The organism is Rhodococcus sp. NPDC058639 (genome assembly GCF_042717545.1).
In the GTDB taxonomy this organism is placed as follows: Bacteria; Actinomycetota; Actinomycetes; order Mycobacteriales; family Mycobacteriaceae; genus Rhodococcus.
Map to the genome: position 1 here is coordinate 115,344 of NZ_JBHXRF010000010.1, position 45,908 is coordinate 161,251.

The 45,908-nt window shown below is 65.1% G+C and carries 44 protein-coding genes, 2 tRNA genes, 1 other RNA gene and 2 pseudogenes (1 of these 49 only partly in view); 28 read left to right on the forward strand and 21 right to left on the reverse strand.

All coding sequences use genetic code 11. The annotated features are described in order from the left end of the window. Positions 1–28: the 5' end (the start) of a GntR family transcriptional regulator gene (locus tag ACFWU2_RS19655; RefSeq protein ID WP_378609880.1), read on the reverse strand. 662 nt of this gene lie to the left of the window's left edge; only the first 28 of its 690 coding nucleotides appear in the window; the start codon lies at positions 26–28; its stop codon lies off the left edge, out of view. Between the two features lie 122 nt (positions 29–150). Here ACFWU2_RS19655 and ACFWU2_RS19660 point away from each other — a divergent pair, with 122 nt between their 5' ends. Genes ACFWU2_RS19660 through ACFWU2_RS19670 form a run of 3 tightly spaced genes read left to right on the forward strand, consistent with a single transcriptional unit; the run spans position 151 to position 3,089 of the window. Next, positions 151–1,071, forward strand: a complete 921-nt coding sequence (locus ACFWU2_RS19660) for a sulfurtransferase (protein WP_378609882.1) — start codon at positions 151–153, stop codon at positions 1,069–1,071. Positions 1,072–1,125: 54 nt separating this feature from the next. Then, complete coding sequence (gene thiM / locus ACFWU2_RS19665; protein WP_378609885.1) at positions 1,126–1,980, forward strand: hydroxyethylthiazole kinase; 855 nt, start codon at positions 1,126–1,128, stop codon at positions 1,978–1,980. Then, positions 1,980–3,089 (forward strand): LLM class flavin-dependent oxidoreductase, encoded by a 1,110-nt coding sequence (locus tag ACFWU2_RS19670; RefSeq protein WP_378609888.1) that lies wholly within the window; start codon positions 1,980–1,982, stop codon positions 3,087–3,089. The genes thiM and ACFWU2_RS19670 overlap by 1 nt, the downstream gene beginning before the upstream one ends. 34 nt (positions 3,090–3,123) lie before the next feature. On the opposite strand, the gene ACFWU2_RS19675 is transcribed toward ACFWU2_RS19670, so the two are convergent. Further along, complete coding sequence (locus ACFWU2_RS19675) at positions 3,124–3,699, reverse strand: HhH-GPD-type base excision DNA repair protein (protein WP_378609891.1); 576 nt, start codon at positions 3,697–3,699, stop codon at positions 3,124–3,126. A 316-nt stretch (positions 3,700–4,015) separates the two neighbouring features. Here ACFWU2_RS19675 and ACFWU2_RS19680 point away from each other — a divergent pair, with 316 nt between their 5' ends. Further along, positions 4,016–4,825: a hypothetical protein gene (locus ACFWU2_RS19680; protein WP_378609894.1), complete on the forward strand. Its 810-nt coding sequence runs from the start codon at positions 4,016–4,018 to the stop codon at positions 4,823–4,825. Then, positions 4,822–5,451 carry a metallophosphoesterase gene (locus tag ACFWU2_RS19685; RefSeq protein WP_378609897.1) on the forward strand — a complete coding sequence of 210 codons (630 nt, stop codon included), beginning with the start codon at positions 4,822–4,824 and terminating at the stop codon, positions 5,449–5,451. The genes ACFWU2_RS19680 and ACFWU2_RS19685 overlap by 4 nt, the downstream gene beginning before the upstream one ends. Here ACFWU2_RS19685 and ACFWU2_RS19690 read toward each other — a convergent pair. The 4 genes and pseudogenes from ACFWU2_RS19690 to ffs form a co-directional block, all read right to left on the reverse strand. Continuing rightward, complete coding sequence (locus ACFWU2_RS19690; RefSeq protein WP_378609899.1) at positions 5,438–7,321, reverse strand: alpha/beta fold hydrolase; 1,884 nt, start codon at positions 7,319–7,321, stop codon at positions 5,438–5,440. The genes ACFWU2_RS19685 and ACFWU2_RS19690 overlap by 14 nt on opposite strands. Positions 7,322–7,751: 430 nt before the next feature. After that, a pseudogene (locus ACFWU2_RS19695) lies at positions 7,752–7,853 on the reverse strand (Fe-S cluster assembly protein HesB); the annotation flags it as partial. Positions 7,854–8,173: 320 nt separating this feature from the next. Continuing rightward, on the reverse strand, positions 8,174–9,463 hold the full coding sequence (locus ACFWU2_RS19700; protein ID WP_378609906.1) for an aminotransferase class I/II-fold pyridoxal phosphate-dependent enzyme: 1,290 nt from the start codon (positions 9,461–9,463) through the stop codon (positions 8,174–8,176). 47 nt (positions 9,464–9,510) lie between these two features. Then, positions 9,511–9,605, reverse strand: an RNA gene (gene ffs / locus ACFWU2_RS19705) — signal recognition particle sRNA small type. A gap of 116 nt (positions 9,606–9,721) precedes the next feature. Between ffs and ACFWU2_RS19710 the strand changes: the two genes are divergently transcribed. From ACFWU2_RS19710 to ACFWU2_RS19720, 3 genes and pseudogenes are all read left to right on the forward strand, one after another. Beyond that, positions 9,722–9,809 (forward strand) — tRNA-Ser (locus ACFWU2_RS19710). Positions 9,810–10,193: 384 nt separating this feature from the next. Then, a pseudogene (locus ACFWU2_RS19715) lies at positions 10,194–10,478 on the forward strand (TetR/AcrR family transcriptional regulator C-terminal domain-containing protein); the annotation flags it as partial. 10 nt (positions 10,479–10,488) lie between these two features. Next, the gene (locus tag ACFWU2_RS19720) at positions 10,489–10,737 is read left to right on the forward strand and encodes a hypothetical protein (RefSeq protein WP_378609909.1); all 249 of its coding nucleotides are present in this window, start codon (positions 10,489–10,491) and stop codon (positions 10,735–10,737) included. A gap of 30 nt (positions 10,738–10,767) precedes the next feature. Here ACFWU2_RS19720 and ACFWU2_RS19725 read toward each other — a convergent pair whose 3' ends face one another. Then, positions 10,768–11,895 (reverse strand): DUF1524 domain-containing protein, encoded by a 1,128-nt coding sequence (locus ACFWU2_RS19725; protein ID WP_378609912.1) that lies wholly within the window; start codon positions 11,893–11,895, stop codon positions 10,768–10,770. Between the two features lie 109 nt (positions 11,896–12,004). Between ACFWU2_RS19725 and ACFWU2_RS19730 the strand changes: the two genes are divergently transcribed. From ACFWU2_RS19730 to ACFWU2_RS19755, 6 genes are all read left to right on the forward strand, one after another. Next, positions 12,005–12,670 carry a YoaK family protein gene (locus ACFWU2_RS19730; protein ID WP_378609915.1) on the forward strand — a complete coding sequence of 222 codons (666 nt, stop codon included), beginning with the start codon at positions 12,005–12,007 and terminating at the stop codon, positions 12,668–12,670. Between the two features lie 74 nt (positions 12,671–12,744). After that, the gene (locus tag ACFWU2_RS19735; protein ID WP_378609917.1) at positions 12,745–13,329 is read left to right on the forward strand and encodes a TetR/AcrR family transcriptional regulator; all 585 of its coding nucleotides are present in this window, start codon (positions 12,745–12,747) and stop codon (positions 13,327–13,329) included. A gap of 23 nt (positions 13,330–13,352) precedes the next feature. After that, positions 13,353–14,291: a tRNA glutamyl-Q(34) synthetase GluQRS gene (gluQRS, locus tag ACFWU2_RS19740; protein ID WP_378609920.1), complete on the forward strand. Its 939-nt coding sequence runs from the start codon at positions 13,353–13,355 to the stop codon at positions 14,289–14,291. Positions 14,292–14,389: 98 nt separating this feature from the next. After that, positions 14,390–15,349, forward strand: a complete 960-nt coding sequence (locus tag ACFWU2_RS19745; protein ID WP_378609944.1) for a hypothetical protein — start codon at positions 14,390–14,392, stop codon at positions 15,347–15,349. Between the two features lie 105 nt (positions 15,350–15,454). Beyond that, positions 15,455–16,333, forward strand: a complete 879-nt coding sequence (locus ACFWU2_RS19750) for an RDD family protein (protein WP_378609947.1) — start codon at positions 15,455–15,457, stop codon at positions 16,331–16,333. Between the two features lie 96 nt (positions 16,334–16,429). Next, the gene (locus ACFWU2_RS19755) at positions 16,430–17,179 is read left to right on the forward strand and encodes a queuosine precursor transporter (protein ID WP_378609950.1); all 750 of its coding nucleotides are present in this window, start codon (positions 16,430–16,432) and stop codon (positions 17,177–17,179) included. On the opposite strand, the gene tgt is transcribed toward ACFWU2_RS19755, so the two are convergent. Both tgt and ACFWU2_RS19765 read right to left on the reverse strand, forming a co-directional pair. Then, positions 17,152–18,444 carry a tRNA guanosine(34) transglycosylase Tgt gene (gene tgt / locus ACFWU2_RS19760; protein WP_378609953.1) on the reverse strand — a complete coding sequence of 431 codons (1,293 nt, stop codon included), beginning with the start codon at positions 18,442–18,444 and terminating at the stop codon, positions 17,152–17,154. The two genes, ACFWU2_RS19755 and tgt, sit on opposite strands and share 28 nt — an antisense overlap. Before the next feature lie 69 nt (positions 18,445–18,513). Further along, positions 18,514–21,213 carry a cation-translocating P-type ATPase gene (locus ACFWU2_RS19765; protein WP_378609956.1) on the reverse strand — a complete coding sequence of 900 codons (2,700 nt, stop codon included), beginning with the start codon at positions 21,211–21,213 and terminating at the stop codon, positions 18,514–18,516. 131 nt (positions 21,214–21,344) lie between these two features. Between ACFWU2_RS19765 and ACFWU2_RS19770 the strand changes: the two genes are divergently transcribed. The 3 genes from ACFWU2_RS19770 to ACFWU2_RS19780 are packed head-to-tail and all read left to right on the forward strand — an operon-like array spanning position 21,345 to position 23,628. Next, a complete protein-coding gene (locus tag ACFWU2_RS19770; RefSeq protein ID WP_378609958.1) occupies positions 21,345–21,764 on the forward strand; it encodes a pyridoxamine 5'-phosphate oxidase family protein in 420 nt (139 codons plus the stop codon). A 41-nt stretch (positions 21,765–21,805) separates the two neighbouring features. Beyond that, complete coding sequence (locus tag ACFWU2_RS19775; protein WP_378609961.1) at positions 21,806–22,723, forward strand: cation diffusion facilitator family transporter; 918 nt, start codon at positions 21,806–21,808, stop codon at positions 22,721–22,723. A gap of 20 nt (positions 22,724–22,743) precedes the next feature. Next, positions 22,744–23,628: an aldo/keto reductase gene (locus tag ACFWU2_RS19780; RefSeq protein ID WP_378609964.1), complete on the forward strand. Its 885-nt coding sequence runs from the start codon at positions 22,744–22,746 to the stop codon at positions 23,626–23,628. A gap of 16 nt (positions 23,629–23,644) precedes the next feature. On the opposite strand, the gene ACFWU2_RS19785 is transcribed toward ACFWU2_RS19780, so the two are convergent. Beyond that, positions 23,645–24,250 (reverse strand): LysE/ArgO family amino acid transporter, encoded by a 606-nt coding sequence (locus tag ACFWU2_RS19785; RefSeq protein WP_378609967.1) that lies wholly within the window; start codon positions 24,248–24,250, stop codon positions 23,645–23,647. A 72-nt stretch (positions 24,251–24,322) separates the two neighbouring features. On the opposite strand from ACFWU2_RS19785, the gene ACFWU2_RS19790 reads away from it, so the two are divergent. Continuing rightward, positions 24,323–25,204, forward strand: a complete 882-nt coding sequence (locus ACFWU2_RS19790; protein ID WP_378609970.1) for a LysR family transcriptional regulator ArgP — start codon at positions 24,323–24,325, stop codon at positions 25,202–25,204. An 18-nt stretch (positions 25,205–25,222) separates the two neighbouring features. Here ACFWU2_RS19790 and ACFWU2_RS19795 read toward each other — a convergent pair whose 3' ends face one another. From ACFWU2_RS19795 to ACFWU2_RS19815, 5 genes are all read right to left on the reverse strand, one after another. Beyond that, a complete protein-coding gene (locus ACFWU2_RS19795; protein WP_378609972.1) occupies positions 25,223–27,109 on the reverse strand; it encodes an ABC transporter ATP-binding protein in 1,887 nt (628 codons plus the stop codon). After that, positions 27,106–28,833 (reverse strand): ABC transporter ATP-binding protein, encoded by a 1,728-nt coding sequence (locus ACFWU2_RS19800; protein ID WP_378609973.1) that lies wholly within the window; start codon positions 28,831–28,833, stop codon positions 27,106–27,108. Before ACFWU2_RS19800 ends, ACFWU2_RS19795 begins: the two co-directional genes overlap by 4 nt. Before the next feature lie 121 nt (positions 28,834–28,954). Next, entirely contained in the window at positions 28,955–31,297 is a 2,343-nt protein-coding gene (locus tag ACFWU2_RS19805) for an MMPL family transporter (protein ID WP_378609974.1), read from the reverse strand. Between the two features lie 72 nt (positions 31,298–31,369). Beyond that, positions 31,370–31,963, reverse strand: coding sequence for a TetR family transcriptional regulator (locus ACFWU2_RS19810; protein ID WP_378609975.1), 594 nt, complete (start codon positions 31,961–31,963; stop codon positions 31,370–31,372). 95 nt (positions 31,964–32,058) lie between these two features. Beyond that, positions 32,059–32,523: an RrF2 family transcriptional regulator gene (locus ACFWU2_RS19815; protein ID WP_378609976.1), complete on the reverse strand. Its 465-nt coding sequence runs from the start codon at positions 32,521–32,523 to the stop codon at positions 32,059–32,061. A 150-nt stretch (positions 32,524–32,673) separates the two neighbouring features. On the opposite strand from ACFWU2_RS19815, the gene ACFWU2_RS19820 reads away from it, so the two are divergent. Then, positions 32,674–33,618: a sterol desaturase family protein gene (locus tag ACFWU2_RS19820; protein WP_378609977.1), complete on the forward strand. Its 945-nt coding sequence runs from the start codon at positions 32,674–32,676 to the stop codon at positions 33,616–33,618. Here ACFWU2_RS19820 and ACFWU2_RS19825 read toward each other — a convergent pair. Beyond that, the gene (locus ACFWU2_RS19825) at positions 33,599–34,285 is read right to left on the reverse strand and encodes a YceI family protein (protein ID WP_378609978.1); all 687 of its coding nucleotides are present in this window, start codon (positions 34,283–34,285) and stop codon (positions 33,599–33,601) included. The two genes, ACFWU2_RS19820 and ACFWU2_RS19825, sit on opposite strands and share 20 nt — an antisense overlap. An 80-nt stretch (positions 34,286–34,365) precedes the next feature. Further along, positions 34,366–35,856 (reverse strand): amino acid permease, encoded by a 1,491-nt coding sequence (locus ACFWU2_RS19830; RefSeq protein ID WP_378609979.1) that lies wholly within the window; start codon positions 35,854–35,856, stop codon positions 34,366–34,368. 1,367 nt (positions 35,857–37,223) lie between these two features. Here ACFWU2_RS19830 and ACFWU2_RS19835 point away from each other — a divergent pair. From ACFWU2_RS19835 to ACFWU2_RS19860, 6 genes are all read left to right on the forward strand, one after another. After that, a complete protein-coding gene (locus ACFWU2_RS19835; RefSeq protein WP_072705105.1) occupies positions 37,224–37,418 on the forward strand; it encodes a CbtB domain-containing protein in 195 nt (64 codons plus the stop codon). Then, positions 37,409–38,197, forward strand: a complete 789-nt coding sequence (locus tag ACFWU2_RS19840; protein WP_378609980.1) for a CbtA family protein — start codon at positions 37,409–37,411, stop codon at positions 38,195–38,197. Before ACFWU2_RS19835 ends, ACFWU2_RS19840 begins: the two co-directional genes overlap by 10 nt. A 71-nt stretch (positions 38,198–38,268) precedes the next feature. Continuing rightward, positions 38,269–38,739, forward strand: a complete 471-nt coding sequence (locus ACFWU2_RS19845; RefSeq protein ID WP_378609981.1) for a hypothetical protein — start codon at positions 38,269–38,271, stop codon at positions 38,737–38,739. Then, positions 38,736–39,032 carry an SH3-like domain-containing protein gene (locus ACFWU2_RS19850; protein ID WP_072705115.1) on the forward strand — a complete coding sequence of 99 codons (297 nt, stop codon included), beginning with the start codon at positions 38,736–38,738 and terminating at the stop codon, positions 39,030–39,032. Before ACFWU2_RS19845 ends, ACFWU2_RS19850 begins: the two co-directional genes overlap by 4 nt. Beyond that, positions 39,032–39,724 carry a thiocyanate hydrolase subunit gamma gene (scnC, locus tag ACFWU2_RS19855; RefSeq protein WP_378609982.1) on the forward strand — a complete coding sequence of 231 codons (693 nt, stop codon included), beginning with the start codon at positions 39,032–39,034 and terminating at the stop codon, positions 39,722–39,724. The genes ACFWU2_RS19850 and scnC overlap by 1 nt, the downstream gene beginning before the upstream one ends. Positions 39,725–39,774: 50 nt before the next feature. Next, complete coding sequence (locus tag ACFWU2_RS19860) at positions 39,775–40,083, forward strand: ScnB (RefSeq protein WP_378609998.1); 309 nt, start codon at positions 39,775–39,777, stop codon at positions 40,081–40,083. 62 nt (positions 40,084–40,145) lie between these two features. Here ACFWU2_RS19860 and ACFWU2_RS19865 read toward each other — a convergent pair. The 3 genes from ACFWU2_RS19865 to ACFWU2_RS19875 form a co-directional block, all read right to left on the reverse strand. Continuing rightward, positions 40,146–40,236: transfer RNA gene (locus tag ACFWU2_RS19865), tRNA-Ser, on the reverse strand. Positions 40,237–40,282: 46 nt separating this feature from the next. Beyond that, the gene (locus tag ACFWU2_RS19870; RefSeq protein WP_378609983.1) at positions 40,283–40,759 is read right to left on the reverse strand and encodes a nucleoside deaminase; all 477 of its coding nucleotides are present in this window, start codon (positions 40,757–40,759) and stop codon (positions 40,283–40,285) included. Continuing rightward, complete coding sequence (locus ACFWU2_RS19875; protein ID WP_378609984.1) at positions 40,760–41,296, reverse strand: tRNA adenosine deaminase-associated protein; 537 nt, start codon at positions 41,294–41,296, stop codon at positions 40,760–40,762. A 48-nt stretch (positions 41,297–41,344) separates the two neighbouring features. On the opposite strand from ACFWU2_RS19875, the gene ACFWU2_RS19880 reads away from it, so the two are divergent. Together ACFWU2_RS19880 and ACFWU2_RS19885 are read left to right on the forward strand one after the other, a co-directional pair. Continuing rightward, positions 41,345–42,307, forward strand: a complete 963-nt coding sequence (locus ACFWU2_RS19880) for a prephenate dehydrogenase (RefSeq protein ID WP_378609999.1) — start codon at positions 41,345–41,347, stop codon at positions 42,305–42,307. Continuing rightward, the gene (locus ACFWU2_RS19885; RefSeq protein ID WP_378609985.1) at positions 42,295–43,641 is read left to right on the forward strand and encodes an amidase; all 1,347 of its coding nucleotides are present in this window, start codon (positions 42,295–42,297) and stop codon (positions 43,639–43,641) included. The genes ACFWU2_RS19880 and ACFWU2_RS19885 overlap by 13 nt, the downstream gene beginning before the upstream one ends. On the opposite strand, the gene ACFWU2_RS19890 is transcribed toward ACFWU2_RS19885, so the two are convergent. Beyond that, positions 43,638–44,249: a putative glycolipid-binding domain-containing protein gene (locus ACFWU2_RS19890; RefSeq protein WP_378609986.1), complete on the reverse strand. Its 612-nt coding sequence runs from the start codon at positions 44,247–44,249 to the stop codon at positions 43,638–43,640. The genes ACFWU2_RS19885 and ACFWU2_RS19890 overlap by 4 nt on opposite strands. A gap of 291 nt (positions 44,250–44,540) precedes the next feature. Between ACFWU2_RS19890 and ACFWU2_RS19895 the strand changes: the two genes are divergently transcribed. Further along, on the forward strand, positions 44,541–45,707 hold the full coding sequence (locus ACFWU2_RS19895) for a GIY-YIG nuclease family protein (protein WP_378609987.1): 1,167 nt from the start codon (positions 44,541–44,543) through the stop codon (positions 45,705–45,707). Positions 45,708–45,908 lie beyond the last annotated feature (201 nt).

The window sequence follows — 45,908 nt, forward strand, 5'->3', positions numbered from 1 at the left end:
ACTCTGCCGCAGTGTCCTGCTCGGTCATGTGTGCCCCCGTGTGCTGATCCCGGTGTGTCCGCCGATTATGCCACCGATGACACGCGAATACTTGCGTATACGCTTGTGGTCGTTTAGCGTCGCAAACGAGTTCCACGAAAGGACGACCGCGTGCCCGACCAGGCTTCACCATCCGAGCAGGTGCTGATCAGCGCCGAAACACTGGCACGTGACGTCGGCACCTACACGATCCTCGACGCCACAGTGTCCTTCCCCAAGCCGCGATTCGACGGCGACTACCGCCCCGAATCCGGATACGCAGCCTGGCGCGGCGCCCATCTGCCGGGTTCGCTGCACGCCGATCTGCTCGGAGATCTCAGCGCCGACCATCCCACCTTGCACTTCTCCCGCCCGACTCCGGACAGACTCGCCCGAGCCCTGGCCGATCTCGGAGTCGCTCCCGGCGCCGACATCGTCGTCTACGACGACGGCGGCATGACGTGGGCTTCTCGCCTGTGGTTGATGCTGCGCAACGTCGGCATCCCGGCACGTGTACTCGACGGCGGTCTTGCACGCTGGACTGCACTGGGGCTTCCCGTCGAGACCGGCGACGCCGCAGATCACCACGCCACCGCCATCCGTACCGACCTGACCGACCGCGGACTGTGGCGTGACCGGGAGGACGTCGTGGGCGTCGTCCGCGGAGACACCCCCGGCACATTGGTCTGCGCCCTCGACCACGAACAGTTCACAGGCACCGCGACAACCCGCTACGCGCGTCGCGGGCACATCCCGGGAAGCCTCAACCTCTCGGCCAAGAGCCTGCTCGACGACGGCACCCTGCGGTCCGCGTCGCACGTTGCCGAACTGGCCGATGCGGCACTCGCCGGCGCTGCACGTCCGGTGATCCTCTACTGCGGTGGTGGTGTGTCCGCGTGCCTGGTTGCGCTCGCGCTGGTCCGGGCGGGACGCGACGACATCGCGGTCTACGACGGGTCGCTCGAGGAGTGGACCGCAGATCCCGCCCTGCCCATGGTCACCGGCACGACCGCGACCGCATCGACCGTCACGGAAGGGAAGGGCGACGCATGACGCGATGTCCCGGGTCCTGACCCGACCCCGAATCCCTTCTGCGACAGGATTTCTGTGACTACCACGACGAATGCTCCCACCGTCGACGATCTCGTCTCGGCCCTCGACGCGCTCCGCGCACGAGTGCCGCTGGTGCAGTCGCTCACCAATATCGTCTCCGCGAACTTCCTCACCAACGTGCTGCTCGCCGCCGGAGCCAGTAACGCGCACATCGACAACGCACACGAAGCCGGAGAGTTCGCGCGCATCGCCGGCGGTGTGCTGGTCAACCTCGGGACGCCCGACGACGGGACTGCCGTCGCCTTCACCCGCGCCGCCGAAGCCGCACACGAGGCCGGCACCCCGTGGGTTCTGGATCCGGTCGGGGTCGGCGGCCTGTCCTGGCGCACCGGCCTCGCCGCGGATCTGCTGGAATTCCGGCCGACCGCGATCCGCGGCAACGCATCCGAAATCATCGCGCTGGCCGGACTCGGCGGCGACACCCGCGGTGTCGACAGCGCCGACGAGGCCGCAGCCGCCCTGCCTGCCGCGCTGGCACTGCTCGAGCATGCGGACGCCGTGTCCGCGTCGGGGCCGATCGACTACCTGGTGGGCCGAGACCGCAACGGCGAGATCACCGGACTGCGTGTCGGAGGTGGCAGCGCGATGCTCCCCCGCGTGACCTCCACCGGATGCTCGCTCGGCGGTCTGGTCGCGGCGTATCTCGCGGTCGCTCCGACGCCCCTGATCGGCCTCGCAGCCGCCCACACCCACGTCGCGGTCGCGTCGGAGATCGCCGAGGAGAACTCCACCGGTCCCGGTTCGTTCGCGGTGGCCTACCTCGACGCACTGTTCACCGTCGATGCGGCGGCGCTTCGCGCCCGCGCACGCATCGACACTCTCGATCTCCCGACGAAGGACGCACACTGATGGGCATCAAGACCTTCTGGTACCTCACCCAGGCGGACGGCGACTATCCCTGGAGCCCGGACGGGCTGTACCCGGTCGACGGGCAACGACAGATCGAGCTGGCCAAGACCATCGACGACGGCGGATTCGACGGTGCGCTCGTGGCAACCTGGCCGAACGACCCGTTCATCTCCGCCACGTGGGCCGCGGCGCACACCAGCCGGATGAAGTTCCTCGTCGCGGTCTACGCCAACATGACACCTGCGCGGCTCCTCGCGGAAAAGGCGCTGACCTTCGATGCGTTCAGCGGTGGCCGGTTGATGATCAATTCCGTCAACGGCCGGGAGAACATCCTCACCAAGTACGACATGAACGTCGAGCACGATCGGCGTTACGAACTCGGTGAGCAGTACTGGGCCGACTTCCGCCGCATCTACGCCGAAGGCACGGAGTCGAACTTCCCCAACACCCCGCTGCGGATCGATCCGCCCGAAGCCGGGCACACGGTGCCCCTGTGGGGCACAGGTGATTCCCCCGCCGGGCTGCAGAACTCCGGCAAGGTGCTCGACGCCTACCTGGTGATGCTGCGCGAAAACGGTTTCGTCCGAGACAAGTTCACCGCAGCCCGCGAATCCGCTGCCGCCGAGGGGCGCGAGTTCAGTGACTTCGGTGCACTGTCCGGCGTGATCGTGCGCCCGAATCGCGCCGAGGCACTCGACCGGTTCCGCTCGCTGTTCGAGAAGACCGGGATCGAGCGGATCCGCGAGGTTCTCGACAACGCGGTGCGCCGCCGGACCGGTGGTCAGCAGACCTTGGAGACGTTCACCGCTCGAGACGCGCAGCGACAGGGCTGGGTCGACACGATCAACGCCGGCAAACTGCCCGAGCCCGAGGACCTGTACCTCGGCGACGGTCTGTACGCGGGCATCACCGCCTGGTCGCCGCTGGATATCTTCGCCACCGGATCGTCGGCGGTGTACTACGTCGGCGAACCGGACGAGATCACCGGGCATGTGCGCACGCTGCGCGACGCGACCGGATTGACCACGCTCATCCTCGCGGGATGGCCGCTGATCGACGAAGCGAAACACGTCGCGGAGCATCTCATCCCGCGGTTCCGCGAACTCTGACCTCGCAACGAAGTAGCCCGGTAACCCAGCCGGGCTACTTCTTCGCGGCCTTCGCCTCGGCCTTGGCCGCCTTCTTGAACTCACGCACCTCGAGAAGCGACTGCTGGTCTACGACGTCGGCGATCGACCGGCGCGAATTCTCGTCCCCGTAGGCGCCTGCGGCCTCTCGCCAGCCCGTCGGCTCCACCCCGACCTGCTTGCCGAGCAGCGCGAGAAAGATGCGTGCCTTCTGGTCGCCGTATCCCGGCAACGCTTTCAGTCGCTTCAGCACTTCCTTGCCGTCCGGTTCACCGGAGGTCCAGAGCGCAGTGGCGTCGCCGTCGTAGTGCTCCACGAGGTACGTGCACAGCGACTGGATTCGTTCCCCCATCGACTTCGGGAACCGGTGCACCGCGGGGGGTTGCGCACACACCGCAATGAACTCGTCGGGTTTCATCTCGGCGATCTCGTGGACGTCGAGCCGGCCGAGGCGATCCGCGATCTTCTTCGGGCCAGCGAACGCCACTTCCATAGGAATCTGCTGATCAAGCAACATGCCCATGAGCAGGGCAAGCGGGCTAGACTCCAGCAGCGCGTCAGCCTCGGGATCTTGGACCAGGCAGAGCTTCACCCCCGACATGTTACGCGCGACGGGTCCAAGAGCACGCCGACAGAACCCGCAGTCTGTCGCGGCAGATCCCCTCCACAGCCGTGCACACGCACGCGGACCCATATTCATGAACGTCCGCACGTACGCGGTCCCCGATTGATGAAGGTGCCATCGCGCCGATCTGACGAACATCCCTCGCACAAACTCAAGCAACCGCTGGCGATCATGATGCCTTGGGCGGGGCTTCTCGCACCCAAGGAGCCGAGAAGGCGAGATTTGCCCCGGCGACATCGGTAAGCGCAACCAGTCCTCCCTCTATTTCTGTAGAGTGTCGGCGATGAGCCCCAGCGAATTACCAGTTTCTGAGATAAATGACGCCCTCCTGGCCGCTGGTTTAACAGAGGACGAGGTTAATGGAGTAATTTCACGGTCCGCTGCGAATACTCTTGGACTTCTCCTCTATGGCAGCCGCGCCCGCGACGACTACCAGGCAACCTCAGATTTTGACATACTTCGCTATACCACATCATGGAAAAGCCCCACCTTTAAAGTTGGGCGTGTTTCAGTCAGCTCTTACACGCGCGAACAGCTCAAAAGCGCAAGCGGAACTTTATTCGGTACGCACCTCAACCGAGATGGAATTGTGCTGCTTGATGTGGGCAGTGAGCTGACTACGATCATCAAGGAGATCGAGCCAGCCAACCCTGCAATACTACTATCTCGGGTAACTAAATACGCAACCATCCTGCACCTACCTATGACCGAAAAGAAAGCCCATTTTTCGGGCCTCGTACGACTAGCCAGATATCTGCTACGGACGGCAATATATGCAACTGCGATGACGACTGGTCAGCCATGCTTTTCAGTTCGGCAACTCGCCGAACGATTCAATGAACCGCGACTCGCAACAATATTGGCATCAGACCCGGAGATAACTGGGCTGCCTTCGATGAGTCTCCTTAACGAGCTAATTTCCACGTTAACAGATTTCATAGGACCACTTCCACAGAACGAATTTGCTTCACTTGAGGCCTTGGCAACAGCCTACTGGGACACGGACCGCAATCTCGCGACTCTGGCCATTCGCGCCGGCTCCGAGGATGCAGAATCTATCGACTATTCAGAACTTCCGAAGGTGCTGTTATGAACGAAAAAGTCGCGATCATCGGAGATATACACGGCAACCGCGCAGCTTTGACGGGCATCCTCGGCCTGCTCGATGACTGGAAGTGGGCCATAGTATTCGTCGGCGACTACGTTGACCGTGGCAATGACAGCGCTGGCGTAATCGACGACCTTATTGACCTATCCAAATCTCGGGATGACACTCACTTCATAGCGGGAAATCATGACCTGGCCATGAAGGAGGCGATTTCATCTGGAAATCTTTTTCCATTCCTTTCCATTGGCGGAGCGACGACTATTAAGTCTTATGTTTCGACACCAAGGGAAAAGGTAATCGAGCAGCTCCGGCAAGCCGTTCCAGACAGCCACCTTGAATTCCTTCGCAATCTAATTCCATGTTTCGTAACCAGGGAAATATCCGTGGCACATACGTCCGACGACCCAATTTTCGAGCAGTCAGGAAGTCGTTACCGCGTATACGGACACACCCCGACCGATGATCGCCGACCACGGATCACTGAAAACTTCGCTGCCATCGACACCGGCTGTGGATCGCTACCGGATGGGCGGCTGACGTGCTTTCTCTGGCCAGAGCGCGGCACCCTACAAGTGGATGCAACAGGACATCCGGTACCTAATCGGCCTTGAACGTATCGATCGCATGTCGCAACGACGCATTATCAATCGATGCAGCAAGTACGGTCGCGCGCTCGAATCTCGTGCCAGCCGCGGCGGGCCGATTAAGAAGATATAGCACTTTGGCTAGGTAGAATGTGGACCAAGCCTCTCCTGTGAGATTTCCAAGGTCGCTATATTTAGCAGCGCACTCTTCTAACATTGATGCGGCTAATTCATTCTCGCCATTCATGGTCGCAATGCGTGCAAGTGTCTGGTTAACGCCGGTTTCGCCATCATAATTCGAGGCGGAATGATAATTCTCTCTCGCCCTCCGAGCATACATCTCCGCCTTTACGATATCGCCGAGCTCGAAAAACGTTCTAGCTAGTTGATGCTGGGACAGCGCTATGTTCACAGCCCTCCCCGTCGCCTCATTATATTTCAACGATTCTTCAAAATGACGCTCGGCGACGTCAAAATTCGACGACGAGAATGCAGCTTCCCCGCGTAATGAAAATACGGAGGCGATTTCGGCGGCATTCCTGCTTTCGTCCAGCATTTCCATCGCGCGTTCGCAGCCCTCAAGTGACCGGTCTAAGCTGCCTTCTCGCATATCGAGGCGGGCTAGGTTCATCACAGTATTTGCCAGGCCAAGCATTCCTCCAACTCGCTCACGGATCTCTAGCGCCTCGTCGTAACATCTCCTGGCCGCTTTAGTGTCGTTGGTTCGAACGAGAGTGATGCCCAGATTATCTAGGGCGTACGCACGAGCCTCTAACTCTGCATTTGTACTGCCCCGAGCAGCGCGGATCGCTTCACGAAGAGATTGTTCAGACTGCTGAAGCTTCCCGAGATTTCGTTGAGATACTCCAATTGAAGACATAACGCGCGATCTATGAACTCGACTTTCTTCCGTATCGTCACCATCTATCAGAACTTCAATTAGCCGGTCACTCGTTCTGATCGATCCGACTAAGTCGCCCTGGCGTCGTTGAAATCTCGAGTAATCTTGCAGGGCATGCAAGTTCCCAGTGGATACAGCTTTTCGGTATGTAGCATCTGCCTGATGGTTGAGATTCTGACCCTCGTACTCGCGGGCCTTCTTGAGCAGTTCGTCTACTTCCACTGAACCATTAGGTTCAGCGCTTCCTTCTTCGTCTACGTCCATACAGTTACTCAGCGCCGCGGAGTCTTCAATAACCTGCACTATCCTCTTGCGGAGGTTCTTATAAGACTCATCACTTTCGTTCGTTGGTTGAATAATAGATGAGTGATCCCCTTCGATGACTCGGGTATTTTCCAATGGGAAAACATCAAAAGCCGATACTGAAGTTACAACATTATCCGTATCGCCGGCGTAGAGAAAAATCGGTATGTGACATGCTTTGGGGTCGTTGGGTTTTGCTCGAATAATCTTCCATAAGATGGTTCGACGGCTTTTGGTAACAAGTTCATTAATTGGTCGAAGTTCTTTCTCCTGGGCGTGACTCCAGATTATAAACATTCGCCGAATCGAAAGCAGTATGTCGGAGCCCGAGTTGGGACACGAAAACATTACAACCATCTTGACTTGGCGAATAGAGTCGAGAAAGCCCGCGTCCAAGCTGGCCGCGAGGAAACGTTGCACTATGAGCCCGCCTTGACTATGGCTAACAATTATCAGTGGGCGTTGGTCGTCGCAGTGGCTTTCGATGAACCCGCGAAGCCTGTCAGCTAGGTCGTCAAATGACGGGATCTTCCTAGTTGGCCGTATGCGGAACTTCGGAGTTGAATATCCAAACCGGAAGTATTCGACGCCGCGGAGATCACGGTCGCGGGTGAGGAGGTTTTCGAAGTTGTCCCATACTGCGACCGAAGAGAAGAGTCCATGTACGAAGATGACCTGCGGCATAGCAACCATCGCTACATCGAATCACAGTCCACCCGGATTTAAACTTTTTAACCGGTACACCATTGTTGACCCGCATTACCGGCCGGTCGGGAAGGGGCGGGAGCGGGTAACCCCCTAGTGGTTCGCCTCCCCAACTTCCAGCCCTACGCTGCCGGACTGCGCGTGCCACGGGGTGGCAGAGCCAGAACCGTAGGCGCTCGCCCCGGCCCCGCTACGTACGACTGGCCCACCCACCACGCCGACTCACCAACTTCGGTGCCACACGCTCCTGCGATATGCACGTCCCGTACGGCCCGCCAGCGTCCAAGCTGACGGACGAATATCAATCTGGGGTACACCTTTCCCCAGATGCGAGACCTTTTGCGGCCCCTGGACTACCGACACGCGAGCACCCACGAAGCGCGGAGAACTTGCTTGGACAGAGTCGCAATTGTATCTACACCTGCTGGTCGAGCAGCATCCCGATGAGCAACGCCGCCGGATTCTGCGAGAGCAGAGCGTCGGCGTCGGGGTCTCCCACCAGATTCAGCGTTGCGTTCATGGGTCGATCATGCCCCCGTCGGCCCAGCCGACGCCACAGCCCGGTGTGACGCCCTGAGACCACCACCGAGCGCCGTACCGGACCACGCCGCGCAGAACCGGACATTCATCACAGGGTGTGGAATTCGCAGGTTCCCATGAAACCGGCTGGTCGAAGCACTGGGCTCACAAGTTGTCCACGTTCGGTCCACCGGAATTCCACAGGGTTGTCCACAGCTTGGGAACAAGCGCGGACCTTGCCTTTTCGATCGGACCCCGGCACCGGGGCGAAGATCGACACGTGGTCTGCGGCAGAGGCCGGCCGTCGTCGAACCGGTGGAACTACGCCTGGAGTGCTTTCTCCGTGGCGGCGAGCAGTACGCACGTCGCGACGCCATCCATGGCCTTTTCGAGTTCGCCGAGTGACGGGAAACTCGGCGCGAGGCGGATGTTCCTGTCGTCGGGATCGTTCTTGTACGGAAACGCGGAGCCCGCACCGGTCAGTGCGATGCCGGCGTCCTTCGCGAGCGAGATAACCCGCTTGGCGGTGCCGTCCACGACGTCGAGGCTGATGAAGTAGCCGCCCTTGGGATCGGTCCAGGACGCCACCTTCGACTCACCCAGCCGATCCTCGAGGATGCGGCGGACGAGCGCGAACTTCGGCGCGAGGATCTCGCGATGCTTGGCCATGTGGGCGCGCACGCCCGCGGCATCGCCGAAGAAGCGCAGGTGCCGGAGTTGGTTGACCTTGTCGGGGCCGATCGTCTTGATGCCGAGGTGCTTCTGGTACCACGCCAGATTCTCGGTGGAGCTACCGAAGAAGCTCACACCGGACCCGGCGAACGTGATCTTCGACGTCGACGCCAGGGCGAAGACCCGATTGGGGTGGCCGGCCTGCGCGGCCAGTCCCAGGATGTCGATCGCCGGGGCCAGGTTCTCGGTCAGCGGATGCACCGCGTACGCGTTGTCCCAGAAGATCCGGAAGTCGGGTGCCGCGGTCGGCATCGACACGAGTTCGCGTGCGACGTCCTCGCTGTACACCGCGCCGGTCGGGTTCGAATAGGTGGGCACCGTCCACATGCCCTTGATCTGCGGATCGTTCGCGACGAGATCGGCGATCAGCCGCACGTCGGGTCCGTCGTCGTGCACCGGAACGGGGATCATCTCGATGCCGAGCGACTCGCTGATCGCGAAGTGCCTGTCGTACCCCGGTGCGGGGCACAGGAACTTGACCACCGGCTCCTGCGACCAGGGGCGGGGAGAATCGACCGTACCGTGCAGCATCGACCAGACGATGAGGTCGTGCATGATCTCGAGGCTCGCATTGTTGCCCGCGAGCAGGTTCTCGGTGGGAATGTTGAGCAGTTCACCGAAGATCGCGCGCAGCTCGGGCAGGCCGGTGAGACCGCCGTAGTTACGGGTGTCCGTGCCGTTCGCATCGCGGTAGTCGTCCTGCCCGGGCAGCGACAGCAACTCCGCAGAGAGGTCCAGCTGTTCGGGCGACGGCTTGCCTCGCGTCAGGTCCAGCGTCAGCTTCTCGGTCTTCAAGCGCTCGTAATTCGAGGACTGGCGCTCGTGCTCTGCGACGAGTTCCTCATGGCTCATCAACCCGAACTGGGTTTGCCTAGGCATGCGGAGGGACCTTTCACCGTGCACGGTGACACGGGCATCGGCGGAGATTAAGAGGACCCCGCGCACCCGGCAGAGCCCGTTGACCCTTGCTGCCTTCCGGCCCTGGGGGAGTTCACAGGATGCGCGCCGCGCGGGATCCATCGGCAAGTGTAGAGGACGTACGGCACGCCGCGCACCACCCCCCTCCCAGGGGCGGAAATCCGTAGTTCGACCTGCCCGTTTGGTAACTATGGCCAGACATTCGCTATGCTTCCCCACGGAGGATTCGCCTAGTGGCCTATGGCGCTCGCCTGGAACGCGGGTTGGGTTAACGCCCTCAGGGGTTCAAATCCCCTATCCTCCGCCACAGGAACCCCCGTGGGGTGCGAAAGCGCCCCACGGGGGTTTTCTGCACAGTGCGTGGGTTCGTACTGTGCGTTCGGGAGGAAGGTGAACTCCCGATCGTGCCGGACGAGCAACGCCCTCCCTCGATGCCGAGCAGCGGCAGGCCGGGGTCTGGCTCGAAATCCTCAGCCGTGAGATCGACGAAACCTCCGCGGCCATCGAGCAGACGGACCGGAAGGTCGACGCCGAACACCGCGCGGGCGCTGTCGACAGGGCACGCCGATTCGACGCCGAATCCGCCGAGCTTCACGTGCGCTTGCGCGAACTCCACCGCATGCGCCGCAACCTGAGCATTCGGTTCTCCTGACTCTGTAGTGGCGACTACGCGGTCCACCGGGTCCGACGAATGCCGACGACGAGTCCCACCGCACAGGTCAGTGCCGCAGCGAGGAAGCCTCGGGCCCCATCAGGGTCAGCGACCGAACCCCCGTGGCGCCCCGCGCTCGCCACGTACGCGCGTGAGCACTGGAACCTCTACCGCCGCCATCCCTGGATCCTGCAGACCAACATGTGGCGGGCACCGCTCGCTCCACACGTTCTCGACGCACAGGAAGCCGGCCTCCGCATCCTCGTGGACGAGGGCACCTCCGAGCGCCAAGTCGTCGAAATCATCGGTGTCGTGGACAATTTCGTCCAGGGACTTGGCACGGGGCGCGATCGCGGAGAATCGGGACAGGGAGAACACCGGACTCGACCGCGGCGCGTACTGGATGTCGATGAACAGTTTCTGGGAAGACTGGTTCGACGTCGAGCGCTACCCGACCATGACCCGGGTCTGGGAAGCCGGGGCCTTCGACGAACCGGACGGGCCGTTCGAACCGAGTCTCGAACGACTCCTCGATTCGATCGAACTCACGCTCGAGAAGGCCCGGGAGTCACGCACATCGTGACTCCCAGGGCGGCAACCCGTTCCGTGGAGTTCACTCACACGCGACGCCGTCTTTGTCGCGGTCCATCTCGCCCCGGTAGCCGGGCTCACCGGCATAGAGCGGTGCTGCTCCTGCAGCCCGGGCCGCCGAGCAGTTCTTGTAGTACACGCTCGAAGGAGCGGGAGCGGGTGCAGGCGCGGGTGCGGGAGCGGGTGCGGGAGCAGGCGCGGGTGCGGGAGCAGGCGCGGGTGCGGGTGCGGGAGCAGGCGCAGGCGCAAGGGGCTGGGGCTGGGGCTGGGGCTGGGGAGCGACCGTCGCCGGTGCCGGCGTCTCGGTGTCGGTCCCGGCGGAACCGGCTGCGACTCCTGTTGCGGTGCCGCCACATTCGGTGAGGATTCTGACCATCGCATCGTGCTCGGCCTGAGTCACCCACAACCCGTACTCGGCCTTGACCTGGACCTGGCGTGCGACATACGTGCAGCGGTACGGGCGATGCGGCGGCAGCCAGGTCGCGGCGTCGCCGTCACCCTTGCGCGAGTTGGTGGGACCGTCGACAGCCTGAAGATTCCGTGGATCGTTCGCGAAGTTCGCGCGCGTCTCGGGATCCAGTTGCTGCGCACCCTTCTGCCAGGCATCCGACAACGCAACGACGTGGTCGATCTGCACTGCGGTGGACGTGTCCTGGCCACGAGTGAACGCGATCGTGGTGCCGGTGAAGACATCGTGCAGCGTGCCGGACGCGACGACGCAGTCGCGGGTGCCGGGCTTGTAGACGATGTCGACCAGGTCACGGCGCAGGATGTCGTTGCGGGTGTCGCAGCCGTTGTGCCCGAACTCGACCGACACGTCGTCGCTCCACGCCTGGCCGAACAGGTCGCGGTCGTAGCCGGTCTTCGGGGCGCGTCCCTTGATCGGTATCGCTGTCAGCCGGGACAGGGCCGCCGACATCGACGAGGTGTCCTCGGACACGGCCGGTGGGGCGGAGTCCGGTGCAGCCGTCGCTGGTGGGGTGGTCGGGGCCGGCGCGACCGGTTCCGTCGTCGACTGGTCGGTGGTCGCGGCGGCGGGGACGGCCGACGTGGTGTCCTCCTCCACCCCACCGCAGCCCACCAGAACGAACCCTGCGACCGTCGCCGCGACAAGCGCGCGAAAGCCGGACGACGTGCGGGGTGATGCCATGCAGAAACTCCTGAGAAAGGTGGGGCGGGGTGCCCCCTGCTCATCGCCGTTCGAACGCTGTGCCGTTACAACAGGGTCCCGGCGTCGACTTCGGTCCTACTATTGCCCCGTGCCCGAAAACAACAGAGAGCTGCAGGCACTCACAGTGGCCCTGTCGGCACTTGCTGGGTTCGTCGATGCTCTCGGGTTCATCACCCTCGGTGGGGTGTTCGTCTCCTTCATGAGCGGCAACTCCACACGGTTCGCCGTCGAAACAGCCGACGCCTCATGGCGCACGGCTGCTCTGATCGGAGGCATCGTCGTCCTCTTCGTGATCGGGGTGATTCTGGGTGGTGTCATCGCGGAACTCACCGACCGCGACCGCAGAACGCGGAAAACCGCGGTTCTCGTCGCCGTCACGGTGCTGCTCGCCATCGGTTCGCTGAGCGCGATACCCGGGTGGATACCAGTGACCGTGACGGCGATGACGCTGGCGATGGGTGTCGAGAATTCCGTGTTCCGGCGCAAGGGCGAGGCAACCGTCGCCCTCACCTACATGACCGGGGCGCTCGTGAAGATCGGGCACGAGATAGCGTCCGCATTCTTCGGCGGCCCACGCTGGGGCTGGCTGCCCTACCTCGGCCGATGGGGAGGCTTGGTGGCTGGAGGATTGCTCGGAGCCTTGGCGCACCATCTGTTCGGCCTGCACGCCCTCTGGATCGCAACCGCGGTCGCGGCCGCGCTCGCCGTCGCGGTGCGGTTCCTTCGCTCACCGGAAGTGCAGAAGACGCCGTGACAGCGAGATCCGGATCGGTGCGGACCGTTATCCCCGTACGTTCGTACGGTGGCCCGCTCCGCTACGGTGCATCCATGCGCGCCCGCCCCTACGCCACCACCAGCCCCACCAGGCTCGCCGCGGCACTGCTCGAAGTTGCCGCTCGCAGTGGACTCGAGGCGGCCAGCGTGCGCGAAGTCGCCAACGAGGCAGGCGTATCGATCGGCGCGGTGCAGCACCACTTTCCGACGAAGGACGAGATGCTCGCCTACTCGTTCCGCGCCCTCTCCGACCGGGTACTTACCCGCCTCGCGAACGTCGATCCCGACATCGACCCTGCGCGGACGCTGTTCGCCGCGCTCAGCCAATTGCTGCCGCTCGACGAGCAACGCGGCAGCGAGGTTCACGTGATGGCCGCGTTCGCCGTACGTGCAGTCACTTCCCCGTCGCTGAGCGTGATCCGAAGTTCGACGCTGTTCACCGTTCGCACCGGCATCGCAACCGTATTGATCAGGCTGGGCGCCCCCGACCCGGAGACGCGCGCAACTCTCCTCCTCGCCGCGGTGCACGGTCTCGCGCTCGATGCCGCATCGAGTCCGGATCTCTACCCGCGCGAGTACCTGACGCACGCCTTGCACACCCAGATCCAACTCGCCCTGCACGGCGCGGACGCGCACTGAGCCCGGCGCGGCGGAGTACACCTATGCCACACCCCGGAGAACGACCGGAGGACGCCACGGCAGGGGCGGGCCGGTTCGCGCCCAGCCCGTCGGGCGACCTGCATCTCGGCAATCTTCGTACCGCCGTGCTGGCATGGTTGTTCGCGCGTTCGACGGATCGGCGGTTCCTGCTGCGCGTGGAAGATCTCGACCGGGTCCGCCCCGGTGCCGAACAACGGCAACTCGCAGATCTCGCGGCACTGGGACTCGACTGGGACGAGCAGGTCGTGCACCAGTCCCGTCGAATCCGTCTGTACGAGGACGCAATCGACCGCCTCACCCGTGCCGGTCTCACCTACGAGTGTTACTGCACGCGACGAGAGATCCAGCAGGCCACGTCGGCTCCGCACGCCCCTGCCGGCGCATACCCCGGCACCTGCCGTGACCTCACCGCGGAACAGCGGGACGCGAAACGTACCGCCGATCGCCCACCGGCGATCCGACTGCGTTCCGCCGAGCAGTGGTTCACCGTCCACGACGTCCTGCACGGCGACTTCACCGGGATCGTCGACGACTTCGTACTGCGCCGCAACGACGGGACTCCGGCATATAACCTCGCCGTCGTCGTCGACGACGCGGCCCAAGGCGTGGACCAGGTGGTACGCGGAGACGATCTGCTCACCTCGGCTCCGCGGCAGGCGTATCTGGCCACCCTGCTCGGCCTCACGGTGCCGCAGTACGCGCATGTGCCGCTCGCACTGAACGAGGAAGGCAAGCGGCTCGCCAAGCGGGACGGCGCGGTGACGCTCTCCGACCAGGAGGCAGCGGGCCGATCCGCGGCAGACGTGCTGGGCACGATCGCCGTGTCGCTGCGTCTGGCGGACCCCGGCGAACCCGTGACGCTGCCGTTGCTGCTGGAACGCTGGAACCCTGCGCGAATGCCCCGCGAGCCGTGGGTTTTCCATCCCGATCGTGGCGCGTGAGGCGGGGTGAAGCGAGTACCGAAGTGGTGCTTTTCGGCTGAAGGACACGTACTCTGCGGTGGAGCAGGCGTTCATCCACTCCTGCGGAGAGGGCACCGATGACGACCGGCGGCTACGACCCGAGCAAGGACCCGAGCAAGGACCCGAGCAAGGACCCGCAGAATCCGGGTAGCGATCCCTATCCGTCGCAGGGTGGGAACTACCCGCCGCCGGGCGGATATCCCCCACCTCCGTCGGGAGGCGACTATCCCCCGCCCGGCAGCTATCCCCCTCCCCCCGGCAACTACCCGCCCCCGCCCGGCGGAAACTACCCACCCCCTAGCGGCTACCCGCCCCCTCCCGGCGGTAACTACCCGCCCCCGCCCGGCGGGTTCGGTTCCGGAGGTTTCGGAGCGCCCGGACCGACCCGATTGAGCGTGGGCGACGCGATCTCGTTCGGGTGGCGCAAATTCAGCGCGAATCCCGGCGTCTGGATCGTGTTCGTCGTGGTCGCGCTGCTCGTCCAAGCGCTCATCAACGGGATTTTCAACGGTTTCGACGTGACGGTGCAGGACACCGACGACTTCACATTCACCAGTGCGTTCTCCGCTGCCGGCCTGATCGGCTCCGTGGTCAGCGCGGTCGTCGGATACCTCATCCAAGCCGCGTTCGTACGCGGAGCGCTGAGCGAGGTCGACGGACAGAAGCCTGCGTTCGGAACGTTTCTCCAGGTGGGTCCGATCGGTGCGGTCATTCTTGCGGGCCTGCTCGTCGGCATCGGCACGTCGGTGGGCTTGGTGCTGTGCATCCTGCCCGGACTCGTTTTCGCGTTCCTGACCTGGTGGGTGATGCAGTTCGTCGTCGACCGGAACCAGGATGCGATCACCGCCATCAAGTCCAGTTTCAACGCGGTCACATCCAATGCGGGCACGCTGATCCTGCTGGCGCTGGCACTGATCGGCATCAACATCCTCGGTGCGTTGCTCTGTGGCCTCGGACTTCTCGTGAGCGTTCCGGTCTCGATCATCGCGTCGACGTATGCCTACCGGGTCACCACAGGAGGTCCGGTCGTCGCCTGAACCGCTCGTCTTCTGCCCGTCCGTTACACATCGCTACATCGCTGTCGATGCGCCACGGTTACGTTGTACCGTGGCGCGTTGCCATGCCGATCGACAAGGAGTCATATGACCACCGGTGGATACCCACCCCCTTCGCAGGACCCGCGCAAGCACAGCGGTTACCCGGGTGCTCCCTCGCACGGTGACCAGCCGTACGGCAACCAGCCCGCCGATTACACCCAGCAGTTCCAGAACCCGATCCAGTCCGGGTACAACCCGAACGACCCGTCACAGGGCGGGCAGTACGGGGCACCCCAGTACGGCGCGCCTCAGTACGGGCAGCAGCCCGGCGCGCAGCAGCACGGCGCCGGTGCGACCCAGTACGGAGCACCTCAGCAGGGCGGCCCTCAGTACGGGGCTCCCCAGTACGGTGCACCCCAGCAGGGCGGTCCCCAATACGGTGCGCCCCAGTACGGGGCTCCCCAGAACGAGCCGTACGGCGCCACGCAGTACGGTGCGCCCGGTTTCCCGCCCGCGCCCGGAGCCGGATTCGGCCCCACTCGGCCGGGGGAACTGCTGCCCCGTCTCGGTGCCCGCATCATCGACGCGCTGATCGTCGGCATCCCTATGGCGATTCTCACCAGCATCGTCGTGTTCGGTAGCGACAGCGGCTTCATGGCGTTCGTGATGTCGGTGCTCTCGGGCGTCGCAGCGTTCGCGTACTGGACCTACTTCGAGTCGACCAAGGGCGCCACGATCGGCAAGAAACTGCTCGGCCTCTCGGTCGTCGGCCCCGGCGGCGGACTCCCGACCCGCGAGCAGGCCGCGAAGCGCAACGCCTTTGTCGCGCTTCAGATCCTCAGCGGTATCCCGTTCCTCGGCTGGCTCGTCAGCCTGGCGTCCTTCGCCGCCTGGATCGGCATCGCCGTGACCATCGAGCAGGACAGTGGCAAGCAGGGCTTCCACGACAAGTTCGCCGGTGGCACGCGGGTCGTCAAGTCCTGACGCTGCACTCTGCGAAGCGGGCCCCGTCCTCCAGGACGGGGCCCGCTGCCGTTGAACAACTTCGCGATCATCGTCGCGTGATGCTTGGATGGCCGGGTGACACAGCACGAAACGAGTTCCCCGTCATCCACTACGCATCACGCGGCATTCGCCAGCGTGGGGCGCAGTTCCTACCCGGGGATCGTCGTCCTGTTCACCGCGGTGTTGATGATCTCCAACATCTGCGCGACGAAGGGCATCGCGTTCTTCGCTGACGCCGAGGTCTCGCTCGGTCCGCTGCAGGTCCTGCCGATCATCACCGACGGCGGGTTCTTCCTGTTCCCTCTCGCCTACATCCTCGGCGACGTGCTCAGTGAGGTGTACGGGTTCGCGGCGACCCGCCGGGCGGTGCTGTACGGGTTCGGTGCCGTGGCCCTGTCCGCACTGTGCTTCTGGGTCGCCGAGTCGCTCCCTGCCGCGGAGTTCTACGCCAGCCAGGAATCGTTCGAGGCGGTTCTCGGGGTGGTGCCGAGGATGCTGCTCGCGGGCCTGGCGGGCTACGTCGTCGGCCAGTTGCTCAACTCGTACATCCTGGTGCGGATCAAGGAGCGCACGCAGGAGAAGCACCTGTGGGCGCGACTGATCGGGTCGACGGTGGTCGGCGAGTTCGCCGACACCCTCGTGTTCTGCTCCATCGCGGCCGGCGCGATCGGCATCACCACGTGGAGCGACTTCGTCAACTTCGTGATCATCGGCTTCCTCTGGAAGACCTTGATCGAAATCGTGCTCCTGCCGGTCACCTACCGCGTGATCGCGTACGTGAAGAAGCGCGAGCCGACCTACGCGCCGGCGTCCGACTCTGCCTGACGCTTCTTCGCGTAGAACCGGCCGAGGGTTTCGGCCTTGTGCTCCTCGAAGTAGCCGCCTTCGATGCTCGACCGGATCTCGTCGACGAGGCGCACCGTGAACCGTTCGTTGTGGATGGTGCACAACGTGGACGCGAGCATCTCCTTCGCCTTGAACAGGTGATGGATGTACGCCCGGGTGTAGTGGGTGCACGTGTAGCAATCGCAGTTCTCGTCGATCGGGGTGAAGTCGCGGCGGAACCGGCTGGTGTTGATGTTGAACCGGCCATCGGGGTGGTAGATCGCCGCATTGCGCGCCACCCGCGACGGATTGACGCAATCGAAGGTGTCGGCGCCGTGCTCGATCGCGACGAAGACGTCGTCGGGTTCGCTGATACCGAGCATGTGCCGCGGCTTGGCGTCGGGAAGTTCCTCACAGCACCAGCGCACGATCGTGCCGAGGTTGTGCTTCTCGAGCGCGCCCCCGATTCCGTATCCGTCGAAGCCCCGGCCCGACTCCCCCACGATCGATTCGAGGCCACGGCACGCCTGCCGGCGAAGATCCTCGTATTGCGCTCCCTGCACGACACCGAAAAGCGCCTGGTAAGGACGGTGCGCGCGCTCAGCGGTGAGTTTCTCGTGCTCGGCGACGCACCGCACCGCCCACGCCTGGGTGCGTTCGATCGAGCGTTCCTGATAGCCGCGCGTGTTCATCAATGTCGTCAACTCGTCGAACGCGAACATGATGTCGGCGCCGAGTTGGTGCTGGATCTGCATCGACACCTCGGGGGTGAACCGGTGCCGCGATCCGTCCAGGTGGGATTTGAAGGTGACGCCGTCGTCGTCGACCCGGGCGAGCCGTTCCTTGCCGTGCGCGATGACGTCGTCGTTCTGGACGCCGACCGCCTCCATGGCGATGACCTTCTTGAATCCCACCCCGAGCGACATGACCTGGAAGCCGCCGCTGTCGGTGAACGTCGGACCGTCCCAGTTCATGAACTTGCCGAGCCCACCGGCCTCGTCGACGATGTCCGATCCCGGCTGCAGGTAGAGGTGGTAGGCGTTCGCCAGCAGCGCCTGCGCACCCAGGTCCTTCATCGCCTCGGGCAGAACCGCCTTGACCGTCGCCTTGGTCCCCACGCCGATGAACGCGGGCGTACGGATGTCGCCGTGCGGGGTGTGGATGGTGCCGGTGCGGCCCAATCCGTTGTCGAGTCGGGCCCCGACGGTGAAGAACGGGTCGGGCGGAATCGGTACTGCGGAATCGGTACTGCGAAGGACACTCACCCGACGATTGTGGCAGGTCACCGCTACCTCCCCGACGACCGCCCGGCACTCGGCCCGTCGAGGCGGCGTTCAGTCCCGGCGACGGGCACGCGCGACCGCCTTCCCGATTTCGTCCACCCACAGCACCACCGAACCGACCGCGATCGCGAGCATCCACTGGGGTGCGGTCAGGCCGGTGGTATCGAACAGACCCTGCAGGAAGCTCGTCTGCACCACGCAGACCTGCAGCACGATCACGACAACGATCGCGATCCAGATGGTGTGGTTGGTCAGCGTCTGCAGCGAGAACACCGATCCGACGTTCGAGCGCACGTTGAAGAGGTTGAAGACCTGGAAGAACACGAACGTGGTGAACGCGAGCGTCGTGGCGAACAGCGGATCGCCGGCGTTGTCGGGGAACAGGTCCGGCCCGAAGCGCAGTACTGCGAGGGTGCCGACGGCCATCACGATGCCCAGACCGAGGATCCGCTGGATCCGCGACCGGTTGAGCAACGCTTCCTTCGCCGGCCGCGGGGGCCGCTTCATCGCGTCCGGTTCCGTCCGGTCCACGCCGAGGGCGAGGGCGGGTGGGCCGTCCATGATGATGTTGACCCACAGGATCTGCAGCGCGGTGAACGGGGCGCCGCCCGCGAGCCCGAGCGCCCCGGCCGCAAGGAAGATCAAGACGAATCCCCACGCGGTGGTCAACTGGAACTTCACGAATTTGACGATGTTGTCGTAGATGCCGCGTCCCTCGGCGACGGCCGCGACGATCGTGGCGAAGTTGTCGTCGGTGAGGATCATGTTCGCGGCGCCCTTGGACACGTCGGTGCCGGTGATCCCCATCGCGACACCGATGTCGGCCTGTTCGAGCGCAGGCGCGTCGTTCACGCCGTCGCCCGTCATCGCGACGATCTGCCCGTCCGCTTGCAACGCCTTGACGTACCGGATCTTGTGTTCGGGTGCCACCCGCGCGAGCACACCGAACCCTTCGGCCCGGGCGCGCAACTCCTCGTCGTCGAGGGCATCGAGGTCTGCGCCCGACGCGGCGTTCCCGTCGATTCCGAGCTGTGCCGCGATCGCGGATGCCGTGACCAGGTGGTCGCCGGTGATCATGTGCACCGCGATACCCGCCTCGTGTGCCACCTCGATCGCCGCCTTCGCCTCCGTCCGCGGCGGATCCACGATGCCCACCACCGCGTAGATCGTGAGGTCGGATACGAGTGCCTGGAGCGCGTCCGAATCCCCGCGCGGCACCGCGTCGAGGTCGCGTCCGGCGATCACCAGCGTTCGGAGCCCCTCGCCGGCGAGTCCGTCGACGGCGTCGCGGATCTTCCGGCGCACCGCGTCGTCGAGCGGTATCGGCCCGTCCACGCCCTGCGCGGTGGATGCGCGCTCGAGCAGCGCACCCGGCGCCCCCTTGGCGAAACAACGGAACCCGCCGTCGGGCACAGCGTGAAAGGTCGCCATGTACTTGTAGGCCGAGTCGAACGGGACCTCGGCTATCCGGGTGAGTGCGGCGCGCGCACCGTCGACGTCGATGCCGCCCTTCTCTGCCAGCACGACGAGCGCGCCCTCGGTCGGATCGCCGACGAGCACACCGTCGTTGACCGTGGCGTCGTTGCACAGACCCATACCGAGCAATGCGTCGGTGAGATCAGGGGCGGGCTGACCGTCGCCGACGAGGATCTTCCCGTCCGTCCCGTAGCCGGAACCGGTGACACGGAACGTGCGGCCGCGAATCAGGAGACGTTGCACCGTCATCTCGTTGAGGGTGAGCGTTCCGGTTTTGTCGGTGGCGATGTGTGATGTGCTGCCCAACGTCTCGACTGCAGCGAGTTGCTTGACGATCGCCCCACGGGCCGCGAGGCGGGAGGCTCCCATGGCGAGGGTGAACGCGACGACCGCCGTGAGCCCCTCGGGGATGGTCGCGACGGCGAGGGACACCGCGGTGACGAGCAGGTCCGACCACGTCTGTCCCCGCAGCAGACCGAGAACGAAGACGAGCGCGACGGTGACGATCGCGACGATGGTCAGCGTCTGGGCGAGCTGGCCGATCCGGCGCTGCAGCGGAGTCTGTTCCACGCCTGCGCTACCGAGAAGCGTGGCGATGGCGCCCATTTCGGTGGCCATTCCCGTCGCGGTCACGACCATTTCCGCGCGGCCGCGCGTGACCTCGGTGTTCATGAACAACATGTCGGTGCGGTCGCCGAGCGGGGCGTCGGGGGCACCCACCGGGTCGATCGACTTGTCCACGGGGTGCGATTCGCCGGTGAGCGCGGCCTCGGCCACCTGTAGGCGCACGGCATGGACGAGGCGGCCGTCGGCGGGCACCGAGTCGCCGGATTCGAGCAGGACGATGTCGCCGGGAACGAGTTGTTCCCGAGGCAGCGACTGTTCGCGGCCGTCGCGACGCACCCGCGTTGTGGACACGGACATCTTCTTCAGCGCCTGCAGGCTGTTCTCCGCCCGAGATTCCTGCACGAAGTTCAGCACCGTGTTGAGCGCGATCACCGCGAAGATGACGACGGGTGTCTCCCATTCCCGGGACACCACTGCGCTCACGACCGCGGCGACGACCAGCACCAGGGTCATCTTGTCGGCGAGCAGCGAGAGCACTTTGCGCCAGGCGGGAGTGCCCGCCGTCTCGGCGATCAGGTTGGGCCCGTGCTCCGCCAGTCGTTGCTCCACGTCGGCGGCGGAGAGCCCTCGTTGCGTGTCGACGCCCAGCGCGTCGGCCACCTCGGGAGCCGTAGCGGTGTGCCAGGGCTGCGTGGTTGCCACCTGCATGACGGCTCCTCGGTGTCGGAAATCGGTCGGTTCTCACCGTACTGTGAGCAGACAGTCATGGGGTTCGAGTGCACCCGTCCGGCGTTCGTGGTGAGCTAGGGGAAATACTCACCGAGTTCGAGGAGTGTGCCGTGAGCGAGAGCCCGAATACCGGCGAACCGACCACCGTTCTGAGCGACGAGGAAAGCTGGGAACTGCTCGCGACCGAGAAGGTCGGCCGTCTCGTCGTCGTGGTGAACGGCTATCCGGAGATCTACCCGGTCAACTACGCGGTGCGCGACCGGAAGGTGTACTTCCGCAGCGCAGAAGGCAGCAAACTCGCAGAACTGACCGTGTATCCCCAGGTGGCGTTCCAGGTCGACCACATCGAGGCAAACGATGCATGGAGCGTCGTGATCCACGCTCGTGCCCACATTCTTCAGCACTTCAGCGACGTACAGGCCGTCGACGCACTGGGCCTGACCCCCTGGGTTCCCGATTCCAAGTTCAACTACGTCGAATTGATCGCCTCCGAAACCGCCGGCCGAAGGTTCTCGCTGGTCGAGCACTGATCACTGGTCGAACACGGACCTCTGGTCGAACACCCGACCTCATGACACACGCGGACGAGAACCGCCTGCTGATGCGGTTCATGCTGCTCTCGGTGGCCGCCGCGTTGGTCACCATCGCGATGAAAGTGATCGCGGCCTGGCTCACGGGGTCGGTGGGCCTGCTGTCCGACGCACTCGAGTCGGGGGTCAACTTCGTCGCGGCGGTGGTCGGCCTGATCGCACTGCGGGTCGCTGCCAAGCCTGCCGACTACAACCACCAGTTCGGCCACGGCAAAGCCGAGTACCTGTCGGCAGCCGTCGAAGGAACCATGATCTTCGTCGCGGCCACCGCGATCCTGTGGTCGTCGGTGGACCGCCTGGTGCATCCGCAGCCGGTGGAGCAGCCCGGTATCGGTCTCGCGCTGTCCACCGCCGCGTCCGTCGTCAACCTTGCCGTGGGTCTCGCTCTCATCCGGGCGGGGCGGCGGCACCGCTCGATCACGCTCGTCGCCGACGGAAATCACCTGCTGACCGATGTGTGGACCTCGGTAGGTGTGCTCGCCGGTGTCGGGCTCGTCGTACTCACCGGATGGGACGTGCTCGATCCGGTCGTGGCAATCCTCGTGGCACTCAACATTCTGCGCATCGGGTACGACCTGGTGAAGCAGTCCGTCATCAGCATGCTCGACGTCGTGCTCCCCCAAGAGGATGTCGCCGCGGTGGATGCGGTCCTCGAGCGGTACCGGCAAGGCGGTTCCGTCGTGATCCTCCCGCCGCGCACCCGGCAGGCCGGACGGCAGCGCTTCGTGTACCTGACCGTGCGGGTACCGGGTGATTGGACGGTCCGGGCGGGCCACGATCTGCTCGACCGGCTAGAAGCCGATCTCCGCGATGCTCTGCCCGGAACGACGGTCTTCACGCACCTCGAACCGATCCGGCCGGGTGTGGTGGTTTCGGCAGACGAACCCCGGAAGCGCTGAAGGACGCCTAGCGTGGAGTGATGGGCACACCGCTGATCACCTTGAACAACGGAGTCACCATCCCCGCGCTGGGCCTCGGTGTCTTCCAGACCCCACCCGAACAAACCGTCGCTGCGGTGACCACTGCATTGGACATCGGCTACCGGCACATCGATACCGCCGCCGCGTATCTCAACGAGCGCGAAGTGGGCCAGGCCGTCGCCCGGTCCTCGGTCGACAGGTCCGATGTCTTCCTGGAGACCAAGGTCTGGATCACCGATTACGGATACGACTCGACCTTGCACGCGTTCGACAAGAGCGCCGCGAAACTGGGCGTCGAGCAGATCGACCTGCTCATCCTGCACCAGGCGTTGCCCGGCGAGTTCGACCTCACCATCGCCGCCTACAAGGCGCTGGAGACACTGCTCGCGGACGGCAAGGTGCGTGCCATCGGAGTCAGCAACTTCATGCCGGACCATCTCACCCGGCTGATGGATGCGACCTCGATCGTCCCGGCGATCAACCAGGTCGAAGTGCATCCCTACTTCCGCCAGTCCGCCGTGCTCGAAGCCGATGCCGAGAACGGCACAGTCTCGCAGGCTTGGTCACCGATCGGGGGAATCACGTTCTATCGGAACGGCTCTCACGGATCCACCCTGGACGACCCCGTCATCGGCGGTATCGCCCGGGCACACGACAAGACCCCGGCTCAGGTGATGTTGCGATGGCACCTGCAGCAGCGGCGCCAGGTCATCCCGAAATCGGTCACCCCGTCGCGGATCGCCGAGAACTTCCATGTCTTCGACTTCGATCTCACCGTGGACGAACTCGCGGCGATCGACGCCCTCGACACCGGGGTGCGCGGCGGGCCCGAACCCGAAGCCATCACCCGCGAAAACTTCGGACTCGACATTCCCGAACCCTGAGTCCGGTGGCCGGCCGCTACGTACCTGCCGTCACAAGCCCTGCGCCGAGGCCGAGCATGAGCACCGCGACGCCGCCGTCGAGAAAGCGCCACGCGTTCGGTTTCGCGAACCATCGCTGGAGGTGCCGGGCGCCGTAACCGAGCGCGCCGAACCACACCGCACTCGCGGCGATCGCGCCGACACCGAACCACCACCTGCCCGGGTTGCCGTAGTGGTTCGCCACCGATCCGAGCATGAGGACCGTGTCGAGGTAGGTGTGGGGATTGAGCCAGGTCAGGGCGAGGCACGTGGCCAGTGCCGCCCCGATGGTGACGGCGCCACCGGGCGCGGCCGCGAGCGCGGACGGGCGCAGGGCACGCCGCGCGGCAAGCAGTCCGTAGACGATCAGGAACGCTGCTCCGGCCCAGCGGATCACGTCCACTGCTCCGGGTGCGTGGTCCAGCAGGGTGGAGATACCGGCGATGCCGGCGGTGATGAGTATCGCGTCGGAGATCGCACAGACGGCAATGACGGGCAGCACGTGCCGGCGCGCGATGGCCATTCGCAACACGAAGGCGTTTTGCGCGCCGATCGCAACGATGAGGGACATGCCCATGCCGAATCCGGCGACGACGAGATGCATGTCGTCCACGGTAGGAATCCGAGAGGATGAAGGACAGGTGATTTTTCTTCAGTAGCATTAGAGTTGCTTCATATGGACGTCGACTTCGCGCAGCTGCGCACATTTGCCGCCGTACTCGACGAAGGCACGTTCGACGGTGCGGCCGCGGTCCTGCGCATCACACCGTCTGCGGTGAGCCAGCGGATCAAAGCGCTCGAACACCATGTGGGCCAGGTGTTGTTGCGGCGCACCCGCCCCGTGACGGCCACCCCCGCGGGCGAGGCGATCATGCGACTGGCCCGGCAGGTCTCACGACTCGAGGAAGACACCGAGGATGCACTCGGGCTCGCGCCCGGTGACGACAATCACGTCACGATGTCCCTCGTCGTCAACGCCGACTCCATGTCGACGTGGATGTTGCGCGCACTCGCCCGCATGCCGGAACGGCACCGCGCACTGTTCGAGTTGCACCGGGAGGACGAGTTCCACTCCACCGAACTGCTGCGGGACGGCACCGCCATGGCTGCGGTCACCTCGGTACCCGAACCGGTCCAGGGCTGCACTTCCGAAAAGCTCGGTGCTATGCGCTATTACGCCATGGCGAGCATCGACTTCGCCGAACACTGGTTTCCCGACGGGACCACCCCGGCCGCCCTGCGCGTTGCACCGATGCTCAGCTTCGACCGCAAGGACGACATGCAGGACCGCGCGTTGCGCAGGGTGACGCGCGCGCGACTCGAACCGCCCCGCAACTATGTTCCCGGTGCCCTCGAGTTCGTCGATGCGGTCCGCCTGGGCCTGGGCTGGGGCATGCTGCCCGAACCCATGCTCACCGACACGACGGGCATGGTCCGCCTCGACCCCGGCCGGCCGTTCGATGTGCCGCTGTACTGGCAGCGGTGGAAACTGGAATCGCCGGTTCTCGACTCGCTCACCGAGGCCGTACGACGCACCGCCCGGGAAGTCCTGCGGTAGCGGGATTCCGGCGAGACCTCAGTCGACCAGCACCTTGAACTGGGCGTCGTACAGGCGCGCATACGCACCGCCCGCCTCGAGCAACCCGTGGTGCGTGCCCTGTTCGACGATACGTCCGTCCTCCATCACCACGATCCGGTCGGCATCCCGGATCGTCGAAAGCCGGTGTGCGATGACGAAACTCGTCCGTTCGTCGCGCAGCCGCGCGGTTGCCTGCTGGACGAGCAGTTCGGTGCGGGTGTCCACGGAACTGGTCGCCTCGTCGAGAATGAGGATCGACGGCTTCGCGACGAACGCGCGAGCGATCGTGACGAGCTGGCGTTCACCGGCGCTGAGGCTGCCGTTCTCCTCGTCGAGCACCGTGTCGTAGCCGTCGGGCAGCGCGCGCACGAAGCGATCGACGTAGCTCATCCGCGCGGCCGACATGATCTGGTTTTCGGTGGCGTGCGGGTTGCCGTACGCGATGTTCTCGCGGATCGTGCCGCCGAAGAGCCAGGTGTCCTGGAGGACGATTCCGATACGCGAACGCAATTCGTCCCGCGACATCTGGGTGATGTCCACCCCGTCGACGAGGATGCGACCCGAGTTCACCTCGTAGAAACGGAGGATGAGATTGATGAGAGTGGTCTTGCCGGCACCCGTAGGTCCGACGATCGCGATCATCTGACCGGGCTCGACGCGCAGCGAGAGATCCTCGATGAGCGGGCGATCCGGCACGTACGAGAAGGCGACGTGTTCGAACTCGACGAGACCGTGACGACTCCACGGCATCGTGGGCGCCGGGGGTTCCGGCTCCTCCTCCGGCTCGTCCAGCACCGCGAATACCCGCTCGGCCGACGCCGACGCCGACTGCAGAAGATTGACCATCGCGCCGATCTGGGCGAGAGGCTGCACGAGTTGTCGTGAGTACTGGATCAAAGCCTGGATCTCGCCGAGGGTGGCGGTGCCCGAAGCGACACGCAGCCCGCCGAGGACGGCGATCACGACATAGCCGACGTTCCCGAGGAACGTCACGAGCGGCATCACGAGACCCGAGACGAACTGCGCCCGGTACGACGCCTGATAGAGCGATTCGTTGGTCTCGGTGAAACGCTTCTGGACCTCCGCGGTGCGGCCGTACGCCGTGATGAGCTCGTGGCCCGTGAACGCTTCCTCGATCTGCCCGTTGAGTGTGCCGGTCGCCTCCCACTGCGACGCGAAATGCTTGCGGGAGCGGCGCGCGACGATCACCGTCGCGATCACGGACGCCGGAACGGTGAGGATCGCCACGACAGCGAGCACCGGCGAGATGAACAGCATCATCACGACGAGCCCGATGAGCGTGAGCACCGCCAGTACCAGCTGCGAAATGGATTCCTGCATGCCCGCCGACACGTTGTCGATGTCGTTGGTGACGCGACTGAGCATGTCGCCGCGCGAATGGGTGTCGAAGTATCTCAGGGGCAGCCGGTGGATTTTGCGTTCCACCCGCGAGCGCATGTCGCGCACGACGCGCTGCACGATCTCGTTGAGGCCGTACGCAGCCATCCAGATCAGGCCCGACGACAACAGGTACAGCGCGAGCACGATCACGAGGATCCGGCCGAGATTCCCGAAATCGATTCCGACGCCCGGCACGACATTCATGCCGGAGACCATGTCGGCGAACTGGTCTCGTCCCTCAGCCCGCAGCCCCGCGACCGCCTCTTCCTTGGACACGCCGGCGGGGAGTTGCTTTCCGATCACACCGTTGAAGATCACGTCGGTGCCGCGACCGAGAACGAACGGGGCGATCGACACGCTCACGACACCGAGCACTGCGGCGAGGAACACCGAGTAGACGGCGTATCGGTGCGGGTGCAGCATCCCGAGGACGCGGGCGACGGTGCGCATGCGCGACGGTGCGCTCTCCTCCGGGGTGGTCATACCGACGCCATCCTCTGGGACTCGACGATCTCGACGTATGTGGGGCAGCGGCCGAGCAGACCGAGGTGCGTACCCACGTCGACCATCGTGCCGTTGTCGAGCACCACGATGCGGTCGGCGTCCTGCACCGTCGACACGCGCTGGGCGACGATCAGGACACACGCATTGCGGGTTTCCGGCTCGAGGGCCGCCCGCAACCGGCTGTCCGTGGCCGGGTCGAGCGCCGAGAACGCGTCGTCGAACAGGTAGATGGACGGACGCCGAACCAGCGCGCGGGCGATCGCGAGACGCTGTCGCTGCCCACCCGACACGGTCGTGCCGCCCTGCGAGATCTCGGTGTTCAGCCCGTCCGACGTGGCCCGGACGAAGTCCGCGGCTTGCGCTATCTCCAGGGCGTGCCACAACTCGTCGTCGGTGGCATCGGATCGTCCGTAGCGCAGGTTGTCCGCGATGGTGCCCGAGAACAGATAGGCCTTCTGCGGCACCACGGAGATCCGGGAGCGCAGCACCTCGGTATCCAGCGTCCGGATGTCGGTGCCGGCGACGAGCACCTGGCCTTCCGTTGCATCGATCAGCCGTGGCAGCAGGCGCATCAGCGTGCTCTTACCGGACCCGGTACCGCCGATGACGGCGGTGGTGGTGCCGGGCTCGGCGCGGAACGAGATGTCGCGGAGCACCGGTGCGTCGGCGCCGGGGTAGGAGAATCCCGCACGCCGGAACTCGACAGAGACGCGAGCGGGGAGTTGCCGGACCGGGTCGGGCGGCGACGCGACCGTCGGCTCGGTGTCGAGCACCTCGAGCAGGCGTTCCGCGCACACCGTGGCGCGCGGCGCCATGATGGCGATGAACGACGCCATGAGCACCGCCATGAGGATCTGTGCGACATAGGTGATCATCGCGGTGATCGAACCGATCTGCATCTCACCGGCGTCGATGCGCTGGCCACCGACCCACAACACGGCCACGGTGCTGACGTTCGCGATCAGCAGGACCGCCGGATACAGCAGGGAGTTGACCCGTCCGACGCGCAGCGCGGTCGCGGTGAGGTCGTCGTTGGCCCGCTCGAAGCGGGCGCGTTCGGTGTCGTCGCGGACGAAGGCCCGCACGACCCGGATACCGGTGATCTGTTCGCGAAGGACCCTGTTGACCCCGTCGATGCGTTTCTGCATCACCCGGAAACCGGGCAGCATGAGCAGGATCAGCGCCACCATCGTGAAGACGAGTACCGGAACCGCGACGACGAGAACCAGCGATGTTCCGGGGTCTTCGCGCAACGCCATGATGATGCCGCCGACGGCCATGATCGGAGAAGTCACGACGATGGTGCAGGTCATGAGGACGAGCATCTGGACTTGCTGCACGTCGTTGGTGTTGCGGGTGATCAGTGACGCCGCGCCGAAGGTGCCGAACTCCCGCGCCGAGAACTCGCCGACGCGCCGCACGATCGCCAGCCGGACATCCCGGCCGAACGACATGGCGGCCCGCGCGGCGAAGTACACCGCGCCGATCGCGGCGCTGATCTCGACCGCGCTGATGGCCAGCATCACCAGGCCGGTACGCATGATGAATTCGACGTCCCCGGCCGCCACGCCCTCGTCGATGATGTCGGCGTTGAGGCTCGGCAGGAGCAACATCCCGCCCGTCGCGACAAGCTGGAGCAGCACCACTGCGGCAAGCGCGCCCTTGTATGGCGCGAGAAACCGCCGCAACAGCCGTATCAGCATGGGCAACACGCTACCTGCGTGACGCGACGATCCCGGATTGCGGAGCCCGGCCCGGGACCGGTCACCGCGCAACCGGCCGAGCGGCCACCGGCACGAACACCGGTGACCGCCGACCGGATCGTCACACCCGGGCCGTTTCTGTCTCCGGCTCCACCTCGTCGGCGGCGAGTTCACGAGTGAGCTTCTCACCCTCCACGTCGACGTTCGGAAGGATCTTGTCGAGCCACTTCGGCAGCCACCACGCCTTGTCGCCGAGCAGCGCCATCACCGCCGGAATGATGACCATCCGCACGATGAAGGCGTCGAAGAACACGGCGACGGCGAGCGCGAAGCCCATCGACTTGATCAGCGAGTTCGGTTCGGCGATGAAGGCCGCGAACACCGAGATCATGATGACCGCCGCCGCGCTGACGACACGGGCGCCGTGGCCGAAGCCGGACACCACCGCATCCTTCGCCGACGCACCGTGCACGAACTCCTCGCGCATGCGGGTCACCAGGAACACCTGGTAGTCCATCGCCAAGCCGAAGACGACGCCGATCAGGAAGATCGGCATGAAGCTCACGATGGGTTGCGGGTTGGAGATCAGCCCACCCCAGCCTTCCTGGAACACCGCCACGGTGGCACCGAACGTCGCGAGCACACTCAGCAGGAAGCCGAGCGTCGCGGTGAGCGGCACAAGGATGGAGCGGAACACCAGCATGAGCAGGATGAATGCGAGTCCGACCACCACAGCGAGGTACGGAACCAGAGCGTTCTGGAGGCTCTCGGACACGTCGCCTTCCAGCGCGGTCTGCCCGGTGATGCCGTACGAGACTCCGAACTCGTCCTGCAGCCGGGACTCGTCGTCACGGATGGACGAGACGAGATCCATGGTCGCTTCGTCGCTCGGACCGCTGCGCGGCGTGACGAGGATCTGCGCGGTGTCACCGGCCTCGTTGACCGACACGATCTGCGCATTGACGACCTCGTCGTGTTCGGACAGCGACGCGACGACCGCACCGAACGCAGCGGGTGCGTCCACGTCGGCCTCACGGGCGTCCGCGACGACGACGAGCGGGCCGTTGCGTCCCGGGCCGAAGCCCTCGTCGATCAGGTCGTAGGCCTGACGTGCGCTCGTTGCGGGGTCCCCGGTCGCTTCGCTCGGCAGCGCGAGTCGCAGGCCGGTCGCGGGAATGGCGAGCACGCCGAGCAGCACCACACCCGCGACGAGCGGGATGAGCGGGCGACGCACGAGTGCGGCGGCAAACTTCGGAGCGGCACCGGGCTTGTCGTCCTCACCTGCGCCGGCCTTCAGGCCGGGAATGCGCCCCGCGAAGGCCTTCTCACCGAAGAGCGAGAGGACGGCGGGCAGCAGGGTGATGGCGATGAGCACTGCCATGAAGACGGTGAAGGCTGCCGCGTATCCCATCGCGGAGAGGAACGGGATACCCACGACTTGCAGGGCTGCGAGCGCGATGATGACCGTCAGACCCGCGAACACGACCGCCGAACCGGCGGTGCCCACAGCGCGACCTGCCGCTTCGGCACGGTCGGAGGTGACGGTGAGTTCGTGCCGGAAGCGCGAGACGATGAACAACGAGTAGTCGATTGCGACCGCGAGACCGATCATGATCGCGAGGGTCGGTGTCATCGAGCTGAGGTCGGTGAAGCCGGTCGCGATGGTGATGCCCATGCTGCCGATGCCGATGCCGACCAGGGCGGTGATGAGCGGCAGACCGGCCGCGACCAGGGAACCGAACGTCAGGGCGAGCACGATTGCCGCAATGCCGATGCCGACGAGTTCCGCGGTACCGCCGGGGAGTTCGACCGCGCTGGCAGCAGTCCCGCTGACCTCCACGGTCAGGCCGGCGTCGCGGCCGATGTCCGCCGCGGCCGCGATCTGGTCACGCACGGTGTCGTCGACGTCGCTCATCTCGCCGGTGAACGGCACGGTGACGAAGCCGACCGTGCGGTCGGAGCTCAACGGCGACAGTGCGGCGGCGTTCGCAAGAGCGGCGTCCTCGGGCAGTCCCTGTTCCGCACCGGCCGCCTTCATCTGTTCGACGAGGCCCGCGTCGGCGAGTACCGGGTTGGCCAGTACACCGGCCTGCTCCTCGGGGGTCGCCGTCGCCGGATCCACCTTGGCCGGCGGCGCCACGCGGTCGATGTCGCGCACCGCGGCGAGCACGTCGTCGATGGCCTGCATGTTGGCGGGCTCGTCGAGGGTTTGACCGTCGGGGGCGGCGAACACATACCGGGCGCTGAGCTGATTCATCGGATCTTCGGCCGACGGGAAGCGTTCGGCCATCAGGTCCTGTGTCTTCTGCGCGGGGGTACCGGGCAGAGAGAAGGAGTCGGTGGTCGGACCCGACAGCGTCGCGGCGCCGACACCGAACAGGACGAGGATCGCCAGCCAGAAGGAGAGAACCGTGCCTTTTCGCCGGTAGGCGAACTTGCCGATCCGATATAGGTAGGTCGCCACGAGGCACCCTTTCGTTCGGACATTTTCTTGCTGAGGGAGGGGTCGAGTCGACCGCCGTAGGGCGTACTCGCGTTACTGGAAGCCGAGACGCAACCGGCCGAAGGCGTCGCGGATGAGGTCTTCGGGTGACCGGTCGGCTCCCGCGAGATGCATCTCGATCGCTGCCTTGATCGCGCCGAGAGCCAGGTGGTGGATCAGGTTGGGAAACAGTTCCACGCCCGGATCGGTGCCCGTGCGTTCGGCGATGACGTCGACGAGCATCCGCGTCGACCGTCGCTCGACCTCGATACCCCGGACGAGCAGTGCCGAGGATTCCTCCACGACCGAAACGCACGCACCGATCTCGTCGAACGACCACTTCGGGTCGGTGACGAGACCGACGGCGCATTCCCGGAGGGAATCGAGGATGTGTTCGTCGGCCGGGCGCTGCCGCAACATCTCGATCCATTCCTCGATCACACGCTCGAGATGAACGAAGACCGCTTCTTCCTTGCTGGCGAAGTAGTTGTGGAACGTGCGTGTCGAAACGCCTGCGCGTGCGGCGATCGCATCGGCGGTGACCGCGTGCACACCGTGCTCGCGGGCAAGTTCGGCGGCCGCTTCGGCGAGCGCCGCCCGCGTCGCCGCCTTCTTACGGTCGCGCAGACCTGAGGAGGGAAGACTCACTCCATCGACCGTACAGAAATTGCAGAGCTCGGTAAGTTTGCAGAAGTGTGCACGATTATGCGATTACCCACACCGGGCACTCACAGTGGTGCAGGTCACACTCGGCGGCGCTCCCAGGCGTCCTGGTCGCGGGTGAGTTCCTCGATGAACGCGGGCAGGTCGTCGGCGACGACATCCTCGAGCGATACCTCCTCGAGGACCGCGCGCAGATTCACCCGCACCGCGATCCAGACGTCACGCAACTTCTCGGCCGCGCCGGTGTAGACGACGTCCTCGGGCCGCTCCCCGCGCACCGACGCGAGCGGCCCCTCGACCGTCCGGATGACGTCGGCTATCGAGATGGCACCCGGGGGACGCGCGAGCCAATAACCCCCTTCGGGGCCGCGCCTGCTGCATACGAGCCCACCCCTCCGCAGGTCGGCGAGCACCGCCTCCAGGAACTTGTGCGGTATCGATTGCGCGGTCGCGAGGGTTTCGGCCTTCGCCGGGCGGTCGTCGCCTTTGGCGGCGAGTTCGAGGAGGGTACGGACGGCATAGTCGACCCTCGCGGTGATGTGCATTCCACGCCTCTCACTACGCTGCCGACGGAACCCCCAATTCCTACCAGCAAACTGCGGAAACGGCCGTTCGCGATTCCCAGGCTACTGGTGACACGCACCACATCACGAGTAGATTGAACCGTTGTTCACACCTATCGAAAGAGTTGTGCCATGCGGGAGACCCTCTTCGACTCCTGGGGGTCGTTGCTCGAGCCCCTGCACGATCCGGTCGCGCTCGCGATCCCGGCTTTCGTGTTGTTCCTGGTCCTGGAATGGGTCGCGGCTCGCACGCTCGAACACGTCGAACCCGGGCCCGATGGCCGGTCGCACCCGCCGAAAGGCGGCTACGAAGCACGCGACGCACGCGCAAGCCTCTCGATGGGACTGGTGTCGATCGCCACCAGCGCATTCTGGAAGGTGCTCGCGCTCGTCGGGTACTCCGCGATCTGGGTCTACGTCGCGCCGTGGCATCTGCCCGCCGACGCCTGGTACACCTGGGTGATCCTGCTGGTCGGCGTCGACCTGCTGTTCTACTGGTACCACCGCACCGCGCACCGGGTCCGCCTCGTGTGGGCCACCCATCAAGCTCATCATTCGAGCGAGTACTTCAACTTCGCGACGGCTCTGCGCCAGAAGTGGAACAACAGCGGCGAGATCATCATGTGGCTGCCGCTTCCACTGCTGGGAATCCCGCCGTGGATGGTGTTCCTCGGCTTCTCCGTGAACCTCGTCTACCAGTTCTTCGTGCACACCGAGCGGGTCGGCACGCTGCCCAGGCTCGTCGAGTTCGTTTTCAACACCCCCTCGCATCACCGGGTCCACCACGGCTGCGACCCCGAGTACCTCGATCGCAACTACGCCGGCATGTTCATCATCTGGGACCGGATGTTCGGCACGTTCCGGCCGGAGACCCACCGGCCGACGTACGGCCTGACGAAACCCGTGGGCACCTACAAGATCTGGGAGTTGCAGACCCACGAGTACAAAGCGATCGCGCGCGACTGGCGTTCGGCAACGACCTTGCGCGACAAGATGGGTTACGTGTTCGGACCGCCCGGGTGGACTCCCGCACACGACCGGCAGGGTTCGGAGACAGTCAGTTCCGCTCGAGCGTGATCAGGAAGTCGATGCTTCCGGTGCCGTCGACGGTCACGAACCCGAGGTTCGGCGGTTCCACACCGTAATCCGACCAGACCGTCGGGATGCTTCCGGACGCCACGATGACATCACCGGTGCGGAGGACCTGCACCTCCACCGTGGCCGGTCGCTCCTGTCCCCGCAGCGACAGCGTCCCCGTCGCGGGCACGGTCGTCGCCGTTCCATCCGTCGGGAGCGCCGTCAGATCCACCGGTTCCGTCAGGACGAACGTTGCCGTCGGATAGGTCCCGGTGTTCATCACCCGGTCGCGAAACTGCCCGTCGCGCTGGGAACTGTCGGTGGTGACGGAGTCCACCCGGACCGTCACCTCGGCGGCAGTGAGCGTGTCGTTCTCGATCGTGGCGGTGCCGGTCACCTGGTCGGTGCTGCCCACCACGGTGACGTCGGCTCCGCGCAGGATTTCCTCGACGGTGTAGCCCGCGGCGGTGCGGTTCGGGTCGGTCCCCGCGGTCACCGCCCAGGAACCGTTCAACTCACCGGACGCGGCTTCGGCACCGGATTCGGAAACCGACGCTGCCGGCGCGTCGTCCTCGGCGATGAAGTTGCCGTAGACCCACGGCGCGACGAAGAACCCGAGGATCGCGATCACGACAATGGCTGCGAGGGACCATCCGAGCTTGCGCATGCCCACGACAATAGTTGAGGCTTCAACGCCGTGCGGTGTTGAACGCGGGAATGGGTCGCACGCTGCGGTGGTCCGCGGAGCTATCCCGGCGGATCGCGATCAGGAGTGCCTGCCAGCACCGAATGGCGTCGGCTGTACACGAAGTAGATGACCACCCCGATGGCCATCCACACGACGAAGCGCAACCACGTCTCTACCGAGAGGTTCACCATGAGCCACAGGCAGGCCACCACCGCGAGTATCGGCACGTACGGCACCAACGGCACCCGGAAGCCGCGTTCGAGATCACCCCGGGTGCGGCGCAGCACAAGCACTCCGATCGACACCAGGACGAATGCGAACAGCGTGCCGATGTTGACCATCTCTTCGAGGGTGCCCAGCGGAACCAGGCCCGCAAGCACAGCCACCACCACGGTGACGAGGACCGTCGTCCGCACCGGTGTTCCCCGCTTGCCCGTGTGGGCGAGTCGGCGAGGCATGAGGCCGTCGCGTGCCATCGCGAACAGCACCCGCGTTTGGCCCAGCATCAGCACCATCACGACTGTCGTGAGACCGGCGAGAGCACCGAAGGAAATGAGGTTCTTCGCCCAGTCCATGCCGTTGATCGCGAACGCGGTGGCCAGCGTCGACTCGTCGCCCTCGAGTTCCTTGTAATTCACCATGCCCGTCAGGGTGAGACTGACCGCGACATAGAGGACTGTGACGATCGCGAGAGAACCGAGGATCCCGATCGGCACCGCTTTCTGCGGATTCCGCGTCTCCTCGGCAGTCGTCGCGACGACGTCGAAACCGATGAATGCGAAGAACACGAGACTCGCCGCAGCGAGCAGGCCGTACCAGCCGAACGTACTGCCGCCCGCTCCCGTGACGAAAGAGAACAGCGACTGGTGCAGTCCGTTGTCGGTCTCCGCGGCCTCGGCAGGCGGAATGTAGGGCGCGTAGTTCTCCGCCTTGATGTAGAACGCCCCGAGCGCGACGACGAAGATGACCACACCGACCTTGATCGAGGTGATCACCAGGGACACCCGAGAGGACAACTTCGTCCCGGACGCGATGACGACGCCGATGACTACGACGATCAGAACCGCTCCCCAGTCCACCTTCACCGGTCCGACCATCACGCTCGACGACAGCCCGCCCATCACCTCACCGAGATACAGCGACCAGCCCTTGCCGACCACCGCGGCGGCGAGCGCGAACTCCAGGATGAGATCCCAGCCGATGATCCAGGCGACGAACTCGCCGAATGTCGCGAACGAATAGGTGTAGGCGCTACCCGCGACAGGCACGGTGGAGGCGAACTCCGCGTAACACAGCGCGGCGAGAGCACAGGCAATGGCGGCGAGGACGAACGCCAGCGACACCGACGGCCCCGCGACATTCCCGGCCGTGCGAGCGGTGAGCGTGAAGATGCCGGCGCCGACGACGACCGCGACACCGAACACGACCAGGTCCCACGCGGTGAGGTCCTTGCGCAGCTTCGAATCCGGGTCGTCGGTGTCGCGGATGGACTGCTCCACCGACTTGACGCGGAACAGACCACGGTCACGCTTGCTGCCGGCTCGAGTCATCTTCGTTCCTTTCGTACCGAGCAGGAACCTACTCGGTGTGAGCAGCCGCCATGGAGGATTCCGGAACGATGACGCGTTCGGCCCCGACGTCGGTCCGGTGACCTACCTGCCACCATCTCCGGTCGGCGGGTACAACCTGGACGCGCTGATCGATCCGTATCCCGCCCGTCCCCACCCGCGCGCCGGTGAGGTCGTCACCGGTGAGAACTACACGCTCCTCTGGTCACTCTCGTCGCTGACACCGCGGCGTCGGCCTTCGCTGGGTGGACCGAGCCCCTGCGTTTCATCAGCATCACCCGGTATCGGGGCCTCCGGTGGAACGACTGGACGATATCCTCGCCACGCCAACATCTTTCATGATCGATGGGGTGGTGGCCGATGCGCGGATGGCTCGACGCGTTGGCCGAACGCGGGTCGGCCCGCTGTGACCAGGGTTGCGGACGGTGGTTACGCGGCGCCGACCGCAACCCGGCACCGGGCCGATGAATCCCTTCCGCGGACGATCATGACCCGCACTCGGAAGTAATTGAATTCACCAAGAATTGCATCGATAATGCGACACCTTCCCCAAGAGACGGCAAAATCAACAATTCACAAAGCCGCCACAACGGTCATACATACCGAATACCGCTCAGAACAGTGAATTTCTCACAATAGTGAATTTCAAGTCGGACGAATCAAGTGCGCAGCGGCCGCGGTCGATCGACCGGCCACGCGATCGCCACACCGGTCTTTTTTGGTTGTCGCGGACAGCACGTTCGGGGTGTACCGCCGGATTGCCCGCGACGAGGTGGCGTCCCGAGTCGGGTTCCGGACCGGCTCGGCCCGTCGCCTGTCTGCGACCACGCTGCGAGCGTGGCGGGGCTTGACGGTACCGATGACCTGATGATCAGTGAATACACTTACGCGCCAATACAACTGGTATGTCACCCCCGGGAGCCTTTGCGACCAGGGAGCCGACGGTGAACGTCGTGCCCGCCTCGGCCAGGGCGGTCAGATTCGACGCGGAGAGCTTGCCGGCGTCGGCGGGCCGACGAGATTCGCGCGAAAGAAGCGTCGAAGAATCTGCCCGTCCTTCCGCGGACGATCATGATCCGCAACGCGGAAATAATTGGCTGCGCCGAGTGCAATACGCTCCCACGCGACGACGAAGTCAATAGTCGCAAAAACGCCACAACGGTCATACAGACCGAATAGTTCTCGGCAGTGAGTTTCAGGTGGAACAAATCCAGAAGACTATTCGTCCGGCCGACGCGGATGTACCGTTGAGTGGTCGTACCCGCTCGCACCCCGCGCAACAGTTCGTTAGTTCGCACCGTTCTACGACACCGGACAGGCCGACGGGGCTCAACCTTCAGGGGTAAACCATGACATTCACCGCAGTGCCCGAACAGACAACGGAAGCCGTCAACGCAGCTCTCATCGCGGTGGGCGTAGTCCTGCTCGCATTCCTCACGCTCTATTTGGTCGGTTTCGACAACGGTGTGCTCTCGCGCAGTGGCATGTACCTGCACGAACTGATGCACGACGGACGACACCTCCTCGGACTGCCATGTCACTGACCGGAACGTACACTCGGTTACTGGTCCGCGGGCTCCTGGCGGGACTTCTCGCCGGGCTGTTGGCCGGCGGCGTGGCCTTCGTTGTCGGAGAGCCTCAGGTAGAGGCTGCCGTAGCACTGGAAAGCTCTGTTTCAGAACCGCATTCGCATGGCGAATCGGACTCCGGCGGAGTCGCTACTGCAGAACACCACGACGACGAGCCCCTCGTCTCTCGGACAGGTCAGCGCGCAGGATTGTTCCTCGCGACTACGTTGGCAGGCGTCGCGCTGGGCGCGATCTTCGCCTCGGTGGCGTACGCGATTCGGCGGACCGTCCCGGTCTCCGCCGTAACGCTGAGTCTCGGCCTCGCCGGAGCCGCATGGCTCGCCGTCGTGATGGTGCCGTACGTGAAATATCCGCCGAATCCTCCGGCCGTAGGCGACCCCGAGACCTTCGGCCAACGCACCTGGCTCTGGCTCGCCGCCGTGGCCATAGGACTACTGGCAGTGGTAGTCGCCGCGTACGTGGCTACTGCATCGGCGAAACGACTCGAACCTGTCGCCCGCATCGCGGCTACGGCTCTCGCTTTCCTCGTCGTCGCGGTCCTCGGTTGTGTTCTGCTGCCGTCCGTCAACGAAGTGACCGACGGGTTCCCCGCCACGTTGCTGTGGGAATTCCGGCTGTCCACACTAGCTACCCAGACAACCCTTTGGGCGAGCCTGGGTCTCGTATTTGCATACTTATCCGACCGGTCGGCCCGCCCGCCGGTCCGTGAGGCGGCGCCTATGTCGGCCATGTGATTCCCATTCCCTGTCCGCCCCGCGAGGGACTTCCCGCGAGGAACCACCGACAAGATCGGATCGGAAACACAATGAGTGCACCGGCTAAGCAATCGAGCGCAGAGAAGAACACACCCAGCCCCAGCACGTCGTTCAACACCCTGACGAGCCTGCTCGCCGACATCGCCCCAGCCATCCACGAGGTACAGGACTCCCCGTACACGTTGTCCAACACCCGATATGCCGCACTGCGGCACGTGCTCCACGACGTTGGTGGCCAGCCCGACCTGCCCGTCGAATACAAGGAAAAGGTCGAAGAGGCGTGGGAGATGAACACGTACGTCACCTGTGAATGCCTGGGCTGGCGAGGCGCGTGGAATTCCGAGATGCGGCGCCGTGCCGAAAATGATCTGGGCGCGACGCTTTACTTCGGCCTTCCGTACTACGCGCGCTGGATCACCGTCGCCACCAAGACTCTTATCGACAAAGGCCTGATCACACCAGATGAATTGTCAGCCAAGATCGACGCTGTCCGCGAGCGTTTGAGCGAGGAGCGATCATGACGAAATACCAGATCGGTGACCGCGTTACGGTAAAGGACGCGACGTCCCTGTTCCACACTCGCACACAGGCGTTCGTGCGCGGCCACACAGGCGTCGTCGTCGAGTACCGTCCCGAATGGGTCATCCCGGAGGACGAGGCATGGGACCGCCTCGAGAACGGGCGCACCGAACCGTTCTATGTCGTGCGGTTCCTCCAGACCGACCTGTGGGACCCATACACCGGATTCGATGTCGATACCCTCGAAACAGAGTGCTCCGAGCGCTGGCTTGCACCCGCAAAGGACGAAGCATAATGAGCGAAAATCACAGCCACGAAGGCCACGATGCGATCCAGGAAGGCCCTGAGGTAGGCGAATTCGAAGTACTCGAGGCCGCCATCCGGGAACTGTCGATCGAAAAAGGTCTGTTCTCATCCGAAGACCACCGCCGATTCTCGGAGTGGGCGGAGTCGATCGGTCCTTCCAAGGGTTCCCACCTCGTCGCCAAGGCATGGCTCGACCCCGACTTCAAGCGTCAACTACTCGAGAATGGCACCGAAGCCTCCAAAGCGGTAGGCGTCGACTGGCTGGACCCGACCGGGACAGGTACCCCCAGCGACTACACGTTCTTCTACGTCCTGGAGAACACACCCCAGGTGCACAACATGATCGTTTGCACCCTGTGTTCGTGTTACCCGAGGCCCGTCCTCGGCATGTCGCCCGACTGGTACCGGACTCCCAACTATCGCCGCCGGCTCGTGCGCCGTCCCCGCGAGGTGCTCGCCGAGTTCGGTCTCCATTTCCCCTCGGATGTCGAAGTGCGCGTCCACGACTCCAACCAGAAGTCACGGTTCATGGTGATGCCGATGCGTCCGGAAGGCACGGAGGGCTGGACAGAGGACCAGCTCGCCGCGATCGTCACCCGCGACACCATGATCGGTGTCGCTCTGCCACAGGCAGATTGGACCGCGGAAAAGGCACCCTCGCAGGTCGGAGGTCAACAGTGACAGTTGACAAGCAAAGGTTCGACCGGCGCGATTCGGTCGATGCCCACGAGATCATTCTGGGGTTGCTCGGGGATGATGCGGTCCGGGAGACGTCGCTGCCGGAACTGGACCGTAAGCCGGCGCCCTGGGAGTCGAGCATGCAGGCGACCGTCGAGTGTCTCTCCTGGCGCAACGTCTGGGACAACCTCGAGCGTCGCCAGACGGAGGACGCTCTCGGCGAAGATATCTACCGCGAGTTCCCGGTCCATACCAGGTCCGCGATCGCCACCGCACATACACTGCTCGACCGCGGGGTGATCGATCCCGACGAACTCCAGGCAAAGATGCGGGAGGTTCGGGCCCGGTTCGAAGGGGACTGAACCCACTCCTGATCCACCAGACAAAAAAGTCCCTCACCTGTATGAACAGGTGAGGGACTTTATGGCGGTGGCGGAGGGATTTGAACCCTCGGACGGGGGTTACCCGTCACACGCTTTCGAGGCGTGCTCCTTAGGCCGCTCGGACACGCCACCGCTAAAAGACTCTACCGGATGGATCGCCTGCATTGAAATCGGCTGGTCAAAGGCCTGGATGGGGGTCGCGTCGGGCTCTGAAGAACTCCTCGAGAACCCCCGCGCACTCGTCTGCGAGCACACCGCCGCGCACCTGTGGGCGATGGGTGAGCCGCCGGTCCCGCACGACGTCCCACAGCGATCCCACGGCCCCTGTCTTGGGCTCCCAGGCACCGAAGACGATCCGTTCGACGCGTGCGAGGACCGCCGCCCCTGCGCACATGGTGCAGGGCTCGAGGGTGACCGCGAGCGTTGCGCCCTCCAGACGCCAGCCGTCTCCGTACACGCGCGCGGCCGCCCGCAGCGCCAGCACCTCGGCGTGTGCGGTGGGGTCCCCTGTGGCCTCACGCGAGTTCGCGGCCCGGGCCAGCTCCGTGCCGTCGGCCGCAAACACCGCGGCGCCCACCGGAACGTCCCCGGCAGGCGCAGCGGCCGCAGCCTCCAGCGCGACCCGAATCAGTTTTTCGTCGTCGCGCAGGCCCATCTAACGCAGTTTGTCCAGAGCGGCGGCCCATACGTCGTCGAATCCGAGACGTTGGGCGATCTCCTCGAGCTGCTCGTCGGGATAGAGGTCCGTCTCGGACAGGATCACCGCCAGCACCGGTTCGGGCAGACCCATGTCTTTGAGGATTGCGAGGTCGCCTTCCTCCCACGGCTCCACGTCGTCCAGTTCATCCGGATCGATGTCCGGGATGTCGACGTTCAAAGCGTCGAGGACGTCGGCCGCAATGTCGTAGTCGATCGCCATCGTCGCGTCGGACACCAGCAACCGGGTGCCCGAGGGCGCGGGACGGATGATGACGAAGAACTCGTCGTCGACATTCAGCAGACCGAACACGGCGCCGGAACTGCGTAGTTCCCGCAACTCCGTCACGGCCGTCTCCAGGCTCGTCAGTGCCGCATCTGTGAGTGCCCGGCACTTCCAGAGCCCGTCTTCACGCGTCACGGCGACGGCAAAACCGTCGAGGTCCTCGATCGAACTCACCGAAGGACTCTTGTTCCCTACGCGTTGTGCAGCCATGCGCGCAACGGTAGTCTGCCTCGTCCCGCGAATGAAGCCCACGCCCGAATATGCCAACCTGGAGCAGTGCCTACCGCGACGTTCGCCCCGCCCGTATGTGTCCTCGGCCTCGGCCTGATCGGAGGATCGCTTCTCCGCGCAGCGGCCGCGACCGGCCGCCACGCGTGGGGGTACAACCGCTCACCGGAGGTTGTGCACGCGGCCCGCGATCTGGGTTTCGACGCGAGCACGGACTTGGCCGCGACGCTCGAACGCGCTGCCGATGCGAATGCGATCGTGGTGATCGCGGTTCCGATGCCGGCGGTCGGGAGCATCCTCGAGGCGATCGCCGAACACGCCCCGGATGTCGCGCTCACCGATGTCGTCAGCGTCAAATCGGAGGTGGCAGCCGCCGTCGCCGCACATGGCCTGTCCAGGCGTTTCGTCGGCGGACACCCGATGGCCGGTACCGCCGAGTCGGGTTGGGCCGCGAGCACCGTCGATCTGTTCCGTGACGCGGTGTGGGTCGTGACGGTCGACGACGGCACCGACCCCGAGGTGTGGCAGGCGGTCGCGGACCTCGCGCTCGACTGTGGCTCTGTCGTCGTGCCGGCCGAGTCCGCCGAACACGATGCGGCGGTCGCCCGGATCTCGCACCTGCCTCACGTGCTGGCCGAAGCCCTCGCGCTGGCGGGGGCCGCCGGTGGCGATCTGGCACTCGGATTGGCTGCGGGCTCGTTCCGCGACGGCACCCGCGTGGCAGCGACCGCTCCGGCACTCGTCGACGCGATGTGCGAAGCCAACGCCTCAGCGTTGCTCGCAGCGCTCGACGAGACCCTGGCGGTGCTGTCGGCCGCGCGGGAACAGCTTGCCGACGGCAGCACCGCCGACCTCACCCGCGCCGGGTTCGACGCCCGCGCCCGGTACGACCAGCAGACCCGCGTCCCCATCACCGGCGTCGTACCCGGGGAGGGTGACTGGCTCACCGCACTTCGCGAGGCCGGACGCCGCGGAGAGGTATGGGCCCGATGACCCTGCGCGACATCGCCTCGGCGATCACGACCGGCAAGCTCACGCCGACGGAACACATCCGCCAGGTACTGGCCGATCTCGACGCACTCGACGGCACACCCTGGCAGAACATCGTTGCGGCCCGAGACGACGCGGCCGCCCTCGAATCCGCAGCACGCGCCGACGGGGAGATCGCCGCCGGCAACTGGATCGGACCGCTGCACGGCGTCGCCGTCGCGGTCAAAGACAACATCGACGTCGCCGGCATGCCCACCCGCTGCGGCAGCGCCGTGCTCGACGACGCCCCGCCCGCGACGTCGGATGCCCGCATCATCCGGAAGCTGCGGGAGGCGGGCGCGATCATCGTCGCGAAGACCCACCTTCACGAATTCGCCTACGGTCCGACGGGTCTCGTCAATGCATCCGGGCCCGCTGCGCATCCGCACGAACCCGGACTCATCAGTGGCGGCTCGTCGTCGGGATCAGCGGTTCTGGTTGCGCGGGGGGTCGTCCCCGTTGCCCTCGGCACCGACACCGGATGCAGTGTGCGCACCCCGGCCGCATTGTGCGGAATCGTCGGTTTCAAGCCGGGTCACGGAGCACTACCCGTCGACGGGGCATTCCCGTTGTCGACGACGTTCGATCACGTGGGTCTGCTCGCCGCGGACACGCTGGATGTCGCGCTCGCGTGGGGTGCGATCCCGGGCATCGCGCACCTGCGAACCCCTGTATCCGGGCTTCGTATCGGTCGCCTCCGCGGCACCATCTGGGGCTTTCCCGACCCGGAGTTCGAGGCAGCCATCGATGCCGCGTGCCGGACGCTGGCCGACCTGGGTGCGGAGGTGGTCGAGGTGACCCTGCCGGAAACGGAGGAGCTTCTCGAGGTGTATCCCGTCGTCACCGGCTCGGAGGCCTACGACACCCATCGCGAGTGGTTCGAGTCGACCCCAGAGCGCTACCAGCCCGCCACGGCGGCGCTACTGGCAGCGCAGCGGGACCGTCCCGCCTACGAGTACGTGCGCGCGGTGCGGACGGTCTCACGCCTGCGCCGCGACGTCGTGGATCGTCTGCGGAAATCGGAAGGACTCGACGCGCTGATCACCGCAACGACCGGCATCCGTTCGGCGCCCCAGGACAGCGATCCGTCGGCCCTGCGAAGGCCGCTGCTCGAGCACTGCATTCCCTTCAGCGTCCTCGGCGTACCCGCGTTGTCGGTACCCGCACCGGGCGGCGGCACGAGACCGATCGGCCTGCAGGTGGTCGGACTCACCGCGGGAACCGGCGGACACGGGAGCCACCCCTCCGAGTCCACCGCACTTGCGATCGCTCTAGCGGTGGAAACGGCCGACGACTAGATCCGCTCGGCCAGCCCGCGGTACTCCATGACGAATCCGTCCGCGTCGACGGTCACCGACGACGTCGACACGGGCGACAGCACATGGATGCCGTCGGACGCGCTGCTGTACATCACGGCTGCTTCCTGCACGCCCAGATCGACGAGGTTCACGTACACCACCGGGACCTCGAGGTCGGCGGAGCCCGACTGCAGTCCGTATCGCCGGATCGGCAGCGCATTGAAGAACGGGCTCAGGATGACATCGACGTCCAGCGCGCCACCGAACGTGGAACGTTGGTGATGCGTGCCGTTGTCGACCATCCAGATGCCCTCTTCGGAACGGCTGATCGACATGTGTCGCTCACCCGCCGCGACGGTGGTCCGCACGGACAGCCGGCGCGTGACGCCGTTTTCGTCGGTCACCAGGTCGTAGGACGCGCTGAATGCGGGGTGGTCGTCGCACGCGCCACCCACGATGCGACCGGACGCTTTGATCCGGCGGCCGTTGAGCTGCACGCGCACAGATTCCATTCGGGGCGCGTCCAGCGCTCGCCAGGTGAGAAGCGCGGGCCATGCCGACGCCGTACTCGCCGCAGAACCCGCGGCATCAGAGGCTGGGATGCTCACGAGCTATACGTTAAGCGACGACGGTCGGCGGGGAGGCAGCGGTGCCGTTATTTGGCACCGCAGAGCGTGCCCGCGCCCGTGCGGATCTCCTCGACCGGCGAAAATCCTCGGGTCGACGGCGCGCCCCTTTTGCCGCGCACGACAAGTTCGGGCAATCCGGACGACGATCGGGATCCCGGGGAATCGAACGTGGCCTCGGCGCTGTGGGTGGCGCGTGGACCGGCGGCATCGAGTCATGTGGACTGTGCGCGGAGGGGCACTCGGCCATCGGTATTGGCCTAGAGTCGCACCATGCGTACCGTGTGGACAGTTCCTCTGAACATTGCCCAAACTTTGCTGGAATCTCCCGAGATCCAGATGTTTCTGACCAGCAATGAGCTGCCCGACACCGCAGACGATCCCCGCCAGAGGCTCGAAGAGTTCACTCTGGCTCTCGGCGCGCTCAGCAAGCACGCCGGGCGCACCTTCAGCACCGTTGATGCGGCCAACCGCGAACTGTTCGGCGGTTCCGCCGGCAGGGTGCCCGTGTCGCTCCGCCTGACCGTGCTGCGCGCGATCGTCGCTCAGGTCGACGACCGTACCCCGACTCCCCAGCCGATGCCGCAGCCTGTGATCGACCAGCTCGGTGCGTATGTCTACGCCCTGCTCGATCCTCGCGATCGCAGCATCGTCTACATCGGAACCGGACGTGGAAATCGGATCTTCACTCTGGTCTGGTCAGCCCTCGGAGAAACCCACAAACTCGCCGAAGCCGGGGAGAAAGCGCCACCGGCGACCCCGGAAACCGAGGCCGCGATTCGCCGTATCAAGGCCATCTACGACTCGGGCTATTCGGTGGACCACTACGTGGTGGCCGACCGTCTCGACCCGAAGTCCGACGCCGACCATACGGCGGACGTGACCGCGCAGGCAGTGATCGCTGCGCTCGGCTTGATCGAGCCGCACAGGGGTGAGTGCATACTCACCAATCTCGCGGGTACAACGGATGTTTCGGAGGCGGACCGCACCGCGATCCCGATCTCCGAACTTGTGCGCCAGTATTCGGCGACCCCTGCACCGGAATTACCGACACCGTGCGTCGTCCTCCGCATCAACGAGGCAACGAACGCCGACGCGGCACAGGTTCGTGCACTGGCAGCAAAGCCGTGGCCCGCCGGCACGGCAGCGCGCGGCATCGACGGCTTGCCGATCATCGTGGTGGCCGACAACATCGTTCGCGCGGTGTACCGGGCAACGCGGTGGGAAGCGGCGGGGCGCAGTGAGGAGAACGGCGGCACGGTGCTCTACCGCTTCTTCGGTGAATCCGATCCGGACCTCGAGCCCAAGTTCGTCGATACGCGGCTCAGCCCGGATCGCTTGGGGCTCAAGCGATGGCCGTCGCACGGCTGGGCGCCGCGCCTCACGCGCGCGTTGCCGCGCCCGGTCGCCCGGCCGAAGCCCAAGTCCCCCAAGGCGTAACCCCGTCTGAACGCAGTCGAGGGGGCCACATTTCGTGGCCCCCTCGACAACACCTGCCGGCGGATCTGCCTGGCAAAACACTGCATACACAAAACAACACTGCATACACAAAACACTGAAGGCCCCCAACACAGTTGGGGGCCTCCAGCAAACGGGTGTTCGGCGGTGTCCTACTCTCCCACACCCTGTCGAGTGCAGTAC

Coding starts and splice junctions, on each gene's coding strand:
- ACFWU2_RS19725 (WP_378609912.1), bottom strand. CDS start 11,895: ATGGCATCACCCCGCACGTCGTCCGGCTTTCGCGCGCTTGTCGCGGCG.
- ACFWU2_RS19840 (WP_378609980.1), top strand. CDS start 37,409: ATGTCACTGACCGGAACGTACACTCGGTTACTGGTCCGCGGGCTCCTG.
- ACFWU2_RS19800 (WP_378609973.1), bottom strand. CDS start 28,833: ATGCTGATACGGCTGTTGCGGCGGTTTCTCGCGCCATACAAGGGCGCG.
- ACFWU2_RS19745 (WP_378609944.1), top strand. CDS start 14,390: ATGACGACCGGCGGCTACGACCCGAGCAAGGACCCGAGCAAGGACCCG.
- ACFWU2_RS19785 (WP_378609967.1), bottom strand. CDS start 24,250: ATGCATCTCGTCGTCGCCGGATTCGGCATGGGCATGTCCCTCATCGTT.
- scnC (WP_378609982.1), top strand. CDS start 39,032: ATGAGCGAAAATCACAGCCACGAAGGCCACGATGCGATCCAGGAAGGC.
- ACFWU2_RS19825 (WP_378609978.1), bottom strand. CDS start 34,285: ATGCGCAAGCTCGGATGGTCCCTCGCAGCCATTGTCGTGATCGCGATC.
- ACFWU2_RS19885 (WP_378609985.1), top strand. CDS start 42,295: ATGGGCCCGATGACCCTGCGCGACATCGCCTCGGCGATCACGACCGGC.
- ACFWU2_RS19830 (WP_378609979.1), bottom strand. CDS start 35,856: ATGACTCGAGCCGGCAGCAAGCGTGACCGTGGTCTGTTCCGCGTCAAG.
- ACFWU2_RS19775 (WP_378609961.1), top strand. CDS start 21,806: ATGACACACGCGGACGAGAACCGCCTGCTGATGCGGTTCATGCTGCTC.
- ACFWU2_RS19765 (WP_378609956.1), bottom strand. CDS start 21,213: ATGCAGGTGGCAACCACGCAGCCCTGGCACACCGCTACGGCTCCCGAG.
- ACFWU2_RS19700 (WP_378609906.1), bottom strand. CDS start 9,463: ATGCCTAGGCAAACCCAGTTCGGGTTGATGAGCCATGAGGAACTCGTC.
- ACFWU2_RS19875 (WP_378609984.1), bottom strand. CDS start 41,296: ATGGCTGCACAACGCGTAGGGAACAAGAGTCCTTCGGTGAGTTCGATC.
- ACFWU2_RS19670 (WP_378609888.1), top strand. CDS start 1,980: ATGGGCATCAAGACCTTCTGGTACCTCACCCAGGCGGACGGCGACTAT.
- ACFWU2_RS19795 (WP_378609972.1), bottom strand. CDS start 27,109: ATGACCACCCCGGAGGAGAGCGCACCGTCGCGCATGCGCACCGTCGCC.
- ACFWU2_RS19835 (WP_072705105.1), top strand. CDS start 37,224: ATGACATTCACCGCAGTGCCCGAACAGACAACGGAAGCCGTCAACGCA.
- ACFWU2_RS19895 (WP_378609987.1), top strand. CDS start 44,541: ATGCGTACCGTGTGGACAGTTCCTCTGAACATTGCCCAAACTTTGCTG.
- ACFWU2_RS19680 (WP_378609894.1), top strand. CDS start 4,016: ATGAGCCCCAGCGAATTACCAGTTTCTGAGATAAATGACGCCCTCCTG.
- ACFWU2_RS19690 (WP_378609899.1), bottom strand. CDS start 7,321: ATGGTTGCTATGCCGCAGGTCATCTTCGTACATGGACTCTTCTCTTCG.
- ACFWU2_RS19790 (WP_378609970.1), top strand. CDS start 24,323: ATGGACGTCGACTTCGCGCAGCTGCGCACATTTGCCGCCGTACTCGAC.
- ACFWU2_RS19850 (WP_072705115.1), top strand. CDS start 38,736: ATGACGAAATACCAGATCGGTGACCGCGTTACGGTAAAGGACGCGACG.
- gluQRS (WP_378609920.1), top strand. CDS start 13,353: ATGCCACACCCCGGAGAACGACCGGAGGACGCCACGGCAGGGGCGGGC.
- ACFWU2_RS19735 (WP_378609917.1), top strand. CDS start 12,745: ATGCGCGCCCGCCCCTACGCCACCACCAGCCCCACCAGGCTCGCCGCG.
- ACFWU2_RS19845 (WP_378609981.1), top strand. CDS start 38,269: ATGAGTGCACCGGCTAAGCAATCGAGCGCAGAGAAGAACACACCCAGC.
- ACFWU2_RS19780 (WP_378609964.1), top strand. CDS start 22,744: ATGGGCACACCGCTGATCACCTTGAACAACGGAGTCACCATCCCCGCG.
- ACFWU2_RS19870 (WP_378609983.1), bottom strand. CDS start 40,759: ATGGGCCTGCGCGACGACGAAAAACTGATTCGGGTCGCGCTGGAGGCT.
- ACFWU2_RS19815 (WP_378609976.1), bottom strand. CDS start 32,523: ATGCACATCACCGCGAGGGTCGACTATGCCGTCCGTACCCTCCTCGAA.
- ACFWU2_RS19820 (WP_378609977.1), top strand. CDS start 32,674: ATGCGGGAGACCCTCTTCGACTCCTGGGGGTCGTTGCTCGAGCCCCTG.
- ACFWU2_RS19685 (WP_378609897.1), top strand. CDS start 4,822: ATGAACGAAAAAGTCGCGATCATCGGAGATATACACGGCAACCGCGCA.
- ACFWU2_RS19750 (WP_378609947.1), top strand. CDS start 15,455: ATGACCACCGGTGGATACCCACCCCCTTCGCAGGACCCGCGCAAGCAC.